Genomic DNA, 55,455 nt, shown 5'->3' with positions numbered 1-55,455 from the left:
AACCTGTGGTAGCCTTCCGCCCATTGATTGATGAAGATTGGAGACTGCCATGGGCGCCCGCGACATTTCCTTTGCGAGCTTTAACCTGTTGAACCTGCAAACCTCCGGCGATGCGATATATGGTGACACCGACGGCTGGGACCCGATCATCTACCAGCGCAAGGTGGATTTTACGGCCAGCGTGATGGGGCGGCTTGATGCCGACGTGGTGGGCCTGCAGGAGCTTTGGGCCGCGGACGCGCTGGATCAGGTGCTGGACGAGGCGGGCATGACGGAGGACTTCGACCCGCTGGTGCCGCCGGATCATGAGGGCGACAAGATCGTGTGCGCCGCTGCCGTGCGCAAGGGGATCCTGGTGGGTGAGCCGGAGTGGATCGTGGATTTTCCCGACGAATACGTTCTGAAAACCGGCGGGGACGACCCGCAACAGGACTATCTCGAGGTCAATCTGAGCACCTTTTCCCGGCCCGTCCTGCATTTCCAGGTGCAGCCCGATGACCGCACGCCGGTCATCCATGTCTTTGTCTGCCATTTCAAATCCCGCAGGCCAACGCAGATCTGGCGCGAGCGCAGCTGGTACGAGAAAGAGGTGCACGGCCCCCACGCCACGGCCCTTGGTTACGCCATATCCACGGTGCGCCGCACGGCGGAGGCGGCCGCGTTGCGCGTGATCATCACCAAGCTGGCCAAAAAGACGGACACCCCCGTCGTGGTCATCGGCGACATGAACGACGGCAAGGACAGCAACACGCTGAACATCCTGTCCGAACAGCCCACCTACCTGTCGCCCCTGTCCAAGGGCGGCGGGGACAACGCGCTGTACACGGCGCAGACGATGCAGGAGTATCGGTCGGTGCGCGATGTCTACTACACCCATGTCTACAAGGGGCAGCGCGAAAGCCTGGATCACATCCTGTTCAGCCAGGAATTCTATGACAACTCCAAGCGCCGCAAATGGGCCTTTGACGAGATGGTGGTGCAGAACGACCACCTGAACTTTGACGATCACAAGGAAAGCGGCACGAACGACCATGGTGTGATCCGGGTGGGGTTCAAGTGGAAGCCCGCGCCGGATGTAACAAGCTGAGGCACGCCAGGGGCTTGACCGCCACATGCAACGACCGGGCAGCGCCGACGTCGTGTCGCGGCGTGCGTGCCGGGTCGCGCGCTTTTGCCCCTAGCCTCTCCTGCGCTGCACCCCTAAAACCTCTCTAACCTACGGAGAGGACGAATGACGCGCATCACACCGCAACCGGGCATCATGGACATCGCGCTGTACCAGGGCGGGGCGTCGCATCTGGCCGGTGTTCGGGATGTGCTGAAACTGTCCTCGAACGAGAACCCGGCGGGCCCGCCGCCCGTTGCGGTCGAGGCGCTGACGCAAGCGGCGAGTGCCATGCACCTCTATCCCTCGACCGACCACGCGGCGCTGCGCACGGCCATTGCCGAGGTGTGGGACGTCGACGCCGATCGCGTGATCTGCGGTGTGGGCAGCGACGAGGTCCTGCAATTCGTCACTCAGGCCTTCTCCGGGCCGGGGGACGAGATCATTCACACCGCCCATGGCTTTTCCATGTACCCGATTCTGGCCAATATGGCGGGCGCCACGCCGGTCTGCGTGCCGGAACATGAGCGGGTCGTGGATGTGGATGCGATCCTGGGTGCGGTGACAGAACGCACCCGTATTGTGCTGCTGACGAACCCCGGCAACCCCACGGGCACACGGTTGCCCGATGCCGAGATTGTGCGGCTGGCCGACGAGCTGCCGGACCATGTGATCCTTGTCATCGACGGGGCCTATACCGAATATGCCGAAGGCTACGATGGCGGGCGCGCGCTGGCCGAAACGCGGCCCAACGTGTTGATGACGCGCACCTTTTCCAAGATCTATGGCTTGGGTGGTTTGCGCGTCGGCTGGGGCTATGGGCCCAAGGACATGATCGACGTGATGACGCGCATCCGCCAACCGTTCAACCTGTCCACCGTCGCGCTGGCCGCAGCCGAGGCGGCGGTGCGGGATGTGAAATGGGTGGAGGATTGCGTGGCTCTGAATGCCGATCAGCGGGCGCGACTGACCGGCGCCCTGCGTCAGTTGGGGCTGGCCTGTGACGACAGCGACACCAATTTTGTGCTGGCCCGCGCGGCCTCGGTCGCCGAGGCGGACGGGGCGGAGGCGGCCCTGAACGCGGACGGCATCCTTGTGCGCCGCGTCGGTGGCTACGGATTTCCCGAGGGCATCCGCATCACCGTGGGCAATGCCGAACAAACGGGGCGCGTGATTGCGGCGCTGACCGAATGGCGGAACGCATCGTGAGCGTGATCTATGACAAGATCGCCTTTATCGGGCTGGGCCTGATCGCGGGTTCCATGGCCTGGGCCACTCAGAGGGCGGGTGCAGCCACGATGATCAGCGGCTATGCGCGGTCCGAGGCGACGCGCGACACGACCCGGCGGCTGGGGTTTTGCGATGTGGTTGCCGACAGCGCTGTCGAAGCAGTCGCGGACGCGGACCTTGTTGTCCTGGCCGTGCCGATCGGCGCGATGGGCGGCGTCATGGCGGACATCGCGGGTGCGCTGAAGCCCGGGGCGACGGTGATTGACGTCGGGTCGGTCAAGCAGGCGGTGTTTGATGCTGTGCTGCCGCACATGCCAGACGGCGTGCATTTCGTCGGCACGCACCCGATGGCGGGGACGGAACACAGCGGGCCCGAGGCGGGCTTTGCCGAGCTGTATGACAACCGCTGGACGCTGATCGTGACGCCGGACGGCGCCGACGCGGATGCGGTTGACCGGGTCGAACGCTACTGGGCGGCGCTGGGCGCGATGACCGACCGGATGGAGGTGGCGCATCACGACCGTGTCTGCGCGGTGGTCAGCCACATTCCGCACCTCATCGCCTACACCATGGTGGGTGTGGCGGACGACCTGCGCCGGGTGACGGACAGCGAGGTCATCAAGTTCTCTGCCGCGGGGTTTCGCGACTTCACGCGGATCGCAGCGAGCGATCCCACCATGTGGCGCGACGTGTTCTTGACGAACAAGAGCGCGACGCTGGAGATCCTGGGCCGCTTCACCGAAGAGCTGTTCGCCCTGCAACGGGCGATCCGCACCGGCGACGGCGATCACCTGTTTGATTATTTCACCCGGACACGGGCCATCCGGCGGGGCATTATCGAGGCGGGACAAGACACCGATGCGCCCGACTTTGGCCGGGGCGCCACGCGATGAGGGCGCTGGCGCTGGCCCTGATGCTGGCGGCGGGCGTCGCGGCGGCGGCGCCAGAGACGTCGAAGCGCCCCGTGGCGCGCGCGGGGTCCGAGGCCCCCAGCGCAGAGGCTGCGGCCATTATCCCACCGGCGCCGAGCGCGATGTCCTTTGCAGCCGCGGTGCCCGAACAGGCCACGTCGCTGCGCCCGTTCCTGCGGCCCAAGGCCATCATCGAACGGGCGATGGCGCGCCGGGCCGAGCGTCGGCGCGGGCAGGTGTGCGGCGATCCGGACCTGCAGGGCGATGAGGTCGGGTTCGTTCCCGGTCGCATCAGCGGCTGCGGGATTGGGGAGGCGGTGCGGCTCCGCTCCGTGTCTGGCGTGACACTCAGCCAGTCGGCGCTGATGGACTGCACGACGGCCAAGGCATTGAAACAATGGACGGAAAGAGGGGCGAAACCAGCCTTGCGCGGGACGGGTGGTGGGCTTGTGGGCTTTCGCGTCGCCGCCCACTACGCCTGCCGCACACGCAACAATCAGCCGGGCGCGCGCATTTCCGAACACGGCAAGGGTCGTGCCATCGACATCTCGGGCTTTCAGTTGCAGGACGGGACCAGCCTGACGGTGCTGAACGACTGGAACTCACGCCACCGGCGGGCCTTGCGCCGGATGCACGAGGCGGCCTGCGGCCCGTTCGGCACCGTATTGGGCCCGAATTCGGACCGGTTCCACCGGGATCATTTTCACTTTGATACGGCGCGGCATCGCGGTGGTGCGTATTGCAGGTGAGTTTTGGACTGGGGCGCTGCCCCAGACCCCGCGGTTTACTTGGCAAAGTGAAGGAGATCAGCGCAGGATCAGACGCGGCGCGGGGGCCAACGGAATAAAGCCGAGGCGGATTGCCCCATCGCGCAACGTCAGCTCCACGTCCAGCGTGTCGTCATTGCCCGACGCGCCTGCGAGGGCTTGGAACACACCTTCGACCTGACCCCGTAGCTGCGCAGGTAGGGCGCCCACATTCTCTGCCAGATCCAGCATGGTGCGCCAGTTTTCGGCCTGGATGGCGACCGTGCCGGAAGGGTTGCCCTGCGCATCCACCGTCAGATCGGCGCTCAGGTTGAATTGCAGATCGCCCCAGATCGCTTCGGCCAGATGCAGGTCGATCACCCGTGGTTGAGGGCGGCGCTGGTCCAGAGCGCGCCGGTCCCACGCCGTGTCGAAGGTGATGTCGGCGCGCATTTGCAGGCTGTCAAAGGCGCCGGGGAACGTGTCGGGCAGGCGCAGGTTGCGCCGCGCCGCACTGCCGGGGGCAAAGGATTGAGCGGCGGCGGTCAGGGCATAGGTCGCGCCGTCAGTCTGGACCATGGTCAGGGTCAGATCGCCTGCTTGCGCGAGGATCCCTTGCGCATCCTCGACCTGCCACGGGCCGGATGTCCATCCCAGCGCCTCCAGCTCGAGCGCGGTGCCGGGGTGCAGGTTCAGCGCCATGACCCCGTCCGCCATGGTCAGCGTTGAGCGGCCAAAGGGCGAGGCGATGAGGATCGGGTCGTCGTCCAGCGTGACGGTCACATCGCCCGGCCAATACGCGGGTGCGGCGATGTCGAGCGTACCGGTCCGGATCGCCAGCCCGGCTTGGGGGTCGGCGAGGGCCACGTCCCGCAGGCCTGCGCGCAGGGTCAGGGGAAAGCCGCCGCCTGTGACCTCCTGCACTTCGGCCTGCCAGCCTTCGGCGGCGCGGGCGTCGAACCAGGCCGACACGCCACCGCGCAGGCCAGAGGATGCGGCCCACCACCAGCCGCACCAGACGAGCGCCACCAGTGCAACGATCCACATCAATCTGCGCATGTCTGCCCCTTTTCCTTGCCTGCGAAATCGGGTCTACCGCACGCGGTAGCATAAGGACCAGTGACAATGACCATGTGGGTGTTCGGCTATGGCAGCCTGCTTTGGAACCCCGGCTTTGACGTGGCCGAAAGCGTGCGCGGAACCTTGCCGGGCTGGGCGCGGTCGTTCTGTATGCGGTCCATCCACCACCGCGGGTCCGAGGCGGCGCCGGGCCTGGTGCTTGCCCTTGATGCTGCGGCGGATGCGGCCTGTGACGGCGTGGCCCTGCGTGTGGCGCCGGGGACGGAGGATGCGACGCTGGGCTATTTGCGCGAACGCGAGCTGATCTCATCCGCCTATCTGGAACGGATGTTGCAGGTGGCCCTGACCGACGGGCGACGGGTCACGGCGGTGACCTATGTGATCGACCCCGACCACGTGCAATATTGCGGTGGTCTGCCGCTAGAGGAACAGGCGCAGATTATCGCCCATGCCCATGGCGGGCGTGGACCCAACAGCGAATATCTTTACAACACTGCCCAACATCTGACCGAACTTGGCGTGGCGGATCCGGACCTTGATTGGTTGTCACGCCGCGTTGCAGCAATTCGAGCATAAATCCTTGGCGCTTTTGCACAAAAGCCGATAGGCTGCTGCGAAAGAAAACAAAAGCAGGGGTCAGGAGCCACCGCATGGCACGGACCACACCCGACGCGCAGCCGCACTTTTCTCAGCCCGTTCAACAGATTTTCGCCATGGTGTTTGTGCTGGGCCTGTCGCTCTTTGGGGCGGTCATCGCGCTGCCGCGCGTCTTGCCGGTGTTCCAGGCGAACCCGTATCTGAACGGGTTCATCGTCATGGTCTTTTTCATTGGCGTGATCGCGTGCTTCTGGCAGGTGTTCTCGCTGATCTCGTCTGTGCGCTGGATCGAGGAATTTGCCAGCGACCGGGCCGACGCGCAGACGAAAGCGCCGCAGCTTCTGGCCTCGCTCGCGTCGCTTTTGCGGTCGCGGGGCGCGCGGATGCAGCTTTCGGCGACCTCGACCCGGTCGATCCTTGATTCCGTTGCCACCCGGATCGACGAGGTGCGCGATATCACGCGCTACATCGTCAACATGCTGATTTTTCTGGGCCTTTTGGGTACGTTCTATGGCCTTGCCACAACGGTGCCTGCTGTCGTCGACACCATCCGCAGCCTGGCCCCGCAAGAGGGCGAAGGCGGGGTCGCGGTGTTCAACCGGCTGATGACGGGGCTTGAGGCGCAGTTGGGCGGCATGGGCGTTGCCTTTGCCTCGTCGCTGTTGGGGTTAGCGGGCTCGTTGATCGTGGGGCTGCTTGAGCTTTTCGCGGGCCGCGGTCAGAACCGGTTTTACCGCGAACTGGAAGAATGGCTGAGCTCGATCACCCGCGTGGGCCTGACCGATGGCGACGGCGGGCAGGATCAAAGCGCGATGGCCGGGCTGATCGACCATCTGGCCGAGCAGATGGAAAGCCTGCAAACCATGTTCACCCAGTCTGACATCAGCCGGTCGATGGTGGATGAAAGGCTGGGCAACCTGGCCGACGCGGTGGACCGGATGACCACGCGGCTTGAGGCGCAGGGGGGCGGCAACGACGCCCTGATGCGCGTGGCCGAGGGCCAGGAGCGGCTGATTGAAGTGATCGAACGGCAGGGCACGGGCGACGGGATCGACGCCGAAAGCCGGATGCGCTTGCGGTCGATTGATGTGCAGATGTTGCGCATCCTCGAAGAAATCAGCGCAGGCCGGCAGGAAAGCATGGCCGAGCTGCGCACCGACATCTCGGCGCTGGCCAAGGCGCTGAGCCAGCCGCGCGGACAAAACCGCAAGGCCGGGCAGGGCGGCGGCGGCCGCAACCGGCCCGATCAATCCGTGGGGGATGGCTGAACATGGCGCTTTCCCGTCGTACAGGGCAACGGTTCCAGGCCTCGATCTGGCCCGGCTTTGTCGATGCGATGACCGGCCTTTTGCTGGTGCTGATGTTTGTGCTGACGATCTTTATGATCGTGCAGTTTGTCCTGCGCGAGACGATCTCGGGGCAGGAAACCGAGCTGGACCAGCTTGCGGGCGAGGTGGCGGCACTGGCGCAGGCGTTGGGGCTTGAGGAACAGCGCGCCAATCAGCTGGACGCGCGCCTGTCTGCGCTGAACACAACGCTTGGGGACACACGGGCACAGGTTGATGCGCAAGCGGCGACCATCGCGGCGCTTACCGCGGAACGGGACGCACAGGCCACGGCACTGGCGCAGGCCGAAACGCGCATCACCAGCTTTGAGGCGCAAGTGGCCGCGTTGATCGCGGATCGGGATACGGCGCTTGACACCGTTGCGGGGCTTGAGGCGGAACAGACGCGGCTTTTGTCGGAACAAGAGGCGCTGAACCTGGCGCTTGCCGCCGCGCGGGACGAGGTCGATGCACAGGAAGAGGTCGCGCGCCTTGCCGCGGCCCGCACCGACGCGTTGCAGGCGCTGATCGCGGACCTGCGCAACCGCAACGCCGAAAGCGCCGACCAGACGGCGGCCCTGCAATCCGATTTGGACGCCGCCCGCGCGGCGTTGACGGAAGAAGAGGCTGCGCGCCTTGCCGAGGCGGCGGCAGCCGAAGCGCTGCGGGAACGGTTGGAGAATGCGGATGCCGAACTGACCGCGATGACCCTTGCCCTTGAGGCGCAGCGGCAGGAGGCCGAGGATACGCTTACGTTGCTAGCCGCCGCCCGTGCGGCGGAAGAGAACCTGACCGACCGGCTTGCCGTGGCGCTTCTTGCGGCGGAAGCCTCCAGCGGATCGGCAGAGGCCGCGCAAACCCGGATCGACACGCTTGAGACCGAGTTGGCGTCGGCACTGGCCGCAATCGAGGCCGCGAAATCGGAAAACTCCGCCCTGATGTCGGAGCGCGCCAGCTTGGAGGACCAATTGGCCACGGCGCTGCTGGATGCCGAAGGTGGGGCAGTTGCTGCTGCCGACTTGCAGGAACAACTGGCACGCGCCCTGTCGCAACTTGACGCGGCCACTGCCAATGCCGCGACGCTTGAGGCGCGGTTGAACGCGGCGGAACAGGCCATTGACGGGCGCACGACGACCGCGGCCAACCTGCAAACCGAACTGACAAAGGCGCAGGAAGAGATTGCGGCCGCGCAGTCCCGCGCGACCGCATTGGAAACCCAACTGGCCAATGCGCAGCAGGCCCGCGCCGCCAGCGCCGAAGAGCTGGCAACCCTGCAAGCGCGTATGACCGCGATTGAGGCACGGCTGGAAGCATCGAACCTTGATTTAACCGAAGTGCGGGATCGCCTTGCGGCTGCAGTCGCCGCGCGCACAGCGGCCGAGACCCAATTGTCGGCGCAGCAAACGGATCTAGCCGACTTGCGCACGCAGCTGGCCGCGGCGATTGCGGCACGCGACGCGGCGCAGGCCGATGCGCAGGCGGCTGGCAGCAACAATGCAGAGGTGCGCGATCAACTGGCCGCGGCGCTCGCTGCAAAACTGGCCGCAGAGACGGAATTGCAAAGCCTGGGAACCGACACGCAAGAGCTGCGCGCGGCCCTTGCCGCAGCGCTGGCGGAGAAGACCGATACCGAACAGGCGCTGGCCAATCAGACATCGGCAGCACAAGAGCGTTCCGCCCTGCTTGCCGCAGCCCGTGATGCGCTTAGCGCCGAAGAGGCGGCAACGCTGGAGGCGCAACGCCAGACCGAACTTCTGAACCAGCAGGTCGCCAGCCTGCGCACGCAACTCGGCCAATTGCAGGCGCTGCTTGATGATGCAGTGGCACGCGATGCCGCCAAGGAGGTGCAGCTGAGCACCCTGGGCCGTGACCTGAACACGGCGCTGGCGCGCGCCGCCCTTGAAGAGCGGCGCAGGCGCGAGTTGGAGGAAGAAGAGCGCAAGCGGCTTGAAGCGCAGGCGCAGGATCTGGAGCGCTACCGGTCGGAATTCTTCGGCCAGTTGCGCGACGTGCTGGGTGTGCAAGAGGGCGTGCGGATCGTGGGCGACCGCTTTGTCTTTTCCTCCGAAGTGTTGTTCCCCCCCGGGGGCGCTGACCTGTCTGCGGCTGGTCAGGGCGAGATCGCGAAGGTCGCGAACCTTTTGCGCGGGGTGGCCAACGACATTCCCGACGGCATCGACTGGGTGTTGCAGGTGGACGGCCACACCGACAATGTGCCGCTCTCGGGTCAGGGGGCGTTTGCCGACAACTGGGAGCTCAGCCAGGCCCGCGCGCTGTCCGTCGTGCGGTATATGGTGAACTTCCTTGGCCTGCCCCCGGAGCGGTTGTCGGCCAATGGCTTTGGGCAATACCAGCCGATTGCAGTTGGTGACACGCCACAGGCGCGCGCACAGAACCGTCGGATCGAGTTGAAATTCACCGAGAAATAGGGCGCAGGACACCTGCGCCTTACATAGGGTTCAGCGCACGATGGTGGTGCCTTGGACCCGGTCAATTTCGCGCCCATCACGCTGCAAAGTGACCGTGCCTGTATACTCTCCGGCCGGCCAGCTTGCGCTGGTCAGCTTCTTGCCAACGGCGCGAAAGAGCTGTGCCTGAGGGCGGTCGAGTTCCAAGGTCTCATCGATCAGTTCACCGTCCGGCCCGTCGATGCGCAGCCGCATCCGGTCCCCGGCCTGGCTTCCGAATGCGTAGCCAAAGACGACGAGGGCGGGCGCATCTGTCGGCATTTGTGGTGATGCGGCGGTGCCTGCCTTGATGTCGTCAAATTCGGGAACACGGTCGGTGAAGCCCACGCTGAGCACGCCGCCGGGGCGATAGGGGGGGCTGCGTCCCACAACGTGTCTGTGCTGGGCGCGCCGCACTCAATCTGCCCATCGGGATCGAACGGATCCACCACGGCGCCATCCTTGCGCAGTGTCATGTGCACGTGCGGAAACTGCGTGACCCCCGACAGTCCAACCTGCCCCAGCACCGTTCCGCCGTCCACACGGTCGCCCTCCTGAACAGTCAGGCTGCCGCGTTTGAGGTGGCAATATTGCGTGCTCCACCCGTTATCGTGGTTGAGCCGTACACCATTGCCGCAGTCACGCCCGTCGATGCGGTTCGCGTCCCCCGCACGGTAGACCCGATCCTCCATCCCGTCGCGCGTCCCCGCAACTGTGCCGGGTGCCGCGGCGATCACGTTTACCCCACTCTGCATTTGCCGCAGCGAAATGAGTGCAAAATCCGTGCCCTGATGTGTGTCGTAACTGAGGGTCGAGCAGCCGAAATCCATCGCCGCGCGCGATGGATCGTGGTCCACATATTGCTGGATAAAACAGTCGCGTCCAAGATCGCAGTCGATGGGCAATCCCAACGAAATATCCCTCGCCGCGACAGGCACGGCGAGGGACAAAATCAAAGCGGCAAGGGCTGCCGCGCGCATCAATCCGCCGTCAGAAGCGGTGGCTTGTCGCCGGAAATGCGCGGGTTGTCAGGGCCGGACAGTTTCAGGTCCAGTTCGCCATTCTTGACACCCACGCGGACAACGCCGCCCTTCATCAGCTTGCCAAAGAGCAACTCTTCGGCCAGTGGCTTCTTGATATGCTCCTGGATCACGCGGCCCAGGGGGCGCGCGCCCATCTTGTCGTCATAGCCCTTGTCGGCCAGCCATTCGGCGGCAGGCTTGGTCAACTCGATGGTCACGTTGCGGTCCATCAGCTGCGCTTCGAGTTGCAGCACGAACTTCTCGACCACGGACAGGATGACATCCTTGCCCAGCGGCGCAAAGCTGATCACCGCGTCCAGACGGTTGCGGAACTCGGGCGTGAAGGTCCGCTCGATGGCGGCTGTATCCTCGCCCTCGCGCCGGTCGCGGCCAAAGCCAACGGCGGCTTTCGCCATGTCCGAAGCCCCGGCATTCGACGTCATGATCAGGATCACGTTGCGGAAATCCACGGTGCGCCCGTTGTGGTCCGTCAATTGGCCGTTATCCATGACCTGCAGCAGGATGTTGTAGACATCCGGGTGCGCCTTTTCGATCTCATCGAGCAGCAGCACGCAATGTGGATGCTGGTCGACGCCATCGGTCAGCAGACCACCCTGGTCAAAGCCGACATAGCCCGGAGGGGCACCGATCAGGCGCGATACAGCGTGCTTTTCCATGTATTCCGACATGTCGAAGCGCAGCATTTCCACACCCAAAGTATCGGCGAGTTGCTTGGCCACCTCGGTCTTGCCCACGCCCGTTGGCCCGGCGAACAGATAGTTGCCGATGGGCTTTTCTGGCTCCCGCAGACCGGCGCGCGCCAGCTTGATGGCCGAGGCGAGCGCCTCGATCGCCGGGTCCTGCCCGAACACCACGCGCTTGAGCGACACTTCGAGATCCTTGAGGGTCTCGGCATCGTCCTTGGACACGTTTTTCGGAGGAATGCGGGCAATCTTCGCCACGACATTCTCGATCTCCTTGGTGCCGATGGTCTTGCGGCGCTTGGCGGCGGCGACAAGGTGCTGGGCCGCACCTGCTTCGTCGATCACGTCGATAGCCGAATCTGGCAGCTTGCGGTCGTTGATGTAGCGGCTCGCGAGCTCAACCGAGGTCTTGATCGCGTCAGAAGTGTATTTGACGCCGTGGTGATCCTCGAAATAGGGCTTGAGGCCCTTGAGGATTTTCGTTGCGTCTTCCACCGACGGCTCGTTCACGTCGATCTTCTGGAACCGGCGGCTCAGCGCGCGGTCCTTTTCGAAGTGCTGGCGAAATTCCTTGTAGGTGGTGGATCCCATGGTCCGCAGCTTGCCGCCCTGCAACGCGGGCTTCAGCAAGTTGGACGCGTCCATCGCCCCGCCCGACGTGGCGCCCGCACCGATCACGGTGTGGATCTCGTCAATGAACAGGACGGCATCTTTGTGCTCTTCCAACTCGGTCACGACGGCTTTCAGCCGCTCTTCGAAATCACCGCGGTAGCGGGTCCCGGCCAGAAGCGCGCCCATGTCGAGCGAGTAGATGGTCGTGCCGGACAGCACCTCGGGCGTCTCACCGGCGACGATCTTGCGGGCCAAGCCTTCGGCAATCGCCGTCTTGCCCACGCCCGGGTCACCCACCAGCAGCGGGTTGTTCTTGCGGCGGCGGCACAGCACCTGAATGCAGCGCTCCACCTCATCCGAGCGGCCAATGAGCGGGTCGATATCGCCCTCACGCGATTTTTCGTTCAGGTCCACGCAGTACTTGGCCAGTGCGCTTTCCTTCTTCTCGCCCTCGGTCACGCCCTGCGGCTCTTCCTCGGCCTCAGGCGCTCCGGATACGGGGCGCGCCTCGCCAAAGGCCGGGTCCTTTGCCACACCATGAGCAATGAAGTTCACGGCATCGTACCGCGTCATGTCCTGCTCCTGCAGGAAGTAGGCCGCGTTCGATTCGCGTTCAGCAAAGATGGCCACCAGCACATTGGCGCCGGTCACTTCTGTGCGGCCGGAAGATTGGACATGGATCGCCGCGCGCTGGATCACGCGCTGGAATGCAGCCGTCGGGACAGCTTCGGATCCATCAATGTCTGTGACGAGGTTCGACAGATCGTCGTCCACGAACTCCTCAAGCGTGCCGCGCAGCTCGTCAATGTCGACCGAACAGGCCTGCATCACGCGGCGGGCGTCGGGTTCGTCAATCAGGGACAGCAGCAGATGCTCGAGCGTTGCAAATTCGTGCCGGCGTTCGTTGGCCAGCGCGAGCGCCTGATGAATGGCTTTTTCCAGTGTCGTCGAGAATGAAGGCACGGCTCGTGCTCCTTTCGATCGGGGTCGGTTGGGGCGCCAAGGAATGTCGAGGCCCCAGACCAACCATGGCCTCATGTATTTAAGTTTGGTTGAAGATCGCGCGGCTTCAAGGCTTTTTTCTACCTTGGGCCTCACAATATGCGTGAGAAGCGTTACGATGGTGTCACATTGGGCGTGTGGGTGGACCTGCGCGTCTCAGAAGTTGTCCTTCCGAGTGCGGATTTCCGTGAACACGTCGGTGGCGTTGGCACCTTCCATGCCCAGATGGGCCTGAATGGCGGGGTCGTTGGCGCGCAGAAAGGGGTTTGTGGCCAGTTCTTCGGACAGAAGGGATGGCACGGTCGGAGTGCCCGATGCGCGTTTTTCAGCCACCCCGCGAATACGGGATATAAGGTCGGGGTTTTCGGGATCAATACTCAGGGCAAATTTCCCGTTGGCGGCGGTATATTCGTGGCCTGAGTAGACAGCCGTGTCGCCGGGCAGGCCTGCCAGTTTCTGCAGGCTTTCATGCATCTGCGGCTTGGTACCTTCGAAAACCCGCCCGCACCCGAGGGCCATCAGGCTGTCGGCAGTGAAGACGGCCCGCGCGCCGGGAAAGTAAAATGCGATATGCCCGACGGTGTGGCCCGACACGTCGATGACAGTGCCGGTTTCGGACCCGATGGTCACGCTGTCCCCTTCAGACGCTTGCACATCAAGCGCGGGCAGGCGGTGTGCATCGGCGGCGGCGCCAACGACCCGGGCAGGGTGGGCGGCCATGATCTCGGGCAACCCGTCCACGTGGTCGTAGTGATGATGCGTCAGCAGCACATCGCTCAGCCGCCAGCCTGTGGCGTCCAGTGCCGCCAGGATCGGCGCGGCCTCCGGGGCGTCTACCAGCGCCGTGGCCCCGGTGTCCGGATCATGGGCCAGAAACGCGTAGTTGTCGCTCAGGCAAGGAATGGTACGGATGTCGAGGGGCATGGCAATTCGGCTCGTTGTGCTTACTGTTAAATCCAAGGTGGTCCCAAAGGGCCGGATGAACAAGAGACGATCATGCATCTTGACGTGCAGGACCTGCGCAACTTCTATTATCGCAATGCGCTTGGACGGGCGGCGCAGGCGTCGCTGCGGCGCAGGCTGGTGGAAATCTGGCCTGAAGCGCAGGGCCAGACCGTCGCCGGCTTCGGCTTTGCCGCGCCGCTTTTGCGGCCCTACCTGAAAGACGCGCGGCGGGTGATCGCGCTGATGCCCGGCCCGCAAGGGGTGATGCCTTGGCCTGCAGACATGCAGAATGTCTCGGTCCTGACCGAAGAAACCCTGTGGCCGCTGGAAACGGGGCATGTGGACAAGTTGGTCATGCTGCACGGGCTCGAAACATCCGAGCGAGCCTATGACCTTTTGGAAGAGGCGTGGCGCGTGCTTGGTCCGGGGGGCAAGGCGCTTTTCATCGTGCCGAACCGCGCCGGGCTCTGGAGCCGTCGCGACCGCACACCATTCGGCTACGGACGGCCCTATTCCGCCAGCCAGCTGGAGACACAGCTGCGCAAGCACCAGTTCCTGCCGGAACGGCATGTGGGCGCGCTGTACCAATTCCCATCGGGCAAGCGGGTGTGGATGAAATCCGCCGCCATGTTCGAAAAGGTCGGGCGGCTCATGCCGGGTATGGTGGCGGGCGGCGCCTTTATGGTCGAGGCATCGAAACTGGTCTACCCGCCAAAGGGCAAGGTGGCGCGATCCAAGGCCAAGCGGCAAAAAGTGCCGCAAGGTGTGACTGCACCTGTGGCGGGCAGGGTGGTCTAGGCGATGATGACGATCTCATCCTCGGTGATGGCAGGCGTTCCATCCAAACGGATCACGGCAGTACCCGGTGTCTGACCCGGCGAGGCGCTGAACGTCACCCGCACATCTGTGAAGCTGCCGTCCGAGGCCGCGATGATTTCGATGTCGTCCACGCGGTTGTCCGACTGGAACGTGCCGATTTGCAAGACGTCCTCTGCCGGATTGAAATCCGTGATGTTGAGGTAAACGTCGTCCGCTTCGCCATCCCGCGCACCGCGCACCGCGCACCAATGCACTGACCGTGTCTGCGCCTTCGCCTCCCGTCACGGTAGCTGTTGGCTCGTCATGGAAATTCCACACGTTGAACAGGTCGTCCCCCGACCCGCCAAGCCCGGTGGCGCCGTCCGAGATCTGCAACGTGTCGTCGCCTGCGTCGCCATTGCCCAAACCGCCCGTGCCGACCGACACAAAGTCGTTGCCGTCGCCGCCAGAGGCTTGCGAGCCAACGCCGCCGATGGTCAGGCTGTCGTCGCCTGCTTGGCCCAACAGGACTGCGACGCCATCGCCCTGGGCCGAGAGCCGGTCATCGCCATCGCCGCCGCGCGCTTCACCGCCAACAAGGTTCACCTCGTCATCGCCATCGCCCGCATCCACAATGGCATTTGAAGTGCGCACGACATCATCGCCGTCCCCGGCATTGATTGTGCTGGTCGGTTCTGTGCCGTCGATGCGAGAGAACCCCCCGTTGCGCTCGGCAAAAACCCCTTCGATTGTGTCGTCGCCCGCGCCGCCGTCGAGCGTCGTGTTGGCAAAATCGGTTATCAGAATATCGTCACCGGCGGCGCCCGCGAGGCGAAGCCCAGGGGCACCCGCGGTCAGCCAGTCTGCCCCCGCCGTGCCGGTCGTGCTTTCGGTCACGACCTGCTCGGGTATGCCATTGCGTGTGACGATGTAGTCTTCGTTCAGAAAGGTGATCAACTCGTCGCCGTCGGTCGTGGCCTCGAGATAGTGCACGGCGACCAGCGCATTCGAGGAAATTGCGGGCAGTACGTCGCGCATCGTGCCGGGATCAGGAAGCGGAAAGCCGTCTGCTGGCAGTGTCAGGGGCACGGTGCCCAACAGTTCCAGCCCAAGCTCTGCCTCGAAGTCTTCCAATTCGTAGGCAAACGGGTTGCCCTCGAACGTCTGTTGGCCTGGAATATTGCCGCTCTCTTCAAAGTCGCCGTCACTCAGATCGGTGCCCTCGGGCACAAGGTAGAAGCGCGCCTCGTAGGTTTGGTAGAAGTTGTCGGGATCGTCCTCGCTGTCGACATAGATGATGGATGCAATCGTACCGGTTTCGTCGTCGCCAACGTCTATGCGCACGCCGGTCTCGTCCGCTTCGAACGTGGCGCCAGTGTCTGCCGGTTGCGGATCGACGGGGGTGTCCTCGATCTCCTGTGGCGTTTCGCCCTCGCTGTCGTCACCGTCTTGCGCGACGCCCAGAAACAGCGCACCGCCCAGCAGCGCCAGCAAGGTCAAAGCACCCATGATCACGTCCCCCAGTTTTGTGCGCAGCGTGTCGGCGACACGAAACAGAGTCAACTGGAGGGGCCGATCGCGATGCGCTTTGTAAACAATGCCTCAAGGCGCCGAGGATTGCCGAACAGGTGCGAACGATGCGTTTTTCAGCTAGGGTGGTCTGGCTGCGCACAGGAATCGCACCCAAACGCGCACGTTTTGTGACGGAATTCTTACAATTCCTGCGAGCCAATAGGTCGCAGTTTGGTTAACCCTATGAAAAGGTTGAAGAAGCGCCGAAGCGCCTGTTCACGAACATATGTTGCGGGGTGGCAAACCCTCTGCTACATCCCCCCTGATTTTCACGCCTTGGCCAAAATCAGGGCGGTCCAACACCCCGGGCCACGCATCCGTGTGCAACCGCCCGGGCCAAGACATCGAAAGGGTGGACGTGTCCGAACCAGCTTCGATCTCCACAGGCATCGCAGCACGCTATGCCACAGCTGTCTTTGAGCTTGCCAAAGAAGGCAACGCCGTCAAAAACCTCGAAGGCGACATTGAAACCCTGACAGCCGCGATGGCCGAAAGCGGTGACTTCAATGCCCTGATCCACTCACCCGTCTACAGCCGGGACGAGCAGGCCGCCGCCATCACCGCGATTTCGAAAAAGGCCGGGCTGACCGACCTGATGGGCAACACGCTTGCGCTCATGGCCGAAAAGCGGCGTCTGTTCGTGCTGCCGCAACTGGTGCAGGCCCTGCGCGACGTGATCGCCGAAGACAAGGGCGAACTGACTGCCGACGTGACCAGCGCCAAGGCACTGACCAAGGCGCAAAGCGACAAACTTGCCAAGACGCTCAAGGCCCGCATGGGCAAGGACGTCACCATCAATGCCTCCGTCGATGAAAGCCTCATCGGCGGTTTGATCGTTAAAGTGGGCTCGAAGATGATCGACACGTCGATCCGCTCCAAGCTCGCTTCCCTCCAGAATGCAATGAAAGAGGTCGGATAAATGGGTATCCAAGCAGCAGAGATTTCTGCGATCCTGAAAGACCAGATCAAGAACTTTGGTCAGGAAGCAGAAGTGGCCGAAGTGGGCCGCGTTTTGTCGGTAGGGGACGGGATTGCCCGCGTCTACGGCCTCGACAATGTGCAAGCCGGTGAGATGGTTGAATTCCCCGGCGGCATTCAGGGCATGGCCCTGAACCTGGAAAACGACAACGTGGGCGTCGTGATCTTCGGCTCCGACCGCGACATTAAAGAAGGCGACACCGTCAAGCGCACCAACTCCATCGTGGACGTGCCCGCCGGTGACGAACTCTTGGGCCGCGTTGTGGACGGTCTGGGCAACCCGCTGGACGGCAAGGGCCCGATCAACGCCTCCGAGCGTCGCGTGGCAGACGTGAAGGCGCCGGGCATCATCCCCCGCAAATCGGTGCACGAGCCGATGGCGACCGGCCTGAAGGCCGTGGACGCGATGATCCCGATTGGCCGTGGCCAGCGTGAGCTGATCATCGGCGACCGTCAGACCGGCAAAACCGCCGTGGCGCTTGACGCGATCCTGAACCAGAAATCCTACAACGACGCCGCAGGTGATGATGAGAGCAAAAAGCTCTATTGCATCTACGTGGCCGTCGGCCAGAAGCGTTCGACCGTGGCGCAGCTGGTGAAAAAGCTCGAAGAGAGCGGCGCCATCGACTACTCGATCGTCGTCGCCGCGACCGCGTCGGACCCGGCGCCGATGCAGTTCCTGGCCCCCTACGCCGCGACCGCCATGGCCGAGTTCTTCCGCGACAATGGCCGTCACGCGCTGATCATTTATGATGACCTGTCCAAGCAGGCCGTGTCCTACCGCCAGATGTCCCTGCTGCTGCGCCGCCCGCCGGGCCGCGAAGCTTATCCTGGCGACGTTTTCTACCTTCACTCGCGCCTGCTGGAGCGGTCGGCCAAGCTGAACGAAGACAACGGTGCCGGTTCGCTGACGGCCCTGCCGATCATCGAAACCCAAGGCGGCGACGTGTCGGCCTTTATCCCGACCAACGTGATCTCGATCACCGACGGCCAGATCTTCCTTGAAACCGAACTGTTCTACCAAGGCATCCGCCCCGCCGTGAACACAGGTCTGTCGGTGTCCCGCGTGGGCTCTTCGGCTCAAACCGACGCGATGTCTTCGGTTGCCGGTCCGGTGAAACTGTCGTTGGCCCAGTACCGCGAAATGGCGGCCTTCGCCCAGTTCGGCTCTGACCTCGATGCCGCCACACAGCAGCTTCTGAACCGCGGCGCGCGCCTGACCGAGTTGATGAAGCAGCCGCAATACGCCCCGTTGACCAACGCGGAAATCGTCTGCGTGATCTTCGCGGGCACCAACGGCTACCTCGACAACATCGACGTGGCCCAAGTTGGTAAGTTCGAAAGCGGGCTGCTGTCCTTCCTGCGGTCGCAGAAAGCCGACTTCCTGAAGTGGATCGCCGACGAAGATCCCAAGTTCAAGGGCGGCGAAAACGTCGACAAGATGAAGGCGGTCCTCGACGAGTTCGCTTCGACCTTCGCATAAGGAGATCGGGCAATGCCAAATCTCAAGGACCTGAAAAACAGGATCGAAAGCGTGAAATCCACGCGGAAGATCACCAAGGCCATGCAGATGGTGGCCGCCGCGAAATTGCGGCGGGCACAGGAAGCGGCCGAAATGTCGCGCCCCTACGCCGAACGGTTCACCGCCGTGATGGCGGGGCTCGCGTCGGCGGCGGCTGGCTCTGACAGCGCGCCCAAGCTCTTGTCAGGCACAGGGTCGGATCAGACCCACCTCCTGGTGGTGATGACGGCAGAACGTGGCCTCTGCGGTGGCTTCAACACCAACATCGCCAAGCTGGCCAAGGCCAAGGCGGCGGAACTGATCGCGGCTGGCAAGACGGTCAAGATCCTGACCGTCGGCAAGAAGGGCCGCGACCAGATGAAACGTGACTTTGAGGCCCACTTCGTCGGTCACGTGGACATGACCGAGGTCAAGCGGATGTCCTACGCAGATGCGCAGGGCGTGGCCAAGGATGTGTTGGGCCGTTTCGATGCGGGCGAGTTCGACGTGGCGACGATCTTCTTCTCAAAGTTCCAAAACGTCGTGACGCAGATCCCGACCGCGCAACAGATCATTCCCTTCGCGATCCCCGAGGATTACGAAGGGTCCGACACGCTATATGATTATGAGCCGGACGAAGAGGCGATCCTCGCCGACCTTCTGCCGCGCGGCGTGGCGACGGCGATCTTTTCCGGCCTGCTGGAAAACGGCGCGTCCGAACAGGGTGCCCGGATGAGCGCGATGGACAACGCCACCCGCAACGCCGGGGACATGATCGACCAGCTGACCATCCAGTTCAACCGCTCGCGCCAGGCCGTGATCACCAATGAGCTGATTGAAATCATTTCCGGCGCGGAAGCGCTGTAAGACATCCGGAGACGAAAAATGGCAAACGCTAAAGGCAAAATCACACAAGTCATCGGGGCCGTCTGCGACGTGCAGTTCGATGACCACCTGCCGGAGATTCTGAACGCTCTGGAAACCGACAACAACGGCAACAAGCTGATCCTCGAAGTCGCGCAGCACCTTGGTGAAAACACCGTGCGCTGCATCGCGATGGACAGCTCCGAAGGGCTCGTGCGCGGTCAGGAAGTCACTGACACCGACGGCCCGATCATGGTCCCGGTGGGCCCCAAGACACTGGGTCGTATCCTGAACGTCGTGGGCGAGCCCGTTGACGAAGGTGGCCCCGTGGACGCCGAGGAACGTCGCCCCATTCACGCCGACGCCCCGCTTTTTGCGGAACAGTCCACTGAATCCGAAATCCTCGTGACCGGGATCAAGGTGGTTGACCTGCTCGCACCCTACTCCAAAGGCGGCAAGATCGGCCTCTTCGGCGGTGCGGGCGTGGGCAAGACCGTTCTGATCATGGAACTGATCAACAACATCGCCAAAGTGCACTCGGGCTACTCTGTGTTCGCCGGTGTGGGTGAGCGGACCCGTGAGGGCAACGACCTGTATCACGAGATGATCGAATCCAACGTGATCAAGCCGGACAACCTCGAAGAAAGCCAAGTTGCGCTGGTCTATGGCCAGATGAACGAACCTCCCGGTGCGCGTGCCCGTGTGGCCCTGACCGGTCTGACGCTTGCGGAACAGTTCCGTGATGCGTCGGGTACCGACGTTCTGTTCTTCGTCGACAATATCTTCCGCTTCACCCAAGCGGGCTCTGAGGTTTCGGCTCTGCTCGGCCGTATTCCTTCGGCGGTGGGCTACCAGCCGACGCTGGCCACCGACATGGGTGCGATGCAGGAACGGATCACCTCGACCAAGTCGGGTTCGATCACCTCTATCCAGGCCGTCTACGTGCCTGCGGACGACCTCACCGACCCCGCGCCTGCAACCACCTTTGCGCACTTGGACGCGACAACCGTTCTGTCCCGTGCGATCTCGGAACTCGGCATCTACCCCGCCGTGGACCCGCTCGACAGTTCCTCGCGCCTGATGGACCCGCAGATCGTGGGGGAAGAGCACTACCAGGTGGCATCCGACGTGCAGCAGATCCTGCAACGCTACAAGTCGCTCCAGGACATCATCGCCATCCTTGGGATGGACGAACTGTCGGAAGAGGACAAGCTGACCGTGGCGCGTGCCCGGAAAATCCAGCGCTTCCTGTCGCAACCCTTCGACGTGGCCAAGGTCTTCACCGGCTCCGACGGTGTGCAGGTCCCGCTGGAGGACACGATTGCTTCGTTCAAGGCGGTTGTGGCCGGCGAATACGACCACCTGCCCGAAGGCGCCTTCTACATGGTTGGCGGCATCGACGAGGTGAAAGCAAAAGCCGAGAAGATGGCCGCGGACGCAGCCTAAGACGTGTGGTGGGCAGATTGCCCACCCTACGACAACGCCCAGAGGTAGGGTGGGCAATCTGCCCACCACCCGAATAGGAGGCAAAGATGCAATTTGATTTGGTATCGCCCGAACGCAGTCTTGCGTCCATCGACGCCACCGCTGTGCAGATCCCCGGTGCCGATGGCGACATGACCGTGATGGCCGACCACGCCCCGACGATCACGACCCTGCGCCCGGGTGTGCTGAAGGTCGAAGCGGGCAATGAGACACATGAATACGTCGTGACCGGCGGCTTTGCCGAGATCGGTGCAGCAGGCGTGTCGGTGCTTGCCGAACAGGCGGTGGTCAAGGGCGACATGACCCAGGACCAGATGGACGCCATGTTCGACGAAGCGCAAGAGGTCTATGCCCGCGCCAAGGACAACTTCCAGAACGAACCGGGCCCTGTGGACGACGCGGCCAAGTTGCTCGCCGACATGGTCGCCGTCGGGGGTCAGATCGGGCTCAGCACCAAACAGCCCAGCCTCTGACCCTGCGACACCGAATGGAAAAAGGCCCCGCATCTCGCGGGGCCTTTTCACTTTGTTAGCCTTAAAATACGATGCCTAGGTGTTACAACTCTGTGACATTCAAAAGAACGACCCGATGAAACGACTGCGCAACCACCTGATAGGGATCGACCAAGGCGATACGGTCCTGTTTTCCGACTTCGAAGATGGGGGCGACATGTGGACCGGTCGCGGCCAACGCGAGCGGCGGCGCCGCGTCGCCTTTGCCGAACCTTTCCGGGCGGAGCCGTCTGTTCACGTGTCGATCTCCATGTGGGACGTGGATACGAACATGCCGCTGCGGGCTGACATCAAGGCCGAAACGATCACACTCGATGGGTTCGATCTGGTCTTTCGCACCTGGGGGGACACCCGCGTCGCCCGAATTCGCGTCGCTTGGATGGCCATTGGCGAACTGCGGCAAAGTGACGATTGGGATCTCTACTAATCGCTTTCAATTTGCCTAAATTCTGCCGCTTTCATGGATGACACAGGTCGGGTTCCTTACGCGATTCAGAGCCTGCCCCATGATGACGACCCCATTGATACTCGGCACTTACAAAGATGACCTGCTGCGCGGCAGCCCGGCGTCCGAAATCCTGCACGGTAAGTCAGGGGAGGACACGCTGATTGGTGTTGACGGGCTGGATTCGCTCTTTGGCGGTCATGGCGACGATCTGTTGCGAGGCGGCGCGGGCAATGACTTCCTGATGGCGGACACCGGCGACGATACGCTGCGCGGAGACGAGGGCGATGACATGCTGTTCGCAGGCCACGGGGACGATACGGCCTATGGCGACGATGGCAACGACACGATTGACGGCGGTTTTGGCTCGGATCTCGCCTTTGGCGGCAATGGCAGCGACCTGATCCTGGGCGCGATGGGTAAGGACACGCTCTTTGGTGGTCAGGGCGACGATGTGCTGAACGGCGGCAGCGGCCAGGACGAGCTGTCCGGCGGCGCAGGTGCGGACCGGCTTGAAGGAGAGGCCGGGCGCGACCACCTGAGCGGCGGCAGCGGGAATGACAGCCTGTTGGGCGGGTCGGGGCGCGACACGCTCGACGGTGGCAGCGGCGATGACATGCTGCATGGCGGTTCGGGCCGGGATGTTCTGAACGGTGGTAACGGACGGGACGACATCCGCGGTGGATCCGGTCGCGACACGCTGGACGGTGGCAGCGGCGACGACGCGCTGCGCGGCGGCTCCAGCCGCGACGAGCTGATTGGCGGTAGTGGCCAGGACACCCTGTGGGGTGACACCGGGCGCGACACGCTCGACGGCGGGGCAGGGGCCGACGTACTCTATGGTGGGTCAGATCGTGATGTGCTGCACGGCGGCGGCGGCAACGACAGCCTGTACGGTGGCAACGCGGATGACACCCTGACCGGTGACGGCGGGCAAGACGTGCTGAACGGCAGCAACGGCGATGACAAGCTCTACGGCGGCAGCGGCAACGACAGCCTTTATGGCGGCACCGGGGACGACAGTTTGAACGGGGGAAGCGGACGCGATTCGCTGGCTGGCAGCACCGGCGACGACCGCTTGTATGGCGGCTCGGGCCGCGACACACTTTCCGGCGGCAAGGGCGACGATACACTGAATGGCGACGCCCACCGTGATCTGCTGCTCGGCGGGACCGGCCACGACGATCTGCTTGGCCGGGCGGGCAATGACACCCTCGTGGGCGGTTCGGGCAATGACACGCTCGAAGGCGGGGAAGGCCGTGACCTGCTCAATGGCGGTTCCGGCGCGGATGTGTTTGTCTTTGGTCCGGGATCCGGGCGTGACGTGATCGAATGGTTCGACACCCAGGCCGATGAAATCGACTTGTCCGCCTATGGCTTCAACGATGTGACGGACCTGACCCTGCGTGACACGGCCTCCGGCCTCGTGATTGACATGGGCGCAGACGAAATCCTGCTGAGCGGACGCACTCTGGCCCAGTTCGACCCCGACGCATTTCTGTTCTAACGCAGCACGCTGGCCAGAAAGCGGCGGGTTCGTTCCAGCTGTGGCGCCTCAAACATGGCGTCTGGCACGCCCTCTTCGGCCACCACGCCCTGATCCATGAACACCACCCTGTCCGCCACCTCGCGGGCAAAGGCCATCTCGTGGGTGGCCAGCACCATCGTCATCCCGTCGTCACGCAACTTGCGCAATACGTCCAGCACCTCCCCCACCAATTCCGGGTCGAGGGCCGAGGTGATCTCGTCCAGCAGCATCGTCTGGGGACGCATGGCCAGCGCCCGGATCACAGCGACCCGCTGCTGCTGACCGCCTGACAGCTGATCGGGATACTTGCGCATATGATCCGCCAGACCGAAGCGCGCAAACAGCGCCTCGATCCGGTCCCGCGCGTCCTCCCCCAGCACACGACGGGGGGCGAGGGCCACGTTGTCATAGGCGGTCATGTGGGGAAACAGATTGAAGCTCTGGAATACAATCCCAATGCGCTGGCGTATGGGCGCCAGATTAAATCCCGGCTCCGCAATGTCCACGCCATCCAGCAAAACCTCGCCATCATCGACCGGCTCCAACCCGTTCATGCAGCGCAACAGCGTCGACTTGCCGGACCCCGACGCCCCGATGAGGCACACCATTTCGCCCGGCGCGATGTCCATGTCGATGCCACGCAGCACTTGCACCTCGCCAAAACTCTTCGTCACGCCGCGCAGAGACAGCCTAGGATCGGGCATCGCGGTCCCTGTTCAGCAGGTAATCGGCGTAGCGGGTGGCGGGCACGGTGACGCATAGGAAGATCACGGCGGCGGCGACATAGGGCGTGAAGTTTGCCAGCAGAGATTTGAAGATACCGGCCTGCCGCAAGATCTCGACCGGGCCGATGAAGGACAGCAGCGCAACGTCTTTTTGCAGCGCCACCAGCATGTTCATGTTGGCGGGCACCACGCGGCGGATGGCCTGGGGCAGAATGATATAGCGCATCGTGTCCCGCTCGCTCAGGCCCAGACAGATGGCAGCGTTGCGCTGGCTGGCATGGATGCTCTCGATCCCCGACCGCAGCACCTCGGCCACATAGGCCGAATAGGTCAGGACCAGCGCGACCGTGCCCCAGATATAGGGCGAGTTCCAGGGACGCGGCAGGCCCAGCCCGGGAATGCCGAAGCCGACAAGGTACACCAGCAACACGACTGGAATGCCGCGAAAGAGGTCGACATAGACGGCCCCGAAGATGCGCAGGGGAAACAGGGCGGGGTTGGAGTTGCCACGGGCCAGCGCGATGGCAAGACCGAGGGCAAAGATCATCGGCACCGACCACGCGAAAATGGCCACATCCAGCATGAAGGCGCGCAACAGGTCGGGAAAGACGCGCACGAACACCTCGCCGTTGAAGAACGACGCGCGCACCGCCTCCCACCCCGGCGCGAGCGGGACCAGCAATATGACAAGGGCCAGCACGATCACTGTGCTGACCCCGGCAATCATGTTGGCCCGACGTCTCTGCCGGGCCTCGTAAACGGCGCGTCGTGTCACTGGATCAGCGGAACCCCGGTTGCTTCCTGCAGCCACTGCGCCTCGATCTCCGCCAGCTTGCCGCTCTCGGTCAGCGCCGCCAGCGCGTCATCGACACAGGGTTTCAATTCGGACCCCTCGGGCATCAACGCGCCAAACTGGTCCGGGTTCTCTGCTGCCGATGGATCGAACTGGCCCAGCACGACACCGTTCTCCATCAGCACGGCCGCTGTGAAGAGGGCGGTGGGCAGGTCGAACAGGGCCGCATCAATCTGTCCGGCCGTCATGGCCGCAGTGACGTTTGCGTTGTCGTCATACACCAGTGGCGACTGGTCCGGCGCGATCTGCTCCATCACAACAGGCAGCGCCGTGGTCGAGGCAACAACACCCCATTTCAGACCCTTCAGGCTTTCCAGCGTCGGCGTGGCGCCCCCCTCAACCACAGCCGTCGTGGTCATCACAGCCTGCGGCGCGGTGTAGTAGGGGGCCGAGAAATCCACGACCTTGTCGCGCTCCTCCGTGATCGAATATTGCTGCATGTTCAGATCGAAATTCTTGGCACCGGGTTGGATCGCCTCGTCAAACGAGGTGCGCACCCAGGTCACCTGATCGGCGGCAAACCCCATCTCTTCGGCCAGGGCAAAGGCGACGGCGGCCTCAAACCCCTCTCCCGCCTCGGGCGCGTCGTTCAGAACCCAAGGGTAATAGGCCGGGTTGCCGGTGGCGATGGTCAGCGTGCCTTCGGTCAATGTCTTGCCCGCCGCACAATGGCCCGCGGCAAAGGCGCCGGTGGCCAGAACGGACAGCACGGCGGCGGTGAAAACGGTCTTCATCAGAACTCTCCCCATTGATTTGGCGCAATCTTCGGCCATGGGGGCAGGGCTGTCCAGAGCGTTGCAGCACCGCACGAGCATCCACTTGCAACGACGCCACCACATTGGGCAGACCCACGCGCCTAGCGCCGGGCCAGTCGTGCGGCGGGCATCTGGCCCGAGATTTCCAGGATCAGTTTGCGCCGAATGGCATCCGCCAGATCCTGTTCATTCGCGGCTTCAACGACAAAGGCGCCGACACCGCCGATGATCCGCTCGGCATAGATCTCGGCGAGGTTCGGATAGCGGGCAGGCGTGTCACAAAAGCGGCACAGGATCGGCAGGGCGTTGATGGTGATGCCAGCGGCAACAATGTCTCTGCGGGCGTCCTCGATGGCAGGGCCGGAGAAATTGCTGGGGCTGTCGCCTGAAAAGTCGATGACCTTTCGAAACCCCTCGTGATCATTGGTCTCGATCAATCGCTTGGCATCTAGAAGCGCGCCGCCAATCGCGTTGCGGCCATAGGCCTGGCGCAGCTGGCCGGTCAGGGCGGCGGCAAACGCCGCAGCAGCCTCTGGCCCGTCCACACGCGCCCAATCGACAACGACGGCCGTGTTCGCGGCCCACTCCACATAAGTAACGGCGATGGCGCCATATGCCCCGCCCGCAATAACGTCCAGCACACGGGGGTCGGTCAGCGCATCCGCATAGCCCTGGCGCTGAAAGTCGATCTCGTTGTCGGTGATCGACCCCGACGCGTCTGCCAGCAAGACCAGTTCCAGGTCCACATCTTCCGCCAGCGCAGGGGCGGCGAGCAACGTCAGAAGCAGGGCAAACAAGCGCATGCCCAAAGCGTAACGCGATTCGGTGCCGCAGCGTTACTCCGCCGCGTACATCCCGTCATAAATCGGGCTCAGCGTCTCGGCCTCAAACAGCGACGACACCGACGTGCCGTGCCAGATGTTCAGGATCGCCTGGGCAAAGACCGGCGCGGTCGGCACGATGCGGATGTTGTCGGCGGCCTTTACCGCGTCTGTGGGCTGAATGCTGTCGGTGATCACCAGCGACTTCATCACCGACTTCGTTACACGCTCGACCGCAGGGCCGGATAGCACACCGTGCGTGATGTAGGAATGCACCTCCTTGGCCCCGTTCTCCATCAATACCTCGGCGGCTTTGCACAGCGTTCCGGCGGTGTCGCAAATGTCGTCCACGATGACACAGGTCTTGTCGGTCACATCGCCGATAACGGTCATCTCGGCCACCACGCCCGCCTTCTCGCGGCGCTTGTCGACGATGGACAGGGGTGCATCAATCCGCTTGGCAAGATCCCGCGCGCGGGCCACCCCGCCCACGTCGGGCGACACGATCATCAGATCATCCAGGTGCCCGGCAAACTGCGTCTTGAGGTCCAGCGCAAACACGGGCGAAGCATACAGGTTGTCCACGGGAATATCAAAAAAGCCTTGGATCTGGGCGGCATGGAGGTCCATGGTCAGCACCCGCTCGATGCCCGCGCCGACCAGCATGTTGGCGACCAGCTTGGACGTGATGGGCGTGCGCGCCTTCGATCGACGATCCTGCCGCGCATAGCCGAAATACGGGATCACGGCAGTGATGCGGGCGGCACTCGACCGGCGCAGCGCATCGCACATGATCAACAATTCCATCAGGTTATCGTTGGCCGGGTTCGATGTCGGCTGGATGATGAACATATCCTCGCCGCGCACATTCTCGAACACTTCGACAAAGATTTCGCCGTCGTTGAACCGCTCCACGCGGGCATCGACCAGCCCCACGTTGACGCCGCGATGCAGCGACATGCGCCGCGCTATGGCATTCGCCAATGGCAGATTGGCATTGCCCGAGATCAACTTGGGCTCTTGGATGGTTGGCATGATGTATCCCCGCGCAGCACGAGTGTGACAGATTCGTGATGTTGACTCCGCTTAACACGGGCGTACCGTCCCGCGAAACAGCGGACGCAACGACCGAGGACGAAAATGCCCCACATCGACTATTATTTCGCAACGCTCTCGCCCTATACCTACCTGGCCGGGAAAAGGTTCGAGGCGTTGGCAGGCACCCACGGGGCCACGATCACCTACAAACCGCTGGACGTGATCGCGCTCTTTGGGCGGACGGGGGGTACACCGCCCAAGGACCGGCACATCAACCGCATCGAGTATCGCGCGCAGGAGCTTGTGCGGCAGGCCAAAAAGCACGATCTGCCCTTCAACCTCAAACCCGCGCATTGGCCCACCAACGCCGCACCCTCCTCCTACGCTATCATCGCGGCACAGAATGCGGGCGGCGGTGACCTCGGCACGCTGGTGCACGCCCTGCTCCGCGCGGTCTGGGCCGAAGACAAGGACATCGCGCAGGACGAGGTAATCAAATCCTGCTTGTCCGAGGCCGGGTTCGACTCGTCGCTTGCGGACAGCGGCCTTTTGTCCGGCGCCGAAACCTATGCCGCCAACCTAGAGGAAGCAGTGGACAAGGGCGTCTTCGGCGCCCCCTTCTACATCGTCGACGGCGACCAGCGGTTTTGGGGCCAGGACAAGCTTGACGATCTCGACCTGCACCTCTCCGGCAAACTGTGATCCCCCACATCCACAACCGGACCTTCGGGTCCGGTTCCCGGCCTGCGCTCGCCATCCATTGCTCGCTCGGTCACGCGGGGGCGTGGCGCGGGCTCGCGGACGCGTTGGGCGATCAGATAACTCTGCACGCCTATGACCTGCCCAATCACGGCAAATCCGGGGACTGGGACGGGCAGGGGATCATGCACGACACCGCCACCGCCATGGCGCTTGCGGTCATGGACGACATCGACACGGACCCGATCGACATCATCGGCCACAGCTTCGGGGCCACCGTTGCGCTGCGGCTCGCCATCGAACACCCCGCGCGCGTGCGCAGCGTCGCGATGTTCGAACCGGTCTATTTCGCGCCCCTGATGGCCGACGATCCAACCTTCGGCCCCCGGTACAAACACGACACAGCTGATTTCGATGCCGCGATGGACGCGGGCGACCACACGGCTGCCGCGCGCGCCTTCAACGGAACATGGGGCGACGGCCCGGCCTGGGACGACATCCCCCCACAAACCCGGACCTACATGGCGGACCGGATCATGTTCGTCCGCCACTCCGGGTCCTTTCTGATCGAGGACAGCGCGGGCCTGCTGACGCCGGGGCTGTTCGACCGCGCGGCGATGCCCGCTCTACTGATGGCAGGTGCGCTTTCGCAATGGGCTCTGCCGGTGAACGACGCCATCGCCCGGCGGCTTCCAAACGTCGCGCAGACCACGCTGGACGGCGTCGGCCATATGGGTCCGATCACCCATCCTGGCGCTGTCGCACACGCGTGGTCAAAGCTGTTGAACCTGGCCTAAAGGGCGCGGCACATGGCCCCGACTTGACCGTGTTTTTTGTTTATCAACGGGTTGAGTGAAATTCGCAGTTTCGGTGCAAAACACCGCGCTCCTGCCGCCCAAATCCCCGGTAAAAAACCGCACAATGGTCAGGTCGGCTCATCAATGATGTGGTCTTCCCAATCATCATCCGCAACATCAAACTCGCTCACCGTCCGCCCCCGCATCGACACGCCCGCCGCATGCACGGTGTCGGCCGTGCCCGAGATCAGCGGGTGCCAATCAAACAGGGGTTTTCTTTCATAAACGAGGCGATAGGCGCAGGTTTCCGGGATCCAGTACAGGTGTTCCGCGATGTTAGACGGTTTCAAAACGATGCAATCCGGCACAAATTGATGGCGGATATCATATTGCCCGCACCGGCACGTTTCATCATCCAAAAGCCTGCACGCCACCCGCGTCAGCGCCACCTCGCCAGACTCGTCATCTTCCAGCTTGTTCAAACAGCATTTTCCACACCCGTCACACAGCGCTTCCCACTCCTTTCGGGTGAGTTTCGAGATGGTTTTTTTCTCCCAAAAACGGGGGGTGAGCCCGCTGCGGTCAATCGGATCACTCATAGCGCGGCCAGGATGTCACGGGCCTGCGCACTGTCCCGATCCATCTGCGCAATCAGAGCCTCAAGACTGTCAAACGTTTCCTCGCCCCGCAGATGCGCCACCAGCGCAACCGACACCGGCGCGCCGTATAAATCACCTGAAAAATCAAAGACATAGGTCTCAAGGTTCGGCGTGTTCACCCCAAACATCGGGCGCACGCCCATAGATGCCACGCCATGATACGCCCCGGTGTGCGGTCCCTCCAACACATTGAAAAGCACGGCGTAAACCCCAAAAGCAGGGGGATGCAGCCCGTCAATCGACATGTTTGCGGTGGGGTACCCAAGGGTGCGCCCCCGCTGCTCACCCCCGATCACCGGACCCTCTATCCTGTGCCAGTGCCCCAGCATCTCGGCCGCATCTTGTGGCCGCCCATCGCTCAGTGCCTGCCGAATGGCCGTTGAGGACACTGTGTTTTCCCCATGCGCCAGAAGCGGCGCAATGGTCACGCCAAACCCCATCTCTTGCCCATAGCGCACCATGTCCTGCGCCGTTCCCGCGCGCTTTTTGCCGAAGCAGAAATCGGCCCCCACAACCACATGGCTCAACCCCAACCCGTCGCAGATCACATCCCGCGCAAATTCGTCGGGGCTCAGGCTCGCCAGTCCGGAATGAAATGGCAATTCAAAGAGATAGCGGATCCCCATCTTCTCCAGTCGGCTCGCCCGCGCGGCCTGGCTCATCAGTCGAAAGGGCGGTGCGTCGGGGGCAAAATACTCACGCGGATGCGGCTCGAATGTCAGCACGCCAACGGGTGCAACCGGCGCCGCCGACCCCGCCAGCTCGATCACTGACCGATGCCCCACATGCACGCCATCGAAATTGCCAATCGCCACGGTCGCCCCGCGATCCGCCACATCAACGAACTGATAATCCCGGATAATTTTCATGTCCCCTGCCTAGCCAAGCGGCCAAACAAGGGCAAGCACGCGTTTCTTCTTACCAAAAATACCAAGGGGTGAGGCCGCAGGCCGAGGGGCAGCGCCACTCAAACCTCATTAAAAAACAGTTCTTTAGTCGAATTTCCGCGATGGCGCCAACACGGTGGCCTCGCCCACCAGGACCTTCTTGCCATCGACCGCACAATGACAGTCCAGCCGCACGCGGCGCTTGGAAAAATCAATGTCGATCACCTTCACCTCGGCATAGACCATGTCGCCCGGGCGCACGGGCGCAAGAAATTTAAGCGATTGCCCCATATAGACCGTCCCGTGCCCCGGAAGCTGTTCGCCAATCACGGCAGAGATCAGGCCGGCGGTCAGCATCCCATGGGCGATGCGCCCCTGAAAGATCGTGTCCTGAGCGTAGTCGTCGTCCAAGTGCACCGGGTTCCGGTCGGTGGAGATCTGGGCGAACATCTCGATGTCCTCGTCCGTCACCACTTTGCGCAGGTGACGGGACATGCCCATTTCGATGTCTTCGATGCAGATCGTGCCGCGTGGCAGGTTGTCCAACATGGATCAGCTCCGGTAACTATATGACCGCTTGCCCGGCCCCTGCGCAATGTAATTACTTTGCGCGCGCAGAAAAGCAAGACAAAAGTAGGTCAGCGAAGATGTCCTATGGCGAAAGTTGGCGCAGATTTTTCTGTTTTCAGATAATCACTTAGCGCATCCGCATCGGGCTGGTGCGACGTTTTTGTTTCCGCCGCTGCCAACCCGCCGGAAATGAACAGAGAATCAATGTCCTCCCCCATCGCCCCGGCGATGTCAGTCAGCACCCCATCCCCGATGGCCAGAATGCCACTGTCCGGCACGTCCACGCCCAGCTCAGCCAACCGCCGCCGTGCCAGATCGTAGATCGGCGGATGCGGCTTGCCGAAATACAGGCTCTCGCCGCCCATTTCGGTATAGAGTTTCGCCAACGCTCCCGCACACCACTCGCGCACGTCACCCCGGTCCACGACGATGTCGGGGTTTGCACAAAGCAGCTTCAGCCCCAATTGCTTGGCCATCAAAAATTCGGGCCGCATCACGTCCGGGTCGGCCATCGGATCGCGCGGACCGGTGCAGACGATCCCTTCGGCGTCTTTAAGATCCACCATGTCGATCTGTACCGGGTCCTTGATCACGCCGATGGGTTGAAAGAATTTCTCCTCCCCCGGTTGCCCGATGAAATAGACCTTGTTGCCGACCACACCGCGAAACATGGCCGCACGGGCGCTGTCGCCGGACGTGGCGATCGTGTCCCACGCATCATCCGGCACACCGAAATGCACCAGCTGTTTCTGCACGCCCGCACGCGGACGGGGCGAGTTGGTGACCAGCACCACCTTACCGCCCTTGACGCGATACTCTTGCAGGGCCGCGACCGCCTCTGGCAGCGCCTTGACCCCGTTGTGCACGCACCCCCAAAGGTCCACGAACAGCGCGTCGTAACGGTCAGAAATCTCGGATAGGGAAGTGATGATCTGGGCCATGGTGCCTCCGGCGAAGTTCAGTCAACCGGCATGTGCCACAGCCATCGCAGGGGCGAAAGGGCTAGTCGGCGCGACGATCCGGGTCGTTCAGCGGATGGTCCCGCGTCCAGTCATATAGACCCCTATCGCGTTCTTTCACCGCCTGTTTCCAGCCCACGGTTTCAGAGCGCGCCTTGAAGTTCAAACCCTCCGGCGAATGGCGCGTGATGCCGTCGAACACGGTTGCCAGGCGCTGGGTCTGGGTGATCGTCGCTTCAAGCGTCTGATTGATGACCATCTTGTTCATCGCAAGCTGGTTGATCGGCACGGACGCCATGCGGGCAGCCAGCGCGTTGACCTCTGCGTCCAGTTCATCAGCAGGTACGGCTTTCAGCACCAGCCCCATCTCAGCGGCCTCGGTTCCACTGATCTTGTCGCCTGTCAGCAGCATCCGCTTGGCGCGTTCCGGCCCCAGCCGGTAGACCCACATCGCCGTCGTTGGACACCCCCACACGCGGGCAGGCATGTAGCCGATCTGGGCGGTGTCCTCCATCACCACCATGTCGCAACACAGGGCGATGTCAGACCCGCCAGCCACAGCGAACCCATGCACTTTTGCGATCACCGGCTTCATAGCGCGGAACAGCGACATGAAGCATTGGGTGTTGGCCCACATGAACTGATAGTCCTGCATAGGGTCCCAAGGCATGTCTTGCGTGATCTTGTTCTCGGGGTCCTGGGCGTAATGCGCGAGATCGTAGCCTGCGCAAAAGGCTTTTCCTGCGCCCGACAGGACCATCACATGCACGTCGCGGTCCGTATCGAACGCCTCCACCGCCGCCTGCAATTCGCGGGGCAGATCGTCGTCGATGGCATTCATCACCTCTGGACGGTTCAGGATGATGCGACCGATCCGGCCATCTTTCTCTGTCTTGATGGTGCGCATGATGTCCTCCCTTTGACGGGAGGCTTGCACAAAAAGGTAAGGCGGGCCAGTTGCCCGCCTTCGCATCTTAAATCGTAAGGCGGAGGTGCCCTCCGCCCGGCGCGCTCAGACTTTGAGGTTCGGAATGATCTGTTTCTTGCGGCTCATGACGCCGGGCAAAACGACGGTGTCGCCGGACACGGTGGCGTCAAAGCTTTTCTCTGCCACGCCCTTAACGCGGTCATTTGGGATCAGCATCGTGGCTTCCTCGTTCAGGATATCGACGACAAAGAGCAGAACCTCGTCCGCGCCATCCTCTTTCGCGACATCGACCATGGACGACATCAGGCTGTCTTTGCGGTCCAGCACCAGCTTGGGCGCTGTGGTTTCCAGCACGGAGACCCGGAATTGTGTCCCGTCGACCGCGTATTCCTTGCTGTCCATGCGCAAAAGTTCGGCGTCAGAAAACGCCGACACGTCCGACTTCGCCTCGAACATCTCGGATGCATAGGCCGACATGTCCACGCCCAGGTCCTTGGACAGGTCCCAGGCAATCGCCTTGTCTTCCTGCGTTGTGGTGGGCGAGCGGAATTCCAGCGTGTCGGACAGGATGCAGGACAGCATCGCGCCTTTGACGCCCGTGGGCATCTGCGCCATGTCCTTGCCGATCATTTTCCACATGATCGTGGCGGTGCACGCGACAGGCTCGATGCGGATGTCGATGGGCCCCTTGGTTTCCAGCCCGCCGACCAGCTTGTGGTGGTCGATTATGGCAGTAATGTCAGCATCGTTGATCGCGTCGGGCAACTCGGCCGGGTTGTTGGTATCCACGATGACCACGGGCTGGTCTGCGTCCACGCCGTCGATGATGCGCGGCTTGGGCAGGTCCCACTTGTTAAGAACAAAGGCCGCTTCGGTGTTGGGTTCGCCCAGCAGCACGGGCTCTGCCTCGACCCCTTTGATCTCGTTCAGATACCAGGCCCAGATGATGGGCGATCCGGTGGAATCGGTGTCGGGGGATTTATGGCCAAAAACAAGCGTGCTCATCAGAATGCGTCCTTCGGGGGAGGGGGGATATTTCGGCGCCCTTATAGCAACCTTTCCCATGGTGTCACGGGGGGCGGGTCAGTGTGCAATTGTCGCGCCCGTCTTTCCGGCGTGTGTTTAAGTAAAAGGGTATAGGAGTGCTGCGAAAACGAACCAAGCGGCCGCATAGAAGAACCTTTGCGCACCCGCGGGCGCTAGGGCTTGCCAAAGGGCGCGTGCGCGGGTTTCCTCGCACACGCCAACCCGGAACCCGAAACGTGACGACCCGCGAAACCGACCTTTACCCACCTATCAAGTCCTTTCTCGAAGGGCAGGGATATGTCGTGAAATCAGAGGTCGGCGCGGCCGATGTTGTCGCCGTCCGTGGCGGTGAGGCGCCGGTGATCGTGGAGCTGAAACTCGGCTTCTCGCTGGCACTTGTGCATCAATGCGTGGCGCGCCTGTCGGTCAGCGACGATGTCTACATGGCCGTCGAACGCGGCAAGGGGAAGCGGTTTCTCAAGGCGATCAAGGACATGACGCGCCTGTGTCGGCGTCTCGGGCTTGGGCTGATGACGGTGCGGCTGTCGGATGGGCTGGTGCAGGTGCATTGCGACCCGGGACCGTACGCGCCGCGCAAGAACGCCAAACGGCAGGGGCGGTTGTTGAAAGAGTTCGCGTCCCGGCAGGGCGACCCAAACGATGGCGGCCAGACCCGCGTCGGACTGATCACGGCGTACCGCCAGGACGCGCTGAAACTGGCGATGTTCCTTTACGAAGTGGGGGCGAGCAAGGGCGCCGATGTGGCCCGGGAAACGGGGGTCACGCGCGCCACCCAGATGATGCGCGATGATCACTATGGCTGGTTCGAAAAGGTCGAAACAGGCGTTTATGGCCTGACGCCCAAGGGGGCGGACGCCGTGGCGCAGTCTGGTCAGGTCCTGGGCGCGTAGCGTGTTTTGACGCAAAACACCCCGCACACGTGACTGGAAACTGCGTCAGTTCCGAGCGCTTTAGAACGGCTGCCGTTGCAATGTGAACCCGCGTGTCTCCAACTGCTTCAGCACCCCTGTCTCGCCCCCCAGATGTGCCGCACCCACGGCGATGACGATGCTCCGCTCGTCGCGCGCATCAATCCGGTCCATCCACAGCAGGTTTCGCCGGTCCAGAAGTGTGCCCATCATTTCGTCAAACAAGGCTTCGAATTCTGCGGGCGGAAAATCGATCTGATCGCGGGTGAACACGCGGGAAAAGGCCAGCAGCGCGCCATGCTGCTCCTCAAAATAGGCCGCAATGGTCGTGGCGGTGGCGTCATCGACCGTGCCTTCCATCTGTGCGGCAAGCGGTAGGAACCGTACCTGTTCGTCGACCGGGTCGGCGGCCAGCAGATCAATCATCTCGCGATGGGTTTCCAGCGCCATGATCGGCACATCTGCCTGGCGGGCCTTTGCCATGATCATCTTGTCCAGTCCCACCCTGCCAGCGTGCAAATCGGCCATGGCACAGGGCGCGATGGAAAGCGTCATGGACAGGAACCACGGCTGGTACTTGGCCGCCATGAACGGCGGCACGCCCCGCTTTTGCGCAGCTTCGGCCAGCACGGCCCATATTTTGGGCGACACGCGGTCGATCAGGCTGGGTCCGTCGGTGATAAAGGCGATGGTCGGATCGGTCGAGACAGCGTTGAGCAGCGCGGCTTCTTCTTCGGCTGTGATTTCAACCAGCAAAAGGTCGGTGGACGCCAGCGTCGGGGCCAGTCGATCCACGATGTCATTCATGCGCGGATCATGCAGGTGCATCGTACCGATCACGGTAATGGTCTGGTCCCCGCGGGTTGCGCGCCAGTGGTTGCCTTCGGGAAAGGGCAGGGCGGCGGTGCGCTCGGCAATCTCTGCGCGTGCCTCGGTGCTCAGCTGCGGGCGCAGATCGGCTCCGGAACAGGCGGCATGCAGCGCCACAGGCGCCATCATCGCCATGGCGCAAAGCGCGTATTTGAATAGGGTCCGCATCGCATCCTCACCGCTTGTCTTGGGCAGGCTAGGCAATGATGCACCGGGTTCCAAGTCAACCTTGGGCGGACATTGCAAAATTTACAGGACCGCGTGGTTGACTCACTCGGGGCGCTTGCTTACCTACGCCACGTTATCACTCGCATGTGATGAGTGCTAACGGCCTCGGATACGGGGTCCAAGGGAGAAAACTTTGAGCCTCAAGGAGCTGCAAAGATGGCATTGAAACCGCTTCATGACCGCGTGCTGGTACGCCGCACAGAAAGCGAAGAGAAAACCGCTGGCGGGCTGATCATTCCCGATAGCGCCAAGGAAAAGCCAAGCGAAGGCGAGATTGTCTCCGCAGGCCCCGGCGCCCGGAAAGACAGCGGCGAGCTGATCGAAATGGCTGTGAAAGGCGGCGACAAGGTGCTGTTTGGCAAATGGTCCGGCACCGAGGTCACCATCGACGGCGAAGAGCTGCTGATGATGAAAGAAAGCGACATCATGGGGATCATCGAGTAAGCGACCCCGCTTCTCTGACCTCTGAACGGAACTCTCACAGGAGAATTGAATATGGCTAAGGACGTCAAATTCGACACAGATGCCCGCGGGCGCATGCTGAAAGGCGTGAACATTCTGGCTGACGCCGTCAAAGTGACACTGGGCCCCAAAGGCCGCAACGTGGTGCTGGACAAATCCTTTGGCGCACCGCGCATCACCAAGGACGGTGTGTCGGTTGCCAAGGAAATCGAACTGGAAGACAAGTTCGAAAACATGGGCGCGCAAATGGTCAAAGAAGTGGCCCAGCGTACCAACGACGAAGCGGGTGACGGCACAACGACCGCAACCGTACTGGCCCAGGCCATCGTCAAGGAAGGCATGAAATCGGTTGCCGCCGGCATGAACCCGATGGACCTCAAGCGCGGCATCGACATGGCGACAGCCAAAGTCGTTGAAGCCATCAAATCCGCCTCGCGCGAAGTGAACGACAGCGCCGAAGTGGCACAGGTCGGCACCATCTCCGCCAACGGCGAAGCCGAGATCGGCCAGCAGATCGCAGACGCGATGCAGAAGGTCGGCAACGAAGGTGTCATCACCGTCGAGGAAAACAAGGGTCTGGAAACAGAAACCGACGTCGTCGAAGGTATGCAATTCGACCGCGGCTACCTGTCGCCGTACTTCGTGACCAATGCGGACAAGATGACCGCCGAGCTTGAAGACTGCATGATCCTCCTGCACGAGAAGAAACTGTCGTCGCTGCAGCCGATGGTTCCGCTGCTCGAGTCGGTGATCCAGTCGCAGAAACCGCTGCTGATCATCGCGGAAGACGTCGAAGGCGAAGCGCTGGCAACTTTGGTTGTGAACAAACTGCGCGGCGGCCTGAAGATCGCAGCCGTCAAAGCGCCCGGCTTCGGCGACCGCCGCAAGGCCATGTTGCAGGACATCGCGATCCTGACCGGTGGCCAGGTGATCTCCGAAGATCTGGGCATGAAGCTCGAGAACGTGACCATGGACATGCTGGGCACTGCCAAGCGTCTTCAGATCACCAAAGACGAGACCACTGTCATCGACGGCAATGGCGAGAAAGCCGAGATCGAGGCACGCGTTGCCCAGATCCGCGGCCAGATCGAAGAAACCACGTCCGACTACGACCGTGAGAAGCTGCAAGAGCGCGTTGCCAAACTGGCAGGCGGTGTTGCCGTGATCCGCGTCGGCGGCATGACCGAAGTGGAAGTGAAAGAGCGTAAGGACCGCGTCGATGACGCCCTGAACGCAACCCGCGCTGCTGTGCAGGAAGGTGTTGTCGTCGGTGGTGGTGTTGCTCTGGTCCAGGCGGCCAAGTCGCTCGACGGCCTGACCGGTGAAAACAACGACCAGAACGTCGGCATCTCGATCGTGCGCAAGGCGATTGAATCGCCGCTGCGCCAGATCGCCGAAAACGCCGGTGTCGATGGTGCCGTGGTTGCTGGCAAGATCCGCGAAAGCGATGACCTGTCCTTTGGCTTCAACGCCCAGACCGAAGAATATGGCGATATGTTCGCTTTCGGTGTGATCGACCCTGCCAAAGTGGTCCGCACGGCTCTGCAAGACGCAGCCTCGGTCGCGTCGCTGCTGATCACGACCGAAGCCATGGTGGCCGACAAGCCCGCCAAAGAAGGCGCGGGCGGTGCACCCGGCGGCATGCCCGACATGGGCGGCATGGGCGGCATGATGTAAGCGGCTTGGGTCGGCGTCTCACCGACCTGATCAAGACAACGAAGGGTCGCCCATGGGGCGGCCCTTTTTCGTTTCACGGGATGTCAGGACAGTGTTTTTTCCCGTTAAGGTCGAGCAAAAATCCGCCAATGAAAAATCGACCCCTTCGACATCGCTTGACTTGGCCGTGATCGCCGCCGTACCAAGCGCATAGCGATGCCAACAAACAAGGAGGGCGACCATGATTATCGATATGCGCACCTTCTTGCAGGGCACTCACCTACGAGTACCATCCTGACCAACTAGGGCCGGTTGCCCCTTTTTCGTCACTCGCTGCGTCCAACATCAGGACACTCCACTTCATTTACATCCGAGGCACGGGCTTGCCCCGTGGTCATTTCATGTCTCTGTTGTCCTCCAATGGCGCCATTGCGCGCGTTCTGTCCTTCGCCATACGCCTCTGGGCCCGCCGTCCCGGCCTTGTTGCCGCCATCCTGTCGCTCGTGCTGATCTCTACGGCGGCGGACGTCACGATCCCCGTGATCACGGGACGCCTTGTCGCGGCCGTGTCCGAAGGCGCATCGCCATGGCTGTCCTTTGCCACTCTGCTCGGCCTCGGCGTCGTCTCGATCGGGGGCAAGATCCTGAGCTACTTCGCAATCATCGCTCTGACCGTGCCAACCATGCGCACGGCGGAACAAGAGGCGTTTGCACGCGTGCAACGCTTGCCCGCAGACTGGCACGCCAATGCGTTCGCCGGTTCAACGGTGCGGCAGATCACGCGCGGCGCCTGGGCGCTTGACGACATGGCCGACGTGCTGCTGTTGGCACTTTTGCCGTCTGCGCTCGTGCTGTTGGGCACCATTGGCACGCTTGCCTCCTTCCGCTGGGACATTGGTCTGATTGCAGCCGCCGGGGCGCTGCTGTTCCTTGGCCTGTCATTGACGCTGACCCTGACTTGGGTGGCACCCGCGGCGCGGCTGTCGAACGCACAGGACAGCCGTGTGTCGGGCGCGCTCGCCGACGCCATCACCTCGAACCCCGTCGTGCGGGCGCACGCTGGCGAAGCGCGCGAGGACTCGCGGCTGGGCCGGGTCCTGTCGAAATGGGCGCACCGCACGCGGCGCACCTGGCGGCGCGGCACGTGGTCCGGTCTGGTGCAGGACAGCTCCCTCTGGATGCTGCGGGGGGCCGTGTTGGGCGGCGCGCTTCTGGCCTTCGTGCAGGGGGCGGCGGGCGCGGGTGAGATCGCCTTCGTCGTGTCGGCCCTGGGCATGATGGACGGCTATCTGCGCCAGATGGGCAACCATGTCCGCATGTTGCAAAAGTCGATCAACGACGCCGAAGAGCTGGTGGAGCTGATGGCTACAAAGCCGGAACAGGAGGTCGTGCATCAACCGGCAAAAGCGTTGCCTGCGCGCGCGGCTGGGCTCGCCTTTGACAACGTCACTTACGGCTACGCAGGCGCTGCCACGCCGCTCTTCGTCGACCTGAACCTCTCGATCCCCGCGGGGCAAAAGGTGGGTCTCGTGGGTCGGTCTGGCTCGGGCAAGACGACGTTTGTCAAGCTGATCCAGCGGATCCATGAGGTGACGGAGGGTGCCATCATGCTGGGCGGTGTGGACATTGCCCAGGTCCCGCTTCACGCACTGCGCCGCCATATCGCATTGGTGCCGCAAGAGCCGGTGCTGTTTCACCGCTCGCTTGCGGAAAACATCGCCTATGCGCGGCCGGGTGCGACCCCGTCCGAAGTGCGCGAAGCGGCAGAACGGGCCGGGGCCGCAAGCTTTATCCAGAAGCTGCCCAAGGGCTACGGCACGGCGGTGGGCGAGCGCGGCGTGAAACTCTCGGGAGGCGAGCGCCAGCGCGTCGCCATCGCGCGGGCCTTTCTGTCTGACGCCCCGGTGCTGGTGATGGACGAGGCGACCTCGTCACTCGATTCCGAGGCTGAGGCGCGCGTGGCCGAAGCCGCCGAACGGCTGATGGAGGGGCGCACGACGCTCGTCATTGCCCACCGGCTGGCCACCGTCGAACGGATGGACCGGATCCTGGTCTTCGATCAGGGCCGCATCGTCGAGGATGGGACGCCCGCCGAGCTTATGGCGCGCAAAGACGGCCTTTACCGCGCCTTGCGGGCCCGTCAGACGCTGGCGGCTTGATGGCAAGAAAAGGGGCGCGCCGGGACATCTTCCGGCGCGCCCCAGTTCCTTTCAGACGGGCATCCTCGCATGACCTACCGCGCAGAAAACCTTTCCCGCATGTCCAAACAGCTCCTTGATAGGTCTGAGACAGCGCGGCCTTTCGGCCAACATTCCCCGTACGTCTTGCCACCGCCCCACCCGTGCGCCACGCTCCAACCATGCAGCGCGTGATGATCATCGGACAGCCCGGATCGGGCAAGTCGACCCTTGCCGGGCAGTTGGGTGACAAGACGTTCCTGCACGTCATTCATATTGACCTCATCCACTGGACATCCGGCTGGGTCGAGCGTGCGGCGCAAGAGAAATCGGCAATGACCCTCGACGTGATTGCCAAGCCCACATGGATTTTCGAAGGCGGACACAGCAGGACATGGCCTCAACGGCTCGACCGTGCCGATACGTTGATCTGGCTCGACCTGCCCCTTGGCCTGCGGTTGCGCCGTGTTCTTTGGCGGACGATCAAACATTATGGGCGGTCGCGACCTGACCTGCCCGAAGGCTGCCCCGAACAGTTCAGCGCCGAATTCCTATCCTATATCTGGCGCACACGGCACACGAGCCGGGCCAACATGCGCGCGCTTTATGACGGCGCGCCCGCGGACAAGACCAAGTACCATCTGACCTCGCCCGCCGCCGTCCGTCGTTTCCTTGATGGTCTGTCGGACGCGGTTGCGATCGGTAATCTGGGCATTCCGCACCGCTAGGGTCTAAAGATCAGCGGCGTGCAGGATGCGGAAGTATCCGGGCAGAATGTCCGCAAATCGGCGCGTGCCTTCGGCGGTCAGGCATAATTGCTTTTGACGCCGGTCCGCCGGTTGCTTCGCCGCAGGTGCGATCAGCCCCTTGTCGATCAGGCTGGCCAGCACCTTGCTCAGCACCGGTTTTGATACATCGAGCCGCGTCGCGATCTCGACGGCCGACAGGCTGGTCCGCTCCGGTTCCCGCATGATCATCATCAGGGCCAGGAACTGTGTCTGCGACAGACCGTGCCCCCGCAGATAAGCCTCCCCATCGCGCATGAGCACGCTTGCGGCCCGCAGCCGCGTCAGCACGGAAAGCACGCGTGGCGGTGACACTTCGGGCACATTTGCCGTGACACCCTCGATCATCTCCGCGCTCGGGAGGTCCTTTAGGAAAAACATCAGCCTTCGCGGCGCATCCGGACGATCTGCACCGGTTCGGTCAGCCAGGTTTCGTAGGCGGCAAAAACCTCACGAATATAGTCCTGTGCATAATGCGTCTCGAGCGCGGCGTCATCCTGCCAGGTCTCCACCAGATACAGCGCATCATCTGCACCCGCATCGACGTTCAACTCAAACCGGCGGCACCCCGGCTCGGCCCGCGTTGCATCAAGGACGCTATGGATGGCCGCCAGTGCGTCGGCGCGGTGTTCTGGTTTGGGGCGAATGGTGGCGAAAATACTCAGTTCGGACATGGTATCCTCCATATGGTTATCATGCTAACTATATTGATTGCAGCGCACGACCTCAACCCCACTTGGCCCTGCGTCGGGGTCGGGGTAAGGGACGCGTATGCGCCTGATCCTTCTGACCTGCCTCACCATGATCGCTTTTGCGGCCAACTCCGTGCTGAACCGTATGGCGGTGGATGGCGGCGGGATCGACCCGTCGAGCTTTGCGATGATCCGGGTGCTGGCTGGCGCCGTGGCGCTCTGCATGATCCTGACGGTGCGCGGCGGCGGGTTGCCGCTTCTGCACCGCGACCGGATGGTTGGGGCGTTCAGCCTCGCCGCCTACATGATCGGGTTCTCGCTGGCCTATGTCACGCTCGACGCAGGGCTTGGTGCGTTGATCCTCTTCGGCACCGTTCAGGTCACCATGTTCGGCTGGTCCGCCCTGCGCGGAGGCCACCCAACGACACGGCAACTGATGGGGGCCAGCATGGCCTTTGGCGGTCTGCTGATCGCTCTCTGGCCCGACGACACCGCGGGCGGAGACATCACGGGTGCGGCGCTCATGGTCGTCGCCGGGCTCGGTTGGGCCGCCTACACGCTGGTGGGCAAACGGGCCACCGACCCGCTGGCGGCCACAGCGGCCAACTTCGTCTGGACGCTACCAATCCTGGCTGTCCTGCTCTTTGGCACCGGCCTCCAAGCCGCGCCGTCGGGCATTGCTCTCGCCATCCTATCGGGCGCCGTCACTTCCGGCCTCGGCTACGCGCTCTGGTACAGCATCCTGCCGCAGCTGGCGGCTCAAACAGCAGCAGTCCTGCAGCTCAGCGTGCCCATCATCGCCATCGCCGGTGGCGCGCTCCTGCTGGGCGAGGCGCTGTCGCTCAGCCTCGCACTGGCAGCCGCCCTCGTCATCGGGGGCATCGCCGTGGCCGTCACCGCATCAACGGCTCAAGCGGGTCATAACTGACACCACCCGCACCAAAGGCCACGGCCCCCAGACTGTCGGGCTTGTGCGGGACGCGCGCCAACTCCTCCGCGGTCAGCCACCGGCGTTCAGTCACTACGGCCTCAGCGTCATGCCACACCTCAGGGCGCAGAGTGCCCGGCACGATCACGCAGCGAAAGAACACCTCGACCTGGTGAAACTGGCTGGGCGCGTCATGGTACTCGTTGACCAGACAGGGCGGTCCCACTTCGATGGTCAGTCCGGTCTCCTCATGCACCTCACGGGCCAGGTTGGCAGGCAGGCTGCTGCCCACCTCGACCCCGCCGCCGGGCGCACACATCAAGTCGCTCTTGGCCGTGTGCCAGGCGTTGACCATCAACAGGCGCCCGTCCTCGACGATGACAGCCCGGACAGCAATGCGGGGGGATTTCGGGCGCATGATCACACCTTTGAGTGAAAGACGACGCGTCACCATTCCATAGCGGCGCACGGAAAGCTATCTCAAGAGGCATGAGATGGATTGTCACCCTCATCCTCGCCCTTGTGGCCAGCACGGCACGCGCAGACTGCGTGGTACTGCTGCACGGCCTTGCCCGGACCGAGGCATCGCTTTTGGTGCTGGAACAAGCGCTGCTGTCGGACGGCTACCGCGTGGTGAGACCCGGCTACCCCTCGACCACCGAAACGGTGGAAACACTCGCGCTCGACGTCATGCCGCGTGCGATGGAAACCTGTGGCGAGGACACCGTCCATTTCGTCACACACTCCATGGGCGGCATCCTCGTGCGCTACTGGTTCGCAAACACGGCCGTGCCGAACAATCTGGGCCGCACGGTCATGCTGGCCCCGCCCAATCGCGGCAGCGAGGTGGTGGATGAACTGGGCGACCTCGAAGCGTTCGGCTGGTTCAACGGCCCCGCCGGGCGCCAGTTGGGCACGGGTCCGGCCAGCCTGCCGCGCAACCTTCCGGCGGTGACCTATCCGGTGGGGATCATTGCCGGTGAACAGTCGCTCAACCCCTACTTCTCGTCGCTCCTGCCGGGACGGGACGATGGCAAGGTGTCGGTCGTCGCAACCCCCGTTGCGGGGATGACCGACCACCTCGTGTTGCCCGTCACGCACACCTTCATGATGAACAATCCCAACGTGATTGCACAGGTCCTGACCTTTCTGGAAAACGGAGCCTTCGACCGGGACCTGCGCTGGGTCGATGCGGTGCTTGAACAACTGGGCTGTCCCGAAGGCGACTGCCTGACGGGAAACGACAATGATCGAAATTGACCTGATCGGGGCCGAGGTTCTGCTGCCCTCCGGCCCCAAGGTGGCGACCCTGTCCATGGCCCAAGGGCAGATCACAGACGCCCCCGTCGGGCGCGCTGTCGATCTGGCTGGCTACCGCATCCTGCCCGGTATCATCGACGTGCATGGTGACGGGTTCGAACGGCACATGGCCCCGCGCCGGGGCGCCATGAAACAGATGAACGAAGGGATCGCCGCAGCCGAGGCCGAGATCGCTGCCAACGGCATCACCACCGCCGTCCTCGCCCAGTTCGTCAGTTGGGAGGGCGGCCTGCGCGGGCTCGATTTTGCCGATCAGGTGTTCACCGCGATAGCCGCCACGCGGGGCGACGTGGTGACCGACCTGCGCCCGCAACTGCGGTTCGAAACCCATATGCTGGACCTCTATGACGACTTGCCCGGGCGCATTGCCGACTGGCAGGTCGAATACGTCGTGTTCAACGACCACCTGCCACATGACCGACTGGCGCAGGGGCGCAAACCGCCGCGCCTGACGGGGCAGGCGCTCAAGGCCCGGCGAAACCCGGATGTGCATTTCCAGATGCTGCTCGACATGCACGCGCGGGGCGGCCAGGTGCCTGCTGCCCTCGACGCGCTCTGCAACACGCTTAAGGGGCAGGGTGTGCAGCTGGGCAGCCATGATGACCACACGACCGGGCAGCGCGCGACATGGCATGCCCGCGGCGCGCATGTGGCCGAATTTCCTGAAACGCTTGAGGCGGCGGAAGCGGCCAAGACCACAGGCGACCTTGTGGTGTTGGGCTCTCCGAACGTGGTCCGGGGCGGGTCGCACAAGGGCAATGCGTCCGCCCTGGACCTGATCGCCATGGGGCTCTGCGATGCGATCGCGTCCGACTACCACTACCCGTCGCCGCGCCGCGCCGCGCTGATGCTGGCAAAAAGCGGGCTGATGGGGATCGAGGGGGCGTGGGCGCTGGTGTCATCCGGGCCAGCCGCCGTGCTGGGGCTGACAGACCGGGGCACACTCGAACCGGGCAAACGCGCCGACCTCGTGATCCTGGATGACCGCGACCGCGTGGCAGCCACCATCTCGGGTGGGCGGGTCAGTTACATGGCAGGTGACGTCGCACAGCGGTTCCTGGCCGCAGCCTAACCGGCGATGCGGTTCACATGGCCCATTTTGCGACCGGCCCGCGCTTCGGCCTTCCCGTAAAGGTGCAGGGCGGTCGCCGGGTCCTTCGCCAGCTCCGGCACCCGGTCCATGTCATCGCCGATCAGGTTCTCCATCACCACATCCGCATGACGCTTGCCATCGCCCAGCGGCCAGCCAGCAATGGCGCGGATATGCTGCTCGAACTGGTCCACGACACAGCCGTTCTGCGTCCAGTGGCCGGAATTGTGCACGCGCGGCGCGATCTCGTTCACGATCAGGCCCTGCGGTGTGACAAACAGTTCCACACCCAGAACGCCGACATATTCCAGCGCATTCAGAATATTGGCAGCCAGCAGAACGGCATCCGTCCGTTGGCTTGCGCTCAGCCGGGCAGGGACAGTGGTTGTGTGCAGGATACCGTCCTTGTGCACGTTCTCGCCCGGATCGAAACAGGCCACGGCGCCATCCAGTCCCCGGGCCGCGATGACAGACACCTCGTGGCTGAAGTCCACAAACCCTTCCAGGATCGCAGGCGCGCCCTGCATTTCGGCCAGCGCAGCTTCGGCCCCCGTGGGGTCCATGATCCGGGCCTGCCCTTTGCCGTCATAACCAAAGCGCCGCGTCTTCAGGATCGCAGGCGCACCGATCTGGGGCAGTGCCGTGGCCAGCGCCGCCATATCCGGCACATCGGCAAAGGCGGCCGTTTTCAGGCCCAGCCCTTGCAGAAATTCCTTCTCCACCAGTCGGTCCTGGCTCACCCGCAGCGCCTCGCGCCCCGGCCGGATCGGCGCGTGGTCTTCCAGCGCATCCAGCGTCAGGGTCGGGATGTTCTCGAACTCGTAGGTGACAACGTCCACGGTCGTCGCAAAGGCAAAAAGCGCATCGCTGTCCTCGTAAGGTGCCGTCGTTACCAGATGCGCAACATCGCCCGCAGGCGGCAATTCCGATGGATCATAGATATGCGTGCGAAAGCCCAAACGGCTCGCAGCCACCGACAGCATCCGGCCCAGCTGACCACCGCCCAGAATACCAATCGTCGCGCCCGGCGCCAGCGGCTCAGTCATCGCTTGGCACCTCGGGGATCGACGCCGACAGGGCGTCTCGCCACGCCTCAAGCCGTTCAGCCAGGGCCGCATCCGACACCGCCAGAATACCCGCCGCCATCAGCCCTGCATTCGCAGCCCCAGCGGCCCCAATCGCCATCGTTGCAACCGGAAACCCGCGCGGCATTTGCAGGATGGAATACAGGCTGTCGACCCCGCTCAGCGCCTTGGTCTGCACCGGCACACCGATCACCGGCACCCGCGTCTTCGACGCCATCATGCCCGGCAAATGCGCCGCGCCTCCGGCGCCTGCAATAATCACCTTCAAACCCCGATCCACAGCCGTCTTGCCATAATCCCACAAACGATCCGGCGTGCGATGGGCCGACACGATCCGCGTCTCATAGGGCACCTCCAGCGCATCCAGCATCTCAGCAGCCTCGCGCATCGTGGGCCAGTCGGACTGGCTGCCCATGATAATGCCAACGGGGGCAGGGGGTTGGGTCATGTCGTGCGGCCCTCAAGGTCAGAAAGCGCGCACTATAGCCAGATCACACAGCGGGGCAATGGGCGGCACGCGCGTTTCATTTGACACCATGCTGCGCTGCGGCGAAGCTGGCCGCATTGAGCACAGGAGATTTGACCATGATGACCCCCTTCGACGTCTGGGCGCCCATGTTCCGCGCGCCCTTTTCCGGTGACGTGACCCAGGAAATCGTCCCGCGCATCCTGTCGCCCGACATCGCCGGCGCGCCTGAGATCGAGGCCAAGATCCACACAGATGTGGCCAGCTACGGCACCCAACTGGGCAAGATACTTGAGGCGCTGCAAACCCTGGCCAAGGCCACCAAAACCGACCTGCCCGAGATCGACAAGCTGGTCGCAGACATCGAAGAGGTCAAGGACCAGAGCAAGGACACCCTGCGCGCAGATGCCGAACGGGCCCTCGCGCGACTCAGATCGGTGGACGAAGACGGCTGGCGCGCACTGACCCGCGCCGAGTGATCAGGCGATGATATCGGGGGTCAGGCGGTCTTCGATAATCGCGATCTTGTCCTTCAGCATCAGCTTCTTCTTCTTCAGCCGCCGAATGGTCAGCTGGTCGCCAGTGGCCTTCTCCTGCAGGGCCAGGATCGCCTCATCGAGATCCCGATGCTCACGCCGGAACACTTCCAGTTCAACGCGCAGCACGTCATCCGTCTTCATCGAGATGTCCGAAGGTGCATTCATGGCGCGATTCCAAGCAATTGCAGAGCCTTTAATATAATCGCAACCCTCCGATACGCCTAGACCTTGTTCCGATTAAGGTTTCTGCCCATATTTGGTACATCCGCTGCCGCATCAGGGGCGGGTACTGACTGTCGCTTGACCAAAAGGACGTGTCGCATGACGAAAATGACCCTTGCCTCATACCCCCATATGCTGGGGTTCGAGCAACTGGAACGGCTGCTGGAACGCACGGCCAAAAGCGCCGAAGGCTATCCGCCGTTCAATATCGAGCAGACCTCGGACCATTCCTACCGGATCACTCTGGCCGTGGCCGGGTTCGCCGAAGAAAACCTGTCGATCACAGTGGAAGACCGCCAACTGGTCATCCGTGGCCGCCAGGGCGAAGACACGCATGAACGCGTGTTCCTGCACCGCGGCATCGCCGCCCGGCAATTTCAACGGAGCTTTGTGCTTGCTGACGGAGTTGAGGTCGGAGAGGCGGTGATGGAAAACGGTCTCCTGCATGTCGATCTGACACAGGCCAAGCCCGAAACCATCGTCCAGACGATCAACATCCGGAAAGGATAAGTCATGAACACACCCTATGATTTGAACGCCGATGTGGGCCGGATGGTCTATGTCAAAGCCATCGACGTCGAGGCGTTGCCGCAAGAGGTGCAGGAGCAGGCCGAGGGGTTGGATCAGCTCTTTGCCGTCCACGACGCCGAAGGGCAGCAATTGGCACTGGTGGCCGACCGCAAACTGGCCTTTGCGTTGGCCCGGCAACACGACTACGCGCCCCAGCCGCTGCACTGATCTGAACGGGCTGCTGCGCTCGCCGCGGCGGCATGTTCTAAGAAGGCACAGGCGGGCCAAACCCGTCTGGCCTCAGATCAAAAGAACGATCACGCCACCCAACAAAGCACATACAGCGACAGCCGCAACCAGCGCGGCCAGCCCATCGCGCGCGATCAACGCAAGCGCGACCATCAAAACCACTGACAGCAATGCAGGCCACCATCACCAGCAGGTAGAGCGGGCCCAGCTGGGTGCCGATCCGACACCTCACCCAAGGCGATGGAGCCCGCCCCATCCGCCTTGCGGTTCATGCGTATCGTGGCACGGGCCAGCGTCCGGCTGCGGTAGCGGCGCGGCTTGCGGGCCGGGCCGTCTGTGAATGGCGTCACTCGTAGCCACGCTCGATTGTGACGACAGTGCCATCCTCCAATACGATCTCGCGGGCATAAAGCTCATTGCGGATCAGGTTGCCGTCCATGAAGCCGGACACCTGAATCGACTGGCCCAGTTCCAATTGCAGCGGCTGCGGACCCAAATAGACGCGGATCGACCCGGTCTCGTCACGCAGGCGAATCTCGTCCTCATCATGGAACCGCTCGACCGTACCGGCCACGGTCACGGGTTGGTTGCGCCGGACGTCCTCAATCGCCGTTACTTCTGCAAAAGCTGGGGCTGTGAATATCAGAAAGACAAGTGACGGGATCGCGATACGCATCTGACAAGGCTCCATTTTTTGGTTAGGGTGTGGTGCCCATAATATGGGGATGACAGGCCGCCGTTCAAAGCAGATGGGCCCGTTTTCGCCGCGACAAGCCGGTGGTCAACGGACGGTCATTTGCGCCGTGCGCACCCATCCAATCGCAAGGCATATGCGGCACAACAACCATCACCTTGACGTCGCGCGCCAACACTGTGTTGTTCCGTGTGGCGCGTCAGCGCGGATTTTCGGAAAAGGAATACATGATGCGCTACGATGTGGACTGGGTCGATGCCTTCACCGACCATGCCTTTGGCGGCAACGGTTGCGCGGTCGTGCACCAGGGCGCCGCACTGGACGATGACACCTGCATGGCCTTCGTCCGCGAGACATCCCTGGTCGAATGCACCTTCACCGGCCCGTCTGACGTGGCCGACATCCGCGTCCGGTACTTTCTGGCAAGCCGAGAGATTCCCTTTGCCGGTCACCCGACCGTCGCGACCGTCGCCGCACTCCGGCATCGCGGCCTGATCGGCGACGGACCTTTCACCCTTGAAACCGGCGCGGGCATTGTGCCCGTCGAGGTGACGGGCACATCTGTTCGCATGACGCAAATCGCCCCAACCTTTGGCGCGCGGCCCGATCTTGCATTGGTCGCCGCGGTCGGTGGCCTCTCTGCCGATGACATCATTCACCCGCCGCGCGTCACCTCAACGGGCTTGCCCTTCACCATCACGGTGCTCAAGGACCGCGCCACGCTGGGACGCGTCCGCTTCGACATGGATGCCTTCGGCCCTTACCTCGACGCGCTCGGCATACACGGCACGGATGTGATGGAGCCGTTTTGGTGCTGTCTTGAGGGCGCGACAGCGGCTGGCGACACCTTTACCCGCCTGCTCATGGCCCCGCCCAGCCCGGCAGAGGATCCGTTCACGGGATCGGCCACTGGCGCCATGGCCGCCTATCTCTGGTCCGAGGGATTGATCGACAGCGCGGTCTTCATGGCCGAGCAAGGCCACGGAATGGGCCGCCCGGGACAGGCGCAGGTCGAGGTGCTGGGACCGCGCAACGCGATCACCGGCGTCGCGGTCGAGGGGCAGGCCCATGTCCTGATGAGCGGCACATTGCACCTGTAAAAAAGGCGCGTTTCGATGCGCCGCCCGCCATCGCGGTGCAGTGTGCCGCGCGCATGGTTAATATTCGGCAACCGCAACGCGCGCTGCTCAAGTGCTTCATTTCCTTGACGGATCACAAAGTGATGACGGTCTTCTGAACCCACCGAACACGTTGTCCCCGCGGGGACAAATCCAAAAAGGCGCACCAAAAGGTGCGCCTTATGATTGTTTCAGGGTTGTCAGACGCGCTTACTGCGCGGCGATCAGTCCCATGCTTTCCAGCTTCAGCAGAACCTGGTGGGCGCAGTTGTCCACATCCACATTCTCGGTCTCGACGCTCAGCTCGGGGCTTTCGGGCACATCATAGGGATCGGAGATGCCGGTGAACTCCTTGATTTTCCCTTCGCGCGCCAGCTTGTAGAGGCCTTTGCGGTCGCGGCGTTCGCATTCCTCAATGCTCGTGGCGACGTGCACTTCGACAAAGGCGCCGAATGCTTCGATGTCCTCACGCACGGCCCGGCGGGTCGTCGCATAGGGCGCAATGGGCGCGCAGATCGCGATGCCGCCGTTCTTGGTGATCTCCGACGCGACATAGCCGATGCGGCGGATGTTCAGGTCGCGGTGCTCTTTGGAAAAGCCCAGTTCCGACGACAGGTTCTTCCGCACGATGTCCCCATCGAGCAGCGTCACGGGACGGCCACCCATCTCCATCAGTTTGACCATCAACGCGTTGGCAATGGTGGACTTGCCCGACCCGGAAAAACCGGTGAAGAACACGGTGAACCCTTGCTGCGAGCGTGGCGGCTTGGTGCGGCGCAGTTCGGTCACGACCTCAGGGAACGAGAACCACTCGGGGATCTCAAGACCTTCGGCCAGACGGCGGCGCAACTCGGTGCCCGAGATGTTGAGGATCGTGACGTTGTCCTTGTCCTCGATCTCGTCCGCGGGCTCGTATTGGGCGCGCTCCTGCACATAGACCATGTGCTTAAAGTCCACCATTTCGATGCCCATTTCTTCCTGATGCTCGCGGAACAAGTCCTGCGCATCATAGGGGCCATAGAAATCTTCACCGGCAGAGTTCTTGCCGGGGCCTGCGTGGTCGCGGCCGACGATGAAGTGCGTACAGCCGTGGTTCTTGCGGATCAGGCCATGCCAGACCGCCTCGCGCGGGCCGGCCATACGCATCGCCAGGTTCAGCAGCGACATCGAGGTGGTGGCCTGCGGGTATTTGTCCAAGACCGCCTCGTAGCAGCGCACGCGGGTGAAGTGATCGACGTCGCCCGGCTTCGTCAATCCAACAACGGGGTGGATCAGCAGGTTGGCCTGCGCTTCACGCGCGGCGCGGAAGGTCAGTTCCTGGTGCGCACGGTGCAGCGGGTTGCGGGTCTGGAAGGCCACGACCTTGCGCCAGCCCATCTTGCGAAAGTAGGCGCGCAGCTCGTTCGGCGTGTCACGACGGGCGCGGAAATCGTAGTGGACGGGCTGCTGGATGCCGGTCACGGGGCCACCCAGATAGATGTCGCCTGCGGTGTTGTGCAGGTAATTCACAGCCGGATGCGCGCTGTCGTCGGCGCCAAAGACCATCTTGGCTTCATGCGCCTTGTTCGGCGTGTAGCGGTCGGTGACGGTCATCGTGGCGAGGATCACGCCTTCCTGATCGCGCAGGGCGATGTCCTGGCCGATTTCGAGCGTGTCCGCAAATTTCTCGTTCACATCCAACGTGATAGGCATCGGCCACAGCGCGCCGTCAGCTGTGCGCATCGTGTCCACGACGCTGGTGTAGTCAGCTTCCGACAGGAACCCTTTGAGCGGGTTGAAGCCGCCATTCATCAACAGCTCAAGGTCGCAGATCTGGCGCGGGGTCAGATCCCAGCTGACCAGTTCGGCCGCTTCCATCTTCAGCTTCTGAGCGCTGTCATAGGAGACGTAAAGCTCGGGGATCGGAGCGAGATTGTTTTCCATCAATTTGGTCCTGTGTTTCAGGGGGTTTAACCCGGACGTGGTGCCGGTCAATTCGGCAAAAAGGGCATCATATTCCGCGAATTTACGGGCGAGGAACTGATCGGTGAGCCGGTTCTTTTCTCCGGCCCCCCGTGCCGTGAGCGCATAGGAAAAGCGTTGCCGCTTGTCCGGCCCGTCCATGTCCTGGACACGGACGAACCCCGCAGCCGTCGCCTGGCGCAGCAGCGCGTTCAGACGGCCCAGCGACACGCCAATGCCCTGCGCCATGGCACGTTGGGACGCGCCTTGCGCCTCGTCGAGCTGGCGGAGAAGGCGGAAGAGCTGGTCTTCGGCTTCGGGGTTGGGTTTGGGTGCGGCGGACATGTTTGCAGTCTTGCATGGGACTCACGTTGCGTTCACGTATGAACATATGTCACTGAAAGTGTGTTCATGAAAGAACAAACTTTGTCGCAGGGCCGATTTCCGCGCATGGGGCAAACGCGCCACGTCTGGGATCAGGCCGGGGCAGGGACCTCCGCAGCGGTCGATGTCGCGCTTGTCAAGCGCGACAGATCCGTGAGGGGCAGGGCCGCAAGCGGCGCTTCGCGTCCGCGCAGGGACAGTGACACCAGTGCCGCGTCGGACACGGCGATGCCCGCGGCGCGCAGCGTATCGACCGAGATCAACGCCTGCGCGCCCCGCGCCTTCGTCTCGCTTTCCAATCGGGACGCGATGTTCACGGTGTCGCCGATCAGAGTGCGCGGCGCCTGGCCCGCCGCGCCAATCTCGCCCAGAACAACATTGCCCAGATGCACGCCGATGCCGATGGCGACCGGCGCGCTGCCTTCGGCGGCAAGCCGGGCGTTGAAGGAAGCCAGCGCGGAACCGATCCCTTCGACCGCTTGCAGCGCGGCGCGGGCCGAGGTTTTTGCTGTCGCGGTCTCGAAAACCGCCATCAGCCCGTCGCCCATATACTTGTCGACCGTGCCCCCGGCGGCGTTGATCGGCGGCACGATCTCGTCAAAGAAGCGGTTGAGCAGGTGGACCACGTCATAGGGCAACTGCCCGTCTGTGCGGGCCGTAAAGCCGCGCATATCCAGAAACAGCACGGCCAATTGCGCCTCTTTCCCCTGGCTGGCATGGGCGCGGCTGCGTTTGCCGTCGCGGTCAAAGACACGGAACACGCGCACGCTGGTCCTTGGCCGGACCTGACAGGCGAGGCGGGCATTGGGCGGGGCACCCACGGCGGCGAGGCTGCGGGCTTCGGCGTCGGACGGGGGCGGTAAATCCTCAAGACCCTCTTCGATGATTACCCGGCAGGTGGTGCAGCGCCCCCGACCGCCGCAGAGGGCGGTGTGGGGTATCCCGCTGCTTTGCGACGTTTCCAAGATCGTCTGACCGCGCGGCGCGCGCACGCTGGGGCCATCGACATAGTGGATGCGGATGGGCCGCGCGATGGCCGCGATGATACGGCGCACGAGAAACGCGGCGACCGCTGCGCTCAGGACCGCCCAGACTGCCACGGTCGCATTGTCCGACGCAGCGGCAAGCTGCGCGAACCCTGCGGCATCCGGCCAGTTCCAGGCGGCGTGGGCCACGGCCTCACCCCGCGGATTGGACAAAAGCCCGTCGATGGCGCGGGCAAAGGTCACGAACCCCAAAAGCGCAAGCACCGGCAGGACCACGGCCACGCCGATCAGCCACGGCACAGCGCGCTGCCACCAGTCGGTCAGGCGCAACCACATATGCAGCCCGATGCAACCATGGACCCACGCGATGATTAGAAGTGCCGCCTGCCCCCAGCCGTCGCCCGTGCCCCAGATCAGCCGGGTTACATAGCCGAACATCGTGTTCACGCCCAACATCTCGTGCGCGCCGCGGATATAGATCAGGTGGTCGATCAGCAGGATCGGGATGGCGAGGCCCAAAAGCACCTGCACCCATTGCGCAAGCGGCATACGGAAGGTGCGCGCCACCACGACCTTGCCCAGTGACAGGATGACATGGGCGGCCATCGCGGCCCCGATGATCGCCGTGCCCACGTCTGACCGGATCACCCAGAGCCGGGCGTCCTGCACAGCGTCATAGGCTGCGGGCGAGATCAGGACCGCCGCGAGGTTCAGGATGTGCAGCGCGAGGTAGATCATAAGGATCACGCCGCTGGCGATCCTGATCCGCGTTGCCCAACTGCCGCGCCAGATTGCGTGCGCCATGTCCGTTCTGTGCCCCTGTTGTTCCGCGCAGGGTGGCGGGCTGTGCGCATCCGGTCAAGCGGGGGAGGGGGGGCAGCCCCCGTCGCTGGCGCGACTCCCCCGTGGTATTTTTGGTCAGAAGAAGATGTCGGGTTATTCCGCCACTGCACCGTAGCCAAGCGGTTCGGTGACGTCCTTGCCTGTGTCGAGCTCGTTTTCGGCGAGGAACCGTTCGGCCTCAAGCGCTGCCTGACACCCCATGCCCGCCGATGTGATCGCCTGGCGATATTGGTAGTCGGTGATGTCACCGGCTGCAAAAACGCCCGGAATGGACGTTTCGGTGCTGTCGGGTTTGGTCACGACATAGCCGCCCATATGGGTTTCGAGCGTGTCCTTGACCAATTCGTTGGCAGGCGCGTGGCCGATGGCGACGAACACGCCCTTGGCCGGGATGTCAGTGATTTCGCCCGTTTTGACGTGCTTGACCTTGACCCCTTCAACGCCAAGAGGGGCGTCGGTGCCATAGACTTCTTCAAGCTGGTGGAACCAGAGCGTTTCGATCTTGGGGTTCTTGAACAGCCGGTCCTGCAGGATCTTTTCCGCGCGCAACTCGTCCCGGCGGTGGATCAGTGTCACCTTGGAGGCGAAGTTGGTCAGAAACAGTGCTTCCTCCACTGCCGTGTTGCCGCCGCCGATCACCACGATCTCCTGCCCGCGATAGAAGAAGCCGTCGCAGGTGGCGCAGGCAGAGACGCCGAAACCCTTGAATTTCTCTTCGGACGCCATGCCGAGCCATTTGGCGCGGGCGCCGGTGGCGAGGATGACGGCGTCGGCCACGTATTCAGTGCCGCTGTCGGATTGGGCGACGAAGGGGCGTTTCGACCAATCGACGGACGTGATAATGTCGCCAATGATCTCGGTGCCCATCGCCTTGGCGTGTTCCTGCATCCGGATCATCAGGTCGGGGCCCTGAACCTCGGTATCGCCGGGCCAGTTTTCAACCTCGGTCGTGGTGGTCAGCTGGCCGCCGGGTTCGATCCCCTGCACAAGGACCGGGTTCAGCATCGCGCGGCTGGCATAGACGCCTGCCGTGTAGCCGGCAGGACCGGAGCCGATGATCAGAACTTTGGTGCGCTTCGTCTCAGCCATTTTCGACCCCCGTCTGGTGTATGAAAGCCCAACCGATATAGACGGGAGCGCGGTCGGTTTGAAGCG

The 55,455-nt window shown here is 63.0% G+C and carries 58 protein-coding genes and 1 pseudogene; 29 read left to right on the top strand and 30 right to left on the bottom strand.

The window, feature by feature from the left end; genetic code table 11:
• Positions 1-49 precede the first annotated feature (49 nt).
• The 4 genes from BWR18_RS11730 to BWR18_RS11715 all read left to right on the top strand — a co-directional run bounded on the left by BWR18_RS11730 (position 50) and on the right by BWR18_RS11715 (position 3,995).
• The gene (locus BWR18_RS11730) at positions 50-1,087 is read left to right on the top strand and encodes an endonuclease/exonuclease/phosphatase family protein (protein ID WP_076628441.1); all 1,038 of its coding nucleotides are present in this window, start codon (positions 50-52) and stop codon (positions 1,085-1,087) included.
• Between the two features lie 144 nt (positions 1,088-1,231).
• On the top strand, positions 1,232-2,314 hold the full coding sequence (hisC, locus tag BWR18_RS11725) for a histidinol-phosphate transaminase (protein ID WP_076628439.1): 1,083 nt from the start codon (positions 1,232-1,234) through the stop codon (positions 2,312-2,314).
• Entirely contained in the window at positions 2,296-3,228 is a 933-nt protein-coding gene (locus tag BWR18_RS11720) for a prephenate/arogenate dehydrogenase family protein (RefSeq protein ID WP_076628437.1), read from the top strand. Before hisC ends, BWR18_RS11720 begins: the two co-directional genes overlap by 19 nt.
• Entirely contained in the window at positions 3,225-3,995 is a 771-nt protein-coding gene (locus BWR18_RS11715) for an extensin-like domain-containing protein (RefSeq protein WP_076628435.1), read from the top strand. The genes BWR18_RS11720 and BWR18_RS11715 overlap by 4 nt, the downstream gene beginning before the upstream one ends.
• A 57-nt stretch (positions 3,996-4,052) precedes the next feature.
• On the opposite strand, the gene BWR18_RS11710 is transcribed toward BWR18_RS11715, so the two are convergent.
• A complete protein-coding gene (locus tag BWR18_RS11710) occupies positions 4,053-5,051 on the bottom strand; it encodes a DUF2125 domain-containing protein (RefSeq protein ID WP_076628434.1) in 999 nt (332 codons plus the stop codon).
• A 66-nt stretch (positions 5,052-5,117) separates the two neighbouring features.
• Here BWR18_RS11710 and BWR18_RS11705 point away from each other — a divergent pair, with 66 nt between their 5' ends.
• The 3 genes from BWR18_RS11705 to BWR18_RS11695 all read left to right on the top strand — a co-directional run bounded on the left by BWR18_RS11705 (position 5,118) and on the right by BWR18_RS11695 (position 9,423).
• Positions 5,118-5,648 (top strand): gamma-glutamylcyclotransferase, encoded by a 531-nt coding sequence (locus BWR18_RS11705; protein ID WP_076628432.1) that lies wholly within the window; start codon positions 5,118-5,120, stop codon positions 5,646-5,648.
• A 74-nt stretch (positions 5,649-5,722) separates the two neighbouring features.
• On the top strand, positions 5,723-6,937 hold the full coding sequence (locus tag BWR18_RS11700) for a biopolymer transporter ExbB (RefSeq protein WP_076628430.1): 1,215 nt from the start codon (positions 5,723-5,725) through the stop codon (positions 6,935-6,937).
• A 2-nt stretch (positions 6,938-6,939) separates the two neighbouring features.
• Positions 6,940-9,423: a peptidoglycan -binding protein gene (locus tag BWR18_RS11695; RefSeq protein WP_076628428.1), complete on the top strand. Its 2,484-nt coding sequence runs from the start codon at positions 6,940-6,942 to the stop codon at positions 9,421-9,423.
• Positions 9,424-9,453: 30 nt separating this feature from the next.
• On the opposite strand, the gene BWR18_RS22395 is transcribed toward BWR18_RS11695, so the two are convergent.
• The 4 genes and pseudogenes from BWR18_RS22395 to gloB all read right to left on the bottom strand — a co-directional run bounded on the left by BWR18_RS22395 (position 9,454) and on the right by gloB (position 13,705).
• Positions 9,454-9,831: a hypothetical protein gene (locus BWR18_RS22395; RefSeq protein ID WP_368073656.1), complete on the bottom strand. Its 378-nt coding sequence runs from the start codon at positions 9,829-9,831 to the stop codon at positions 9,454-9,456.
• Between the two features lie 110 nt (positions 9,832-9,941).
• Positions 9,942-10,196 (bottom strand): annotated as a pseudogene (locus BWR18_RS22390) (M23 family metallopeptidase); the annotation flags it as partial.
• Positions 10,197-10,420: 224 nt separating this feature from the next.
• The gene (gene clpA, locus BWR18_RS11685) at positions 10,421-12,742 is read right to left on the bottom strand and encodes an ATP-dependent Clp protease ATP-binding subunit ClpA (RefSeq protein WP_076628427.1); all 2,322 of its coding nucleotides are present in this window, start codon (positions 12,740-12,742) and stop codon (positions 10,421-10,423) included.
• A 195-nt stretch (positions 12,743-12,937) separates the two neighbouring features.
• Positions 12,938-13,705 carry a hydroxyacylglutathione hydrolase gene (gloB, locus tag BWR18_RS11680; protein WP_076628425.1) on the bottom strand — a complete coding sequence of 256 codons (768 nt, stop codon included), beginning with the start codon at positions 13,703-13,705 and terminating at the stop codon, positions 12,938-12,940.
• Between the two features lie 72 nt (positions 13,706-13,777).
• On the opposite strand from gloB, the gene BWR18_RS11675 reads away from it, so the two are divergent.
• Entirely contained in the window at positions 13,778-14,524 is a 747-nt protein-coding gene (locus BWR18_RS11675) for a methyltransferase domain-containing protein (RefSeq protein WP_076628423.1), read from the top strand.
• A 15-nt stretch (positions 14,525-14,539) separates the two neighbouring features.
• Here the strand turns inward: BWR18_RS11675 and BWR18_RS11670 are convergent, their stop codons facing one another.
• Entirely contained in the window at positions 14,540-16,087 is a 1,548-nt protein-coding gene (locus BWR18_RS11670; RefSeq protein ID WP_076628421.1) for a calcium-binding protein, read from the bottom strand.
• A 367-nt stretch (positions 16,088-16,454) separates the two neighbouring features.
• Between BWR18_RS11670 and BWR18_RS11665 the strand changes: the two genes are divergently transcribed.
• The 7 genes from BWR18_RS11665 to BWR18_RS11635 all read left to right on the top strand — a co-directional run bounded on the left by BWR18_RS11665 (position 16,455) and on the right by BWR18_RS11635 (position 23,388).
• Positions 16,455-17,015, top strand: a complete 561-nt coding sequence (locus tag BWR18_RS11665; RefSeq protein WP_076630277.1) for a F0F1 ATP synthase subunit delta — start codon at positions 16,455-16,457, stop codon at positions 17,013-17,015.
• On the top strand, positions 17,016-18,557 hold the full coding sequence (atpA, locus tag BWR18_RS11660) for a F0F1 ATP synthase subunit alpha (RefSeq protein ID WP_076628420.1): 1,542 nt from the start codon (positions 17,016-17,018) through the stop codon (positions 18,555-18,557).
• Positions 18,558-18,569: 12 nt separating this feature from the next.
• The gene (locus BWR18_RS11655) at positions 18,570-19,442 is read left to right on the top strand and encodes a F0F1 ATP synthase subunit gamma (RefSeq protein WP_076628418.1); all 873 of its coding nucleotides are present in this window, start codon (positions 18,570-18,572) and stop codon (positions 19,440-19,442) included.
• 18 nt (positions 19,443-19,460) lie between these two features.
• The gene (atpD, locus tag BWR18_RS11650; RefSeq protein WP_076628416.1) at positions 19,461-20,885 is read left to right on the top strand and encodes a F0F1 ATP synthase subunit beta; all 1,425 of its coding nucleotides are present in this window, start codon (positions 19,461-19,463) and stop codon (positions 20,883-20,885) included.
• Between the two features lie 86 nt (positions 20,886-20,971).
• Positions 20,972-21,397: a F0F1 ATP synthase subunit epsilon gene (locus BWR18_RS11645; protein ID WP_076628414.1), complete on the top strand. Its 426-nt coding sequence runs from the start codon at positions 20,972-20,974 to the stop codon at positions 21,395-21,397.
• A 115-nt stretch (positions 21,398-21,512) separates the two neighbouring features.
• Positions 21,513-21,863 (top strand): H-type lectin domain-containing protein, encoded by a 351-nt coding sequence (locus tag BWR18_RS11640; RefSeq protein ID WP_076628413.1) that lies wholly within the window; start codon positions 21,513-21,515, stop codon positions 21,861-21,863.
• Between the two features lie 79 nt (positions 21,864-21,942).
• Positions 21,943-23,388, top strand: a complete 1,446-nt coding sequence (locus BWR18_RS11635; RefSeq protein ID WP_076628411.1) for a calcium-binding protein — start codon at positions 21,943-21,945, stop codon at positions 23,386-23,388.
• On the opposite strand, the gene BWR18_RS11630 is transcribed toward BWR18_RS11635, so the two are convergent.
• From BWR18_RS11630 to BWR18_RS11610, 5 genes are all read right to left on the bottom strand, one after another.
• Positions 23,385-24,113, bottom strand: coding sequence for an amino acid ABC transporter ATP-binding protein (locus BWR18_RS11630; RefSeq protein WP_076628409.1), 729 nt, complete (start codon positions 24,111-24,113; stop codon positions 23,385-23,387). The genes BWR18_RS11635 and BWR18_RS11630 overlap by 4 nt on opposite strands.
• Positions 24,100-24,909, bottom strand: coding sequence for an amino acid ABC transporter permease (locus tag BWR18_RS11625; RefSeq protein WP_076628408.1), 810 nt, complete (start codon positions 24,907-24,909; stop codon positions 24,100-24,102). The genes BWR18_RS11630 and BWR18_RS11625 overlap by 14 nt, the downstream gene beginning before the upstream one ends.
• On the bottom strand, positions 24,906-25,721 hold the full coding sequence (locus BWR18_RS11620; RefSeq protein ID WP_157598727.1) for an ABC transporter substrate-binding protein: 816 nt from the start codon (positions 25,719-25,721) through the stop codon (positions 24,906-24,908). The genes BWR18_RS11625 and BWR18_RS11620 overlap by 4 nt, the downstream gene beginning before the upstream one ends.
• Before the next feature lie 122 nt (positions 25,722-25,843).
• A complete protein-coding gene (locus BWR18_RS11615) occupies positions 25,844-26,545 on the bottom strand; it encodes a DUF1194 domain-containing protein (protein ID WP_076628406.1) in 702 nt (233 codons plus the stop codon).
• A gap of 33 nt (positions 26,546-26,578) precedes the next feature.
• On the bottom strand, positions 26,579-27,598 hold the full coding sequence (locus BWR18_RS11610) for a ribose-phosphate pyrophosphokinase (RefSeq protein ID WP_076628404.1): 1,020 nt from the start codon (positions 27,596-27,598) through the stop codon (positions 26,579-26,581).
• 105 nt (positions 27,599-27,703) lie between these two features.
• On the opposite strand from BWR18_RS11610, the gene BWR18_RS11605 reads away from it, so the two are divergent.
• Both BWR18_RS11605 and BWR18_RS11600 read left to right on the top strand, forming a co-directional pair.
• Complete coding sequence (locus tag BWR18_RS11605) at positions 27,704-28,303, top strand: 2-hydroxychromene-2-carboxylate isomerase (protein ID WP_076628403.1); 600 nt, start codon at positions 27,704-27,706, stop codon at positions 28,301-28,303.
• Complete coding sequence (locus tag BWR18_RS11600; protein ID WP_083957690.1) at positions 28,300-29,097, top strand: alpha/beta fold hydrolase; 798 nt, start codon at positions 28,300-28,302, stop codon at positions 29,095-29,097. Before BWR18_RS11605 ends, BWR18_RS11600 begins: the two co-directional genes overlap by 4 nt.
• Positions 29,098-29,225: 128 nt before the next feature.
• On the opposite strand, the gene BWR18_RS11595 is transcribed toward BWR18_RS11600, so the two are convergent.
• The 6 genes from BWR18_RS11595 to BWR18_RS11570 all read right to left on the bottom strand — a co-directional run bounded on the left by BWR18_RS11595 (position 29,226) and on the right by BWR18_RS11570 (position 34,105).
• On the bottom strand, positions 29,226-29,696 hold the full coding sequence (locus BWR18_RS11595; RefSeq protein WP_076628401.1) for a YcgN family cysteine cluster protein: 471 nt from the start codon (positions 29,694-29,696) through the stop codon (positions 29,226-29,228).
• Positions 29,693-30,625: a bifunctional riboflavin kinase/FAD synthetase gene (locus tag BWR18_RS11590; RefSeq protein ID WP_076628399.1), complete on the bottom strand. Its 933-nt coding sequence runs from the start codon at positions 30,623-30,625 to the stop codon at positions 29,693-29,695. The genes BWR18_RS11595 and BWR18_RS11590 overlap by 4 nt, the downstream gene beginning before the upstream one ends.
• A 123-nt stretch (positions 30,626-30,748) precedes the next feature.
• The gene (locus BWR18_RS11585) at positions 30,749-31,192 is read right to left on the bottom strand and encodes a MaoC family dehydratase (RefSeq protein ID WP_076628397.1); all 444 of its coding nucleotides are present in this window, start codon (positions 31,190-31,192) and stop codon (positions 30,749-30,751) included.
• A gap of 89 nt (positions 31,193-31,281) precedes the next feature.
• Positions 31,282-32,154: a TIGR01459 family HAD-type hydrolase gene (locus tag BWR18_RS11580; protein ID WP_076628396.1), complete on the bottom strand. Its 873-nt coding sequence runs from the start codon at positions 32,152-32,154 to the stop codon at positions 31,282-31,284.
• A gap of 61 nt (positions 32,155-32,215) precedes the next feature.
• Positions 32,216-33,145, bottom strand: coding sequence for a crotonase/enoyl-CoA hydratase family protein (locus tag BWR18_RS11575; protein ID WP_076628394.1), 930 nt, complete (start codon positions 33,143-33,145; stop codon positions 32,216-32,218).
• 39 nt (positions 33,146-33,184) lie between these two features.
• Positions 33,185-34,105, bottom strand: coding sequence for a manganese-dependent inorganic pyrophosphatase (locus BWR18_RS11570; RefSeq protein WP_076628392.1), 921 nt, complete (start codon positions 34,103-34,105; stop codon positions 33,185-33,187).
• A gap of 257 nt (positions 34,106-34,362) precedes the next feature.
• On the opposite strand from BWR18_RS11570, the gene BWR18_RS11565 reads away from it, so the two are divergent.
• Positions 34,363-35,037 carry a DUF2161 domain-containing phosphodiesterase gene (locus BWR18_RS11565; protein ID WP_076628390.1) on the top strand — a complete coding sequence of 225 codons (675 nt, stop codon included), beginning with the start codon at positions 34,363-34,365 and terminating at the stop codon, positions 35,035-35,037.
• 60 nt (positions 35,038-35,097) lie between these two features.
• On the opposite strand, the gene BWR18_RS11560 is transcribed toward BWR18_RS11565, so the two are convergent.
• Entirely contained in the window at positions 35,098-36,093 is a 996-nt protein-coding gene (locus BWR18_RS11560) for a TraB/GumN family protein (RefSeq protein WP_083957689.1), read from the bottom strand.
• Between the two features lie 216 nt (positions 36,094-36,309).
• Between BWR18_RS11560 and BWR18_RS11555 the strand changes: the two genes are divergently transcribed.
• Both BWR18_RS11555 and groL read left to right on the top strand, forming a co-directional pair.
• Complete coding sequence (locus BWR18_RS11555; protein WP_076628389.1) at positions 36,310-36,597, top strand: co-chaperone GroES; 288 nt, start codon at positions 36,310-36,312, stop codon at positions 36,595-36,597.
• 51 nt (positions 36,598-36,648) lie between these two features.
• Complete coding sequence (gene groL, locus BWR18_RS11550; RefSeq protein ID WP_076628387.1) at positions 36,649-38,292, top strand: chaperonin GroEL; 1,644 nt, start codon at positions 36,649-36,651, stop codon at positions 38,290-38,292.
• 30 nt (positions 38,293-38,322) lie between these two features.
• Here groL and BWR18_RS21660 read toward each other — a convergent pair whose 3' ends face one another.
• Positions 38,323-38,514 (bottom strand): hypothetical protein, encoded by a 192-nt coding sequence (locus tag BWR18_RS21660; protein ID WP_157598726.1) that lies wholly within the window; start codon positions 38,512-38,514, stop codon positions 38,323-38,325.
• A 158-nt stretch (positions 38,515-38,672) separates the two neighbouring features.
• Here BWR18_RS21660 and BWR18_RS11545 point away from each other — a divergent pair, with 158 nt between their 5' ends.
• Both BWR18_RS11545 and BWR18_RS11540 read left to right on the top strand, forming a co-directional pair.
• On the top strand, positions 38,673-40,430 hold the full coding sequence (locus BWR18_RS11545) for an ABC transporter ATP-binding protein (RefSeq protein WP_076628385.1): 1,758 nt from the start codon (positions 38,673-38,675) through the stop codon (positions 40,428-40,430).
• Between the two features lie 200 nt (positions 40,431-40,630).
• Positions 40,631-41,176: an AAA family ATPase gene (locus BWR18_RS11540; RefSeq protein WP_076628383.1), complete on the top strand. Its 546-nt coding sequence runs from the start codon at positions 40,631-40,633 to the stop codon at positions 41,174-41,176.
• Positions 41,177-41,179: 3 nt separating this feature from the next.
• On the opposite strand, the gene BWR18_RS11535 is transcribed toward BWR18_RS11540, so the two are convergent.
• Both BWR18_RS11535 and BWR18_RS11530 read right to left on the bottom strand, forming a co-directional pair.
• Entirely contained in the window at positions 41,180-41,581 is a 402-nt protein-coding gene (locus BWR18_RS11535) for a MarR family winged helix-turn-helix transcriptional regulator (RefSeq protein ID WP_254684847.1), read from the bottom strand.
• 32 nt (positions 41,582-41,613) lie between these two features.
• On the bottom strand, positions 41,614-41,907 hold the full coding sequence (locus tag BWR18_RS11530) for a putative quinol monooxygenase (protein ID WP_083957849.1): 294 nt from the start codon (positions 41,905-41,907) through the stop codon (positions 41,614-41,616).
• A gap of 97 nt (positions 41,908-42,004) precedes the next feature.
• Here BWR18_RS11530 and BWR18_RS11525 point away from each other — a divergent pair, with 97 nt between their 5' ends.
• Positions 42,005-42,853 (top strand): DMT family transporter, encoded by an 849-nt coding sequence (locus BWR18_RS11525; protein ID WP_076628377.1) that lies wholly within the window; start codon positions 42,005-42,007, stop codon positions 42,851-42,853.
• On the opposite strand, the gene BWR18_RS11520 is transcribed toward BWR18_RS11525, so the two are convergent.
• Complete coding sequence (locus BWR18_RS11520) at positions 42,819-43,271, bottom strand: NUDIX domain-containing protein (RefSeq protein ID WP_157598724.1); 453 nt, start codon at positions 43,269-43,271, stop codon at positions 42,819-42,821. The genes BWR18_RS11525 and BWR18_RS11520 overlap by 35 nt on opposite strands.
• 71 nt (positions 43,272-43,342) lie before the next feature.
• On the opposite strand from BWR18_RS11520, the gene BWR18_RS11515 reads away from it, so the two are divergent.
• Together BWR18_RS11515 and BWR18_RS11510 are read left to right on the top strand one after the other, a co-directional pair.
• Positions 43,343-44,113 (top strand): alpha/beta fold hydrolase, encoded by a 771-nt coding sequence (locus BWR18_RS11515; protein WP_076628374.1) that lies wholly within the window; start codon positions 43,343-43,345, stop codon positions 44,111-44,113.
• Positions 44,100-45,245 (top strand): alpha-D-ribose 1-methylphosphonate 5-triphosphate diphosphatase, encoded by a 1,146-nt coding sequence (locus tag BWR18_RS11510; protein WP_076628372.1) that lies wholly within the window; start codon positions 44,100-44,102, stop codon positions 45,243-45,245. Before BWR18_RS11515 ends, BWR18_RS11510 begins: the two co-directional genes overlap by 14 nt.
• Here the strand turns inward: BWR18_RS11510 and BWR18_RS11505 are convergent.
• A complete protein-coding gene (locus BWR18_RS11505) occupies positions 45,242-46,309 on the bottom strand; it encodes a 5-(carboxyamino)imidazole ribonucleotide synthase (RefSeq protein ID WP_076628370.1) in 1,068 nt (355 codons plus the stop codon). The two genes, BWR18_RS11510 and BWR18_RS11505, sit on opposite strands and share 4 nt — an antisense overlap.
• Positions 46,302-46,796: a 5-(carboxyamino)imidazole ribonucleotide mutase gene (purE, locus tag BWR18_RS11500; protein WP_076628368.1), complete on the bottom strand. Its 495-nt coding sequence runs from the start codon at positions 46,794-46,796 to the stop codon at positions 46,302-46,304. Before purE ends, BWR18_RS11505 begins: the two co-directional genes overlap by 8 nt.
• A 137-nt stretch (positions 46,797-46,933) precedes the next feature.
• Between purE and BWR18_RS11495 the strand changes: the two genes are divergently transcribed.
• Complete coding sequence (locus BWR18_RS11495) at positions 46,934-47,293, top strand: hypothetical protein (protein ID WP_076628367.1); 360 nt, start codon at positions 46,934-46,936, stop codon at positions 47,291-47,293.
• Here BWR18_RS11495 and BWR18_RS11490 read toward each other — a convergent pair whose 3' ends face one another.
• Positions 47,294-47,518 carry a YdcH family protein gene (locus tag BWR18_RS11490; protein ID WP_076628365.1) on the bottom strand — a complete coding sequence of 75 codons (225 nt, stop codon included), beginning with the start codon at positions 47,516-47,518 and terminating at the stop codon, positions 47,294-47,296.
• A 156-nt stretch (positions 47,519-47,674) separates the two neighbouring features.
• Between BWR18_RS11490 and BWR18_RS11485 the strand changes: the two genes are divergently transcribed.
• Together BWR18_RS11485 and BWR18_RS11480 are read left to right on the top strand one after the other, a co-directional pair.
• Positions 47,675-48,085, top strand: a complete 411-nt coding sequence (locus tag BWR18_RS11485) for an Hsp20 family protein (RefSeq protein ID WP_076628363.1) — start codon at positions 47,675-47,677, stop codon at positions 48,083-48,085.
• 3 nt (positions 48,086-48,088) lie between these two features.
• The gene (locus BWR18_RS11480) at positions 48,089-48,313 is read left to right on the top strand and encodes a DUF1150 family protein (RefSeq protein ID WP_076628361.1); all 225 of its coding nucleotides are present in this window, start codon (positions 48,089-48,091) and stop codon (positions 48,311-48,313) included.
• A gap of 173 nt (positions 48,314-48,486) precedes the next feature.
• On the opposite strand, the gene BWR18_RS21655 is transcribed toward BWR18_RS11480, so the two are convergent.
• Together BWR18_RS21655 and BWR18_RS11475 are read right to left on the bottom strand one after the other, a co-directional pair.
• Positions 48,487-48,684, bottom strand: a complete 198-nt coding sequence (locus BWR18_RS21655; RefSeq protein WP_157598722.1) for a hypothetical protein — start codon at positions 48,682-48,684, stop codon at positions 48,487-48,489.
• Positions 48,681-49,010 (bottom strand): hypothetical protein, encoded by a 330-nt coding sequence (locus BWR18_RS11475; protein WP_076628359.1) that lies wholly within the window; start codon positions 49,008-49,010, stop codon positions 48,681-48,683. The genes BWR18_RS21655 and BWR18_RS11475 overlap by 4 nt, the downstream gene beginning before the upstream one ends.
• A gap of 245 nt (positions 49,011-49,255) precedes the next feature.
• Between BWR18_RS11475 and BWR18_RS11470 the strand changes: the two genes are divergently transcribed.
• Positions 49,256-50,128, top strand: coding sequence for a PhzF family phenazine biosynthesis protein (locus BWR18_RS11470; RefSeq protein WP_172839377.1), 873 nt, complete (start codon positions 49,256-49,258; stop codon positions 50,126-50,128).
• Positions 50,129-50,356: 228 nt separating this feature from the next.
• On the opposite strand, the gene BWR18_RS11465 is transcribed toward BWR18_RS11470, so the two are convergent.
• The 3 genes from BWR18_RS11465 to trxB form a co-directional block, all read right to left on the bottom strand.
• Entirely contained in the window at positions 50,357-52,432 is a 2,076-nt protein-coding gene (locus BWR18_RS11465) for a bifunctional sulfate adenylyltransferase/adenylylsulfate kinase (protein WP_076628358.1), read from the bottom strand.
• Positions 52,433-52,563: 131 nt separating this feature from the next.
• Positions 52,564-54,261, bottom strand: coding sequence for an adenylate/guanylate cyclase domain-containing protein (locus tag BWR18_RS11460; RefSeq protein WP_076628356.1), 1,698 nt, complete (start codon positions 54,259-54,261; stop codon positions 52,564-52,566).
• 132 nt (positions 54,262-54,393) lie between these two features.
• Positions 54,394-55,389, bottom strand: coding sequence for a thioredoxin-disulfide reductase (gene trxB, locus BWR18_RS11455; RefSeq protein ID WP_076628354.1), 996 nt, complete (start codon positions 55,387-55,389; stop codon positions 54,394-54,396).
• Positions 55,390-55,455 lie beyond the last annotated feature (66 nt).

Origin of the sequence: Tateyamaria omphalii (assembly GCF_001969365.1) — a bacterium.
In the GTDB taxonomy this organism is placed as follows: Bacteria; Pseudomonadota; Alphaproteobacteria; order Rhodobacterales; family Rhodobacteraceae; genus Tateyamaria; species Tateyamaria omphalii_A.
Note: the sequence above shows the minus strand (reverse complement) of the source record. Positions and strands in the feature narration are given on the sequence as shown.

Coding starts and splice junctions, on each gene's coding strand:
- BWR18_RS11730 (WP_076628441.1), top strand. CDS start 50: ATGGGCGCCCGCGACATTTCCTTTGCGAGCTTTAACCTGTTGAACCTG.
- hisC (WP_076628439.1), top strand. CDS start 1,232: ATGACGCGCATCACACCGCAACCGGGCATCATGGACATCGCGCTGTAC.
- BWR18_RS11720 (WP_076628437.1), top strand. CDS start 2,296: ATGGCGGAACGCATCGTGAGCGTGATCTATGACAAGATCGCCTTTATC.
- BWR18_RS11715 (WP_076628435.1), top strand. CDS start 3,225: ATGAGGGCGCTGGCGCTGGCCCTGATGCTGGCGGCGGGCGTCGCGGCG.
- BWR18_RS11710 (WP_076628434.1), bottom strand. CDS start 5,051: ATGCGCAGATTGATGTGGATCGTTGCACTGGTGGCGCTCGTCTGGTGC.
- BWR18_RS11705 (WP_076628432.1), top strand. CDS start 5,118: ATGACCATGTGGGTGTTCGGCTATGGCAGCCTGCTTTGGAACCCCGGC.
- BWR18_RS11700 (WP_076628430.1), top strand. CDS start 5,723: ATGGCACGGACCACACCCGACGCGCAGCCGCACTTTTCTCAGCCCGTT.
- BWR18_RS11695 (WP_076628428.1), top strand. CDS start 6,940: ATGGCGCTTTCCCGTCGTACAGGGCAACGGTTCCAGGCCTCGATCTGG.
- gloB (WP_076628425.1), bottom strand. CDS start 13,705: ATGCCCCTCGACATCCGTACCATTCCTTGCCTGAGCGACAACTACGCG.
- BWR18_RS11675 (WP_076628423.1), top strand. CDS start 13,778: ATGCATCTTGACGTGCAGGACCTGCGCAACTTCTATTATCGCAATGCG.
- atpA (WP_076628420.1), top strand. CDS start 17,016: ATGGGTATCCAAGCAGCAGAGATTTCTGCGATCCTGAAAGACCAGATC.
- BWR18_RS11655 (WP_076628418.1), top strand. CDS start 18,570: ATGCCAAATCTCAAGGACCTGAAAAACAGGATCGAAAGCGTGAAATCC.
- atpD (WP_076628416.1), top strand. CDS start 19,461: ATGGCAAACGCTAAAGGCAAAATCACACAAGTCATCGGGGCCGTCTGC.
- BWR18_RS11645 (WP_076628414.1), top strand. CDS start 20,972: ATGCAATTTGATTTGGTATCGCCCGAACGCAGTCTTGCGTCCATCGAC.
- BWR18_RS11640 (WP_076628413.1), top strand. CDS start 21,513: ATGAAACGACTGCGCAACCACCTGATAGGGATCGACCAAGGCGATACG.
- BWR18_RS11635 (WP_076628411.1), top strand. CDS start 21,943: ATGATGACGACCCCATTGATACTCGGCACTTACAAAGATGACCTGCTG.
- BWR18_RS11630 (WP_076628409.1), bottom strand. CDS start 24,113: ATGCCCGATCCTAGGCTGTCTCTGCGCGGCGTGACGAAGAGTTTTGGC.
- BWR18_RS11620 (WP_157598727.1), bottom strand. CDS start 25,721: ATGAAGACCGTTTTCACCGCCGCCGTGCTGTCCGTTCTGGCCACCGGC.
- BWR18_RS11615 (WP_076628406.1), bottom strand. CDS start 26,545: ATGCGCTTGTTTGCCCTGCTTCTGACGTTGCTCGCCGCCCCTGCGCTG.
- BWR18_RS11610 (WP_076628404.1), bottom strand. CDS start 27,598: ATGCCAACCATCCAAGAGCCCAAGTTGATCTCGGGCAATGCCAATCTG.
- BWR18_RS11605 (WP_076628403.1), top strand. CDS start 27,704: ATGCCCCACATCGACTATTATTTCGCAACGCTCTCGCCCTATACCTAC.
- BWR18_RS11595 (WP_076628401.1), bottom strand. CDS start 29,696: ATGAGTGATCCGATTGACCGCAGCGGGCTCACCCCCCGTTTTTGGGAG.
- BWR18_RS11590 (WP_076628399.1), bottom strand. CDS start 30,625: ATGAAAATTATCCGGGATTATCAGTTCGTTGATGTGGCGGATCGCGGG.
- BWR18_RS11585 (WP_076628397.1), bottom strand. CDS start 31,192: ATGTTGGACAACCTGCCACGCGGCACGATCTGCATCGAAGACATCGAA.
- BWR18_RS11580 (WP_076628396.1), bottom strand. CDS start 32,154: ATGGCCCAGATCATCACTTCCCTATCCGAGATTTCTGACCGTTACGAC.
- BWR18_RS11575 (WP_076628394.1), bottom strand. CDS start 33,145: ATGCGAAGGCGGGCAACTGGCCCGCCTTACCTTTTTGTGCAAGCCTCC.
- BWR18_RS11570 (WP_076628392.1), bottom strand. CDS start 34,105: ATGAGCACGCTTGTTTTTGGCCATAAATCCCCCGACACCGATTCCACC.
- BWR18_RS11560 (WP_083957689.1), bottom strand. CDS start 36,093: ATGCGGACCCTATTCAAATACGCGCTTTGCGCCATGGCGATGATGGCG.
- BWR18_RS11555 (WP_076628389.1), top strand. CDS start 36,310: ATGGCATTGAAACCGCTTCATGACCGCGTGCTGGTACGCCGCACAGAA.
- groL (WP_076628387.1), top strand. CDS start 36,649: ATGGCTAAGGACGTCAAATTCGACACAGATGCCCGCGGGCGCATGCTG.
- BWR18_RS21660 (WP_157598726.1), bottom strand. CDS start 38,514: ATGGTCGCCCTCCTTGTTTGTTGGCATCGCTATGCGCTTGGTACGGCG.
- BWR18_RS11545 (WP_076628385.1), top strand. CDS start 38,673: ATGTCTCTGTTGTCCTCCAATGGCGCCATTGCGCGCGTTCTGTCCTTC.
- BWR18_RS11540 (WP_076628383.1), top strand. CDS start 40,631: ATGCAGCGCGTGATGATCATCGGACAGCCCGGATCGGGCAAGTCGACC.
- BWR18_RS11535 (WP_254684847.1), bottom strand. CDS start 41,581: ATGATCGAGGGTGTCACGGCAAATGTGCCCGAAGTGTCACCGCCACGC.
- BWR18_RS11530 (WP_083957849.1), bottom strand. CDS start 41,907: ATGTCCGAACTGAGTATTTTCGCCACCATTCGCCCCAAACCAGAACAC.
- BWR18_RS11525 (WP_076628377.1), top strand. CDS start 42,005: ATGCGCCTGATCCTTCTGACCTGCCTCACCATGATCGCTTTTGCGGCC.
- BWR18_RS11520 (WP_157598724.1), bottom strand. CDS start 43,271: ATGCGCCCGAAATCCCCCCGCATTGCTGTCCGGGCTGTCATCGTCGAG.
- BWR18_RS11515 (WP_076628374.1), top strand. CDS start 43,343: ATGAGATGGATTGTCACCCTCATCCTCGCCCTTGTGGCCAGCACGGCA.
- BWR18_RS11510 (WP_076628372.1), top strand. CDS start 44,100: ATGATCGAAATTGACCTGATCGGGGCCGAGGTTCTGCTGCCCTCCGGC.
- BWR18_RS11505 (WP_076628370.1), bottom strand. CDS start 46,309: ATGACTGAGCCGCTGGCGCCGGGCGCGACGATTGGTATTCTGGGCGGT.
- purE (WP_076628368.1), bottom strand. CDS start 46,796: ATGACCCAACCCCCTGCCCCCGTTGGCATTATCATGGGCAGCCAGTCC.
- BWR18_RS11495 (WP_076628367.1), top strand. CDS start 46,934: ATGATGACCCCCTTCGACGTCTGGGCGCCCATGTTCCGCGCGCCCTTT.
- BWR18_RS11490 (WP_076628365.1), bottom strand. CDS start 47,518: ATGAATGCACCTTCGGACATCTCGATGAAGACGGATGACGTGCTGCGC.
- BWR18_RS11485 (WP_076628363.1), top strand. CDS start 47,675: ATGACGAAAATGACCCTTGCCTCATACCCCCATATGCTGGGGTTCGAG.
- BWR18_RS11480 (WP_076628361.1), top strand. CDS start 48,089: ATGAACACACCCTATGATTTGAACGCCGATGTGGGCCGGATGGTCTAT.
- BWR18_RS11475 (WP_076628359.1), bottom strand. CDS start 49,010: ATGCGTATCGCGATCCCGTCACTTGTCTTTCTGATATTCACAGCCCCA.
- BWR18_RS11470 (WP_172839377.1), top strand. CDS start 49,256: ATGATGCGCTACGATGTGGACTGGGTCGATGCCTTCACCGACCATGCC.
- BWR18_RS11465 (WP_076628358.1), bottom strand. CDS start 52,432: ATGTCCGCCGCACCCAAACCCAACCCCGAAGCCGAAGACCAGCTCTTC.
- BWR18_RS11460 (WP_076628356.1), bottom strand. CDS start 54,261: ATGGCGCACGCAATCTGGCGCGGCAGTTGGGCAACGCGGATCAGGATC.
- trxB (WP_076628354.1), bottom strand. CDS start 55,389: ATGGCTGAGACGAAGCGCACCAAAGTTCTGATCATCGGCTCCGGTCCT.